Below are 57671 nucleotides of genomic sequence, written 5' to 3' on the forward strand. Positions count from 1 at the left end.
ACTTTCACGTACGGTTCTGTGAGAAGTTTGGGGTGAAATTCCTCTTACTTACTCGACTGAGAGGACGGAAAATAAAACAATTATTTTCCTCCTACTCGATTGATATTAATGGTTGGTATAAATAGTATTAACATAAATATTAAGGAAAAAATAAAAATAAATTTTAAAAAAAAATTCAAAAATTAATAAGATTGTGATAAAAATCACATACTGAATAATAAAATCTATATATAATTTGAATTGCTTGCGAGAGTTTGGGTGAAGTTGTTGATTTTAAAGTGAAAAAATTAACAAATAGATTAAACTCCATATAAATGCACAATATATAGAGAGAACTTATATTATTATTATTTTAGGAGGAATTATGAATAATAAATCATTATTACAAAAAATTGAAAACCTACCGGTTCCAATTTTACCAACAATGGTAGGTGCATTTACTTTATCAAATGTCTATTTAAACATGGGTTATACTTGGATAAGACATATAACTGCATGGGCTACAGTTCTAGTATTAATAGCTTATATAACTAAAATAGTTGTATATCCTAAAACTTGTATGAAAGAATACTCTAATACTGTACCAGCATCTCTTTATGCAGGATTTACAATGATAACTATGCTTTTAGGTAGTTATTTTTATAATGCAAGTCCAGTGTTTGGTAAAACATTATGGTTTGCAGGATTAATTTTACATGCAATACATATTTTGATTTTTACATATAGAAATGTTTTAAAAGGCGTTAATATGCAAACTTTTGTTCCAAGTTGGTTTGTTACTTATAATGGTATTATGGTTTCAACAGTTGTTGGAGGAGTAATGAATGAGCCTTTAATAGGAAAAATAGTTGTTTATTATGGAATTGCTGTGTTTACAATTATAATACCATTTATGATTTATAGATTAGCAAAGCATGAATTAAAAGATCCAATGTTCCATACTCAAGCAATTGTACTTGCACCATCAAGTCTTTGTTTAGTAAGTTACCTTAACTTTATTGAAACACCTAATAAATTTATAGTATACTATTTATACTTTGCAGTAATTTGTGCATTAATATTTATATTAATTAAATTACCAAAATTCTTCTCATATGTATTCCATCCAGGATTTGCAGGGCTTACTTTCCCTATGGCTATAGGAATAGTAGCTTCAACTAAAATGGCAGCATATTTAACAGGTCAAGGATATGAGACTTTTGGAAATATTGTTAAGCAAATATCAGGAATACAATTATATATTACTACAGGTATAATATCAGTAGTATTATTTAAATTCTTTATGATGTTAGTAGATAGTTATAAAAATAAATAATAGAAATAAATAATAAAAAGCTTCTAGCATATTATACTAGAAGCTTTTTGTTGCATTGAAAATTATATTAAAAATAAATTAAGTTTGATTAATAATGTTTGGTAGGTTTATCAATTTCAAAAGGAGTATTTTCATTAGCTTTATTTTTAACTTTTTCTGCATAATCTTTGCAACTTGGATCAGATTTTGTAGGACATTTACTCATATAATTCACCTCTTTAAATAATATATCTTTATTTTTTGCTATAGAAAATAAATTATGTCTGAAAAATAAAGGTATAAGTAGAAATAAAAACTTGGATAAAAAAATAATAAGGATGAACAATAATAATATATTGACTTATAAAAAAATTTTTTTATAATATAAACATACTCCCCTGAGGGGTGGTAATAACGGAGGAGATTATGGAAGAAAGAAAAAAAGCGATTCAAAATCTTAAAATAGCAAAAGGGCAAATTGAAGGAATAATTAAAATGATTGAAGACGAAAGATATTGTATAGATATATCTAATCAAATAATTGCAGTTCAATCATTATTGAAAAAATCTAATATAGAAATTTTAAGAAGACATTTAGATCATTGTGTAAAAGATGCAATTTTAAATAGTAATGGAGATGAGAAAATAGATGAAATTATAAATCTATTTGAAAAGATCTCAAAATAACTAAATTACGCACTACATGGAGCGAAAAAAATGAAATATTTATTTTCCGGGAAGGGTGAAATTTTCGCCTAGAATTTATATCTTTGTTCCAGTGAACTTACTAAAGTTGTAAAAGCCGCTGACGCTTCAATACAACTTCTTTACGCAAGTTCAATTTCACAAAGATTAAATTCTACGGCTTAATTTCAATATTCCCTCCAAATTAATATTTAATTTTTTCTTTTTCCATGTATTTGCTTATAACATGTCCCTTTTTATAGTTAATGTTTTGTGCTATAAATTATTTTGATAGTATAGTTATCTTTTAAATTAAGAATATTTTATTAAATGTAAGGTATTTTTAGTTAATTATTTTTTAGATAAAATATAGCAGAACTTTATAGGGGTTCATTTAAAAATTGCAGATATAAGATTTAATTTTCAGCATCACGGCATTAACGCGATGATGCACTTAAGAGTATCTTAGGAGGTGCCTGTAGTTATGGATGACGAAATTATGAGCGTCAATCCAGTAATCTAGCAATTCAGGTCTATATAATAATAAATTTTTTAAAAAAGTATCAAATAAATTTAGTTTTACAAGTATTTTAATTATATCCTTTGGATAAGGAGTAATTTTTGTATATGGTTTTCTAGGATCAATGACCATTAATTTTTCATTTTTATCTATGAAGATATGAGCATTTCTAATATTAATTCGTTTGAATTTTAATCTTTTTAAATCTTCAATTAAATCAATTAATTCTATAGTAAGTGAGTATGATAATCCGTTAGATTTAAGATATTGTGATAAATTATCTCCTTCTACATACTCTCTAATTACTATATTACTAATTCTAATAATTACATTAGGGAAAAAACGACTATCTTTAACATTATCAAGGATAGTTACTTCTTTTTTTGCAGCTTTTATTGTATTAAAGCGTTTTAAGGCAAATCCTTCTGGGGTTAAATAGACGCTACCTTCAGCTCCAGATCCAAGTAAAACACAATCATTTAATTCAATAAGGTTATTCATAAAATCACTTAAGTTATTGTTTACAATATTATATGCAATATGGATAAAATTTTCTTATATAACGAAAAAGTAATTTTAATAGAGAAAGTGAAATTAATTTTTTTAAATATAGATAAAATGATATAATTTATGGTAAGATTGTGAGGAATAATAATCGAAAAATAAAGAAAAATGGGGCAAAGGAATGAAAAAATGAATAAAACTGAGAAATATGAAGAAAAAAGTAAAAAGTATATTACTTATATGCTTATATCTACTATAGTATTTTTATTGTGTACACTTGTAGCAATAAGGGTAATTGACGTTAATAAAATAAATTCTTTACCAATACTTGAAGATTTAAATTCGATTAATATAATTATAGGAATAATAGCAATTCCATGTTGTTTGTTATATTACTATATGTATAGGAATAACGAATTTTTTATCTTGACGCTATCCTATATAAGTATTTTTATTGAATATATTTATGTAAATTATATTGTTGTAAGTGTAGGAATATCAGAACATTTGATAAGTTTTCCTTTCATTTTTAGAATATTTTTACTAACTATTGCAATTTTTAATGACAGTAAATATGTAAAGAAAATTATTGAGAAAAAGAGAACTTCAGTAATTTTAGTATTAATAATTAATATTATTGGTACATATATAGAAATAAAATTTAGAGTAAATACATTTTTTCCTGAAAAGAATGGATTGATTTGGAATATATTTCAGATTAAAATATTAATTTATTATGCAGTATTATTAACTTTATTGGCAATAAGATGTATGAGAAAAAGAGAATTTATATATACAATTTTTATAACAACTATTAGTATATTTACAGTTAGAAGAATTTTTTATTTTTCTATATTTAAGGATTGTAATGATAAAGTTCTTGAGTATAATAAAGTATTAACTTTTATAGCTTATCTTATATTACTCGTTGGTATATATATTGAGATTGTTAGAAGAATTGAAGAAAGTGCTAGACTAAATAGTCAAGTAAGTGATTTTAAAAAGTTAAAAATAAAATATAAAGAAATAAAAGAGGTTGAAAAAGCAAAAGGACAATTCTTTGCAAATTTATCACATGAAATAAAAACCCCAATAAATATAATTTATTCTTGTGTTCAATTATTAGACATAAACAAAAAGGATAGTGAAAGTGCATTATGGAATGCCTATAATAAATATGATAATACTATAAAGCAAAACTGTTATAGGCTATTAAGACTTGTTAATAATTTAGTAGATATGACAAAAATAGATTCTGGCTATATGAATCTTAGTTTTGTTAATTATGAGATTGTTAGCTTAGTTGAAGATATAATATTATCAATTGTTCCATATGTTGAATCTAAAAATATTAATGTATTATTTGATACTTACATTGAAGAACTAGAAATAAGATGTGATCCAGAGAGTATAGAGAGAGTTATTTTAAATTTACTTTCAAATGCTGTTAAGTTTACTAATAATAATGGTAATATATTTGTTTTAATGGATGTAGATGATGAATATGTTACTATAAGAGTTAAAGATGATGGAGTGGGTGTATCAGAGGAAGTTCAAGAAGAAATATTTAAAAGGTTTGTACAAGAGGATAAATCCTTTAATAGAAAAAAAGAGGGTAGTGGAATAGGATTAGCCTTGGTTAAATCTTTAGTTGAATTACATGATGGACAGGTATATTTAGAAAAAGGAACTAAAAAAGGTAGTGAATTTGTTGTTAAACTGCCTAATGTTAGGATTGAAAAAGAAAAAGAAAATGAAAATGATAATAAAATAATTGATGTAGATAATAAACCATTGGTGCAAAAAATACATATAGAATTTTCAGATATATATGAATTATATTAGAAGAAAATCCATAAAAAAGGGGCTGCTAGATAGCAGTCCCTTTTTATGTATAATTATCTAATAACATAGAAATATAAAAGTACAATTACACCTAATATAATTCTATACCAACCAAAAACTTTAAAATCATTATTTTTGATATAAGACATTAAGAATTTAATAGCAAGTATTGATACTATAAATGCTACAATCATACCTACTAATAGTATTGTTAACTCGCTTCCTGTCATTACAAATCCCGTTTGTAGTCCAAATTTAACAAGTTTTAAAGCACTAGCCCCAAACATAACAGGAATTGCAAGGAAAAAAGTGAATTCAGCTGCTACAGTTCTAGATACACCAATTAATAATGCTCCAACTATAGTTGCACCTGAACGAGAAGTTCCAGGGAAAATAGCAGCGATAAGTTGGAAAAGACCTATCATAATTGCAACTGTATAAGTTATCTCAGCTAAACTATTAATCTTAGGTTTTTTACCTTTATTATAGTTTTCTATAACTATAAATAAAATACCAAATAAGATTAGCATTACAGCAACTGTTGTAGGGTTATAGAATAATTCATTAAGCTGATCATCAAATAACAGTCCAACAATAGCAGCTGGAACACATGCAATTAGTATTTTAACCCACATTATTAATGTATCTTTTTCTATTTTAATTCCGTTATTATATTTAAAAGGGAATATTTTCTTCCAATACAATAAAATAACTGCAAAAATAGCACCAAGTTGTATAACTACTAAAAACATATCCATAAATTCTTTAGAAACATTTAGTTTTAAGAATTCATCTACTAAAATCATATGACCAGTACTACTAATAGGAAGCCATTCTGTAATACCTTCGACGATACCAAGAATTATGGCTTTAATAATTTCTAAAAATTCCATCAAATTACCTCCATTATAACTATATTTAATTTAACTACTTTTCCATTATATATAATATTAGTGATTTATTAAAGGAAAAATAGTAAATTAACATAAAATTTTAATAAAAATGGACATGAAACTTTTAGTAAATTATATATAAAACTAAAATGCTGTATATACAGAAGTAAAATTATAGAGTAAAATTATTAGTATAATAGAATAAATTTATTAGTATATATGTATAAACTAAATGGAGGATGGTTTATGAAAAAATTATTAGTAGTAATTGATTATCAAAACGACTTTGTTAATGGGGCTTTGGGGTTTAAAAAAGCAGAAGAATTGGAAGCAGGTATATACGATAAAGTTAAAAAATATTTAAGTGAGGGATATAATGTAGTTTTTACATATGATACACATACTAATGAGTATTTAAATACAAGAGAAGGTAAAAACTTACCTGTATCTCACTGTATAAGTAATACTAAAGGACATGAGTTATATGGAAGATTAAAAGAGTTTAAAGATGATATAAATACTATTCATATAAATAAATATTCTTTTGGAATTTCGCCACAACAGATGCTTAAATTAGTTGAAAGAATAGGAGAGGATATAGAATATATTGAAATAGTAGGTGTTGTAACTAACATATGTGTAGTAAGTAATGTAGTAACATTCCAATCACAATATATAAATGCAGATATTTTAGTGGATGCATCACTGTGTGCAAGTTTTGATGAAGATTTACATGAAAAAGCTTTAGATGTAATTGAATCATTACAAGTTAAAGTAAAAAATAGAGGGATTTAAATAAAAAAAGAATGTCATTAAGACATTCTTTTTTTGGTTGCGGGGATAGGACTTGAACCTATGACCTTTGGGTTATGAGCCCAACGAGCTACCAGCTGCTCCACCCCGCGATATTAATAGTAGATATTTTATTACTATATTATTAGTATAATTCTTAAAATTTATACAGTCAATATATAAATACAAAAAAAGGTAAAAACTCTTTCGTTAAAAATACATAATATTTTTTATTTTTTAAATACTATTAAAGAGTGAAAAATTTATGTGGTAAAAGTTTAAAACACAATATGATTTGCAGAATTAATGAAAGAGAGGAAAAACTATGAGAAAAATGAAGACCATGGATGGAAATACTGCTGCTGCTTATGTTTCATATGCATTTACAGAAGTAAGTTCAATCTATCCAATAACACCTTCATCTCCTATGGCAGAACATATAGATGAATGGGTTGCTCAAGGAAGGAAAAATGTTTTTAATCAAACAGTAAAGGTTGTTGAAATGCAATCAGAAGCTGGTGCAGCGGGAGCACTTCATGGAATATTACAAAGCGGTGCATTAGGAACTACATATACAGCATCACAAGGCTTATTATTAATGATACCGAATATGTATAAGATGGTTGGAGAAAGATTACCAGCAGTCATTCATGTTGCAGCAAGAGCGTTGGCAACATCTTCATTAAGTATTTTTGGTGATCATCAAGATGTTATGGCAGCAAGAGCAACAGGATGTGCAATGCTATCAGAAGGGTCAGTACAAGAAGTAATGGATTTATCACCAGTAGCACATTTAACAGCAATTAAAGCAAGAATGCCTTTTGTTAATTTTTTTGATGGATTTAGAGTATCTCATGAGATTCAAAAGATAGAGTTATTGGAATATGATGAATTAGGAAAGCTTATAGATTATGATGCACTTAATAATTTTAGAAAAAATGCATTAAACCCAAATCATCCAGTTACTAGAGGAACAGCTCAAAATCCAGATGTTTATTTTCAATTATGTGAATCTTTAAATAAATATTATGATGATATTCCTGCAATAGTTGAGGAATATATGAGTAAGATTACTGAATTAACAGGAAGGGAATATCATTGCTTTGATTATTATGGTGACCCTGATGCTGATAGAATTATTGTATCTATGGGAGCTGTAAGTGAAGTTATAGAAGAAACCATAGATTACTTAAGAAATAAAGGAGAAAAGGTTGGACTAATTAAAGTTAGACTATATAGACCTTTTAGTATAGAAAGATTATTAAATGCTATACCAAAGTCTGTTAAGAAAATAGCAGTCTTAGATAGAACTAAAGAACCAGGTTCAATTGGAGAACCTCTATATTTAGATGTACTAAGAGCTGTTAGTGAAATGGATAATGCACCTAAAGTAATTGGTGGTAGATATGGTTTAGGATCTAAAGATCCATATCCTTCTGATATAGCAGCAATATATGAAAATTTAAATAGTGAACATCCTAAGAATAGATTCACTATTGGAATAGAGGATGATGTAACAAATCTATCATTAAAACCTAATAAAGAAATAGATGTAGCTATAGAAGGAACAACAGCATGTAAGTTCTGGGGACTTGGATCAGATGGAACTGTAGGAGCAAATAAGAGTGCAATAAAAATAATTGGTGATCATACTAATATGTATGCACAAGGATATTTTGCATATGATTCAAAAAAATCAGGTGGTATAACTATTTCACATTTAAGATTTGGAAAGAATCCGATAAAGTCACATTATGAAATAGATAAGGCAGATTTTGTAGCATGTCATAATCAATCTTATGTATATTCATATAATGTACTTGAAGGATTAAGAAAAAATGGAATATTTGTATTAAATACTATTTGGAATGAAGAGGAATTAAATGATAGATTACCAGCGGAAATGAAGAAATATATAGCTGAAAATAATATTAATTTTTATACAATTAATGCAGTTAAGATAGCACAAGAAATAGGACTTGGTGGAAGAATTAATATGATAATGCAAGCGGCTTTCTTTAAGCTTGCTAATATAATACCAGTTGATGAAGCTATTAAATATTTAAAAGATGCTGTAGTAACATCTTATGGTAAAAAAGGTGAAAAAGTTGTAAATATGAACTATGCCGCAATTGATAAAGGCCTTGAATCAGTTGTAAAGATAAATGTTCCTGACAGTTGGAAGGATGCAAAGGATGAGAAAGTTGAGGAAAAAGTATCCGTTCCAGACTTTGTTAGAGATATATGTATACCTATAAATAAGCAACAAGGTAATAAGTTACCAGTTTCAGCATTTGTAAACAATAATATTGAGGATGGAACATTCATGCATGGAACTACAGCATATGAAAAGAGGGGAATTGCGGTTAATGTACCTGAATGGATACCAGAAAATTGTATTCAATGTAATCAATGTTCATATGTATGTCCACATGCATGTATAAGACCTTTCTTATCAACTGAAGAAGAAGTGAATAATGCTCCAGAAAGTTTTAAGAAGTTGAAGGCAAATGGAGTTAAAAGTGAAAAACCTTATTTCTATACAATAGGTGTAACTCCATTAGATTGTACAGGATGTTCAAATTGTGCAGAAGTTTGTCCAGCGCCAGGAAAAGCATTAATAATGAAGCCATTTGATTCTCAACATGATCAAATAGAAGCTTGGAATTACTCAGTAGAAAGTATTAAAAATAAAAAGAATCCTATGAATAAAAATACAGTTAAAGGTAGTCAATTTGAACAACCACTTCTAGAATTCTCAGGAGCATGTGCAGGATGTGGAGAAACTCCATATGCTAAATTAGTTACTCAATTATTTGGAGATAGAATGGTAATTGCTAATGCAACAGGATGTTCTTCTATTTGGGCATCTTCAGGTGCTTCAACTGCATATACAAAGAATCAAAATGGCCATGGACCAGCATGGGCTAACTCATTATTCGAAGATAATGCAGAGTATGGACTTGGAATGTTCATGGGTGTTAAAACAATAAGAGAAAGAATAGCCTCAAATATTAAGAAAGCATTATATGAAAATTTATGTACTAGTGCAAAAGAAGCAATGGAAGATTGGTTAAATAATAAGGATATAGGCGATGGTTCAAGAGAAAGAGCAGAAAAACTTGAAGCTGCTTTACAAGGTTGTAGCGATGAAATTGCAAAAGAAATATTGAAAGATAAAGAATTCTTCATTAAGAGATCACAATGGATATTTGGTGGAGATGGTTGGGCATATGATATTGGATATGGTGGATTAGATCACGTCCTTGCTAGTAATGAGGATGTAAATGTTCTTGTATTTGATACAGAAATTTACTCTAATACTGGAGGTCAAGCGTCTAAATCAACTCCAACTGCAGCAATTGCAAAATTTGCAGCATCAGGTAAGAGAACTAAGAAAAAAGATTTAGGAATGATGGCAATGAGTTATGGATATGTATATGTAGCTCAAGTAGCTTTAGGTGCAGATAAGAATCAAACTATAAAAGCTATTGCGGAAGCTGAAAGCTATAATGGTCCATCATTAATAATTGCTTATGCACCATGCATTAGTCATGGAATTAAGAATGGTATGAGTAATACTCCTGATGAACAAAAGAAAGCAGTAGATTGTGGATATTGGAATCTTTATAGATATAATCCAACTCTTAAAGGAGAAAAGAATCCATTTACATTAGATTCTAAAGATCCAAAAGCCGACTTTAAGGATTTCTTAAGGGGAGAAGTTAGATACGCAGCTTTAGCTAAGGTATTCCCAGAATTAGCAGAAGAATTATTTGATAAGACAGAAAAGGATGCTAAGGAAAGATTAGAAAATTATAAGAAGTTAGCACAAGATTAATAAAAAAAGTATCTATTTAATATTAAAGAGCTAGTTTTATAAACTAAGCTCTTTAATTTTTTTATTAAATTTATTATAAACAGTTTTTACTATATAAGGTTCGTTACAGTGAATACTAAGTTCATCAATTGGTATCCATTTAACGCCACTAGTTTCTTCTTCATTGATAATTAATTCATCCTCTTCATTTGCTTCTAAAAGATAAGCAATGGATAAGTGCAAATGAGAAGATACATATTTATTATTTTTTATATGACCATTAACAGTTAAAACATCTAAACCTAAAATTTCATTCATAACAGGATTAACTTCTTTAAGACCAGTTTCTTCTTTAGCTTCTTTAATAGCTACATGAAGCAAGTTACAATCACCATCAGCATGGCCACCAGTCCAAGCCCAACTTTGGTATATATTATGATAAATCATTAATACTTTACTTCGGTCTTTATTAACAATATAACCTGAACTAGTTATATGTGCTATTATATTTTCTCTAGTTAAGATATTATCAAATTTGTTTATACATTCCATAATTAAATCTTTATCTTTATCTTCTTGCTCATTATATGGAATATAATTTTTAATGGCTTCAATCCAATTCATAACTCCAAACCTCTCTAAAAGTGAAATATAATAAATATAATAACATAAATAAGAAAAAATGAATTATATTATTATTGGATTATAATAAATATTAGTTTAGAATTAATACATAAGATGATGATGGAGGGAAATATTAAAATGGATAGTAATATAAAATGGGTAAATGAGGTTAAAATAAATAGAACTTTAGAATCTTTAAGAAAAAATAATATGGAAAGTTTTTTAATTAATACGCATGAGGAACTGATTAATAAAATAGAAGAGTTAGTTGATGTAGGGAGTAAAGTTAGTTTTGGTGGTTCTATGACGTTATTTCAAACAAAGGTTATGGAACATTTAAGAAATGGAAGATATGAATTGTTAGATAGATATAAAGAGGGATTAACTCAACAAGAAATAAAGGAAATATATAGAGAAAGTTTCTTTTGTGATGCTTATTTTACAAGTACTAATGCAATAACTGAGTGTGGTGAGTTATATAATGTAGATGGTAACGGAAATAGAGTTGCTGCAATGCTTTATGGTCCAGATAAGGTAATAGTTATTGCAGGAGTAAATAAAATAGTAAAAGATATTAATGAAGCAATTTCTAGAGTAGAGAATTTTGCAGCACCAGCAAATGCAAAAAGATTAGATAAGAAAACGCCATGTACAGTTACTGGAAAGTGTATGAACTGTAGTAGTCCTGAAAGAATTTGCCGTGAATATACAGTAATAAGAAAGCCTGTACCAAATAGAATCTTTGTATTATTACTTAATGAAGAATATGGGTATTAATTAAGTAGAAGGAAGAGAGAACACAGAATAGCATCTTCTCCTCCTTCATTTTTAAAGCTTGTCTATAATTTAATAATTATCATGGATATTCTAATATTTGTACAGTAACTTGTCTTCTTCCCCATGATATACACTCCTCGTGAGTATTAAGAAATACATCAATAATATTTCCCTTAATAGCACCACCAGTATCAGCCGCTATTGCAAGACCATAATCAGATACGTAAACTTTTGTACCAAGTGGAATTACATTAGGATCAACAGCAATGGTACTGATACCATCAGGATTTCTAACTGGTTTTAATCCAGAAGCCGTAATACCATGTCCATAATAGGCAGTAGATTCCATTGTTAAGGTTTTTATTGCAGTACCAACTTCAGTACTAGTTGTTGGGACTGTAGGTCTATTAAGTTCGGATATTCTTGCTTTAGCATTACTAATACCTTCTTTAGCCATGTTAATAGTTATTGAACTATTTAATAGTGGAATATAAGAGTTTAAGGTATCAATAGCACTTTGTAATTCAGATGCAGAAGCAGTTGATGAGTTGGCGATAGATAAAGGTTTTGAAATTAAAGTTTTTTCATTCTCCTCTATAACAGCAAAAACAGCCTCTTTTTCTTCATTTAGTTTATCAGAATATTCTTCTTGCTCTTGTTTCTTTTCTTCTACTATTTTTAAGTCATTTTCTATAGTTGTTTGCAAAGTCTTTAATTCATTATTTTTAGTATTTAAAGTTTCTATATCTTTATTTAATGAATCTTTTTTTTCATTTATATCAATAAGAATTTTTTTATCAGTAGAAATTATCTTAGATATAGCTTGAATTCTAGAAAATAAATCTGAGATACTAGTTGATGTTATAATACTAACTATCATATTTGAAGATATATTAGTTTTATACATATTTCTTACTCTGTTATCTAGAGTTATTTGAGCTTGTTCAATTTCTTCTTTTGTTTGTTCTAATTTAGATTCTGTAGATTGAATTTGACTTTCGATAGAAGTAATAGCTTCTTTGTTTTCAGTAAGTTTAGAATTAATAGTAGCTATTTCCGTGTTTAATTCTTCTATCTTGGAGTCTAAAGCTAAAATTTCACTATCAAGTTGTTTATATTTTGATAAATTTTCGTTAATTGTATCTTGTGGTGTAGTAGCATATGGTGTAATAGTACTTAGAGACGATAACAATATTGTCGTTGCTAAAACACAAGATGTAGTTCTTTTAAACAGAAACATTCACCTCCATGATAAAATTAAAAAGTATAATGTTTAATTATATATACTATAGATATTTTTATATGTCAAATTTCTTGCATATTAATGTAATTTATGAGATATTATAAGAATTTAAATGGATATATTGTAAATATAAATATATTATAACACAAATTTTTGGGAAAAAATAGAAAGTGCATGCAAATATATTGAAACATAAGAAAGACTAATATAAAATTTAAAAAAAGGTAATGAATTTTTACTTTGGAGGTAAAATAATGGAAAAAATATATTATGAAGATCAATATTTAAAAGAATTTGTAGCTGAAATAACAGAGATAGTGGATAAAAATAATTTATATTATATAAAATTAGATAAAACAGCTTTCTTCCCAGGGGGAGGAGGACAACATTGTGATTTAGGATATATAGATAACCATAAAGTAATTAATGTTATCGAAGAAAATGGGAAAATATATCATATAACAGAAACAAAGCCAATAAAAATACATAGAGTAAATTGTAAAATTGATTGGGATAGAAGATTAGATGGTATGCAACAACATTTAGGGCAACATATTTTATCAGGATGTTTTTTTACATTATTTAATGCTAATACAGTAAGTGTTCATGTAGGCAAAGAAATTAGTACTGTAGATATTCAAGGTCATCTAGATGAAGAAACTATTAGAAAAGCAGAAAAAATGGCAAATGAAGTAATACAAGAAAATATAAAGGTTGAGTTTTTAACTCCATCTAAAAAAGAATTGAAAAAAATAAAGATAAGAAGAGATTTGCCTAATACAGATGAACAAATAAGAATAGTAAAGATAGGAAATTTAGATATTAATGCATGTTGTGGAGTGCATCCTAGTAGAACATTAGATGTTCAAGCAATAAAAGTTAAAAGATGGGAAAAACATAAAGGTGCTACAAGAATTGAATATTTAGCAGGAAAAAGAGCAATAAATGATTATTTTAAAAAAGATGAATTTAGAAATAAAATTTGCAGATTTTTAAATTGTGGCGAGGATGATGCAATAAATTCAGTAAATAAACTTTCAAATGATTTAAAGAATGCCCTAGATGAGAATAGAATAATTAAGATGGAGATTGGGGATTATCAAATTAAAGAAATGATTGAAGAAGCAAAGCAAGTAGGTAATATATCTGTAGTAAGCAAAATATATGATGGCGGAGATATAAAGTATATATCTAAAATTGCAGAGAAAATTACATTAAATGATAATATGATTGCATTGTTTGCAATAAAATCTGAAGATAAAGCTAACTTAATATTTGCATCATCTAAAAATATTGATTTTATATCAATGAGTGATTTATTAAAAGATGCAATAAGCTTAATTGATGGTAGAGGGGGAGGAAGTAAATTTATGGCTCAAGGTGGTGGTAAGAACTGTAGCAACCTTCAAAGCGCTATGGAGTATGCTTTACGAAAGGTAAGTACAACTGTGTAGTTGAAAATGTATAGTATTAATTCTCATGAAATTATTTTTTAGGTGTTTTAATATTTTCTTTTTAGAATAGCAATTATTTTTTATAGTTCATATAATGAATTATAAAAATATTCAAAGGAGATATAATTATGGACAGAAGATTTTTTGAAAATGATGAAGAAGATAATTCATCAGAAAGATATCATAGATATAATGATGAATATATTTATTCAGAAAAGTATATGAATTCAGATAATAAAAAACAATCTTATGAGGATAGCCATAGTTCAGAAAATTTTATAATCTCTGAGGATGATTATGAAGGTAATTGCCAACATTGTAATTCAGAGAGATATATAACTTCACAAGAAGATTACCAAGATAGTGATCATTATAGTGATTCAGAGAGGGATATAACTTCAGAAGAGAATTGCAAAGATAATAATAATTATTGCAACTCAGAGGAGGATATAAGTTCAAAAGAGAATAATAATTGTTATTATCAATATTGTGATTCGCAGGAAGATACAAATTCACATGATACTTGTAGATACACTTATAATTATTATGATTATGATGTGGTAGATAATTCAGATAATAACTCAAATTATGATGGTTGTACATTTGAAGAAGATAAAGAAGATAAAGAACACCAAAAGTATTATTTGAAAGGGAAAAGTGATGGATATAATGATGGATATGAGGCTGGAGCAAGAGCAGCAATGAGAGTTGCATATAAAGCAGGTTATAAAAAAGGGGTAAAAGCGGCCAGCTATAGGCGATTGTTAAGAGCACTAGGTTATAGAATTTAATATAAATAATAGAAAACAGTAATTATATTGTTAACAGCATTTTGTCTACTTGACAGTTGCTAGTTAATTGTAATTACTGTTTTTTTTAGCAAATAAAATATCAATTATATAATTAGAATAAATGATGATTATATAGGAAAAATAAAAGTAATGACTAAGAAGTTTAATTTTATCTCAAGTATAATTTAGGAGGATAAATTTAATGAAAGTTAAACTTTACACAGTACTATATTTATTAGTAATAAGTCTTTTTATAGGATGTAATGAAGTTAATAATAAAATAAATGAAAGCTTGAATGAAAATGAAATTGAAGGAAATAAGGAAAAGGATGAATTTGAAGGAACATTAATGGTTGTAAATGAAGAAGAGTTAGCTATAGCATTAAAAGAAGATTATAGTATAACTATAAAAAATGATATTGAGGCTAATAATGAGCTTACAATAGAAGGAGACTTTTCAAAGACAGATACTACTGAAGTGAATAAAGTTAGTCATGTAGGGCGAGAGTTAAACTTATTCTATATAGATAATAGTAATAATGTTATTAATAATTATACTTTAAGTGTTCCCAAATTAGTCATAAAAAGCAATGATACAACTATTAAGGGAGGTAAAATTAAAGGAGATATATACGTTGAGAGTGATGGATTAATATTAGATGATACCAAGATTGAAGGAAATATTTATTTTAAGGATAAAAAAAATAAAGATTCTTTTAAGTTAGAAAATACAGCTAGTGTATCAGGAGATGTAAAGATTGAATAAAGTATTATAAAAGTTAGCGCTAGCTAACTTTTATTCTATCTAAGAATATATTTTAAGGTTAATTACATAAGTATATATTAGATATAAAAAATAGATTATTGTAAATAATTAAAATAAGAAAAATTATTTATAATTAAATGTGGAGGTTAAAAATGATGGATGAAATTAAAAAAGTTTTACTATTTGGTGTAGGAGCTGTAGCGAGCACATATGAAAGGGCAACAGAAGTAGTAGATGACCTTGTGAAAAAGGGAAAGATAACAATAGATGAAGGAAAAGAATTAGGGGAAGAATTAAAAAGAACATTTAAAGAAAAGACAAAGGAAAACGAGAATTTTTCAAATACAGGCAATGATAATATAGAAGTTAATAATTATGTTTTAAGGGATGAATATGAAATGTTAAAAGCTAGAGTTTATAAGTTGGAAAAGTTAGTGAATAAAGAAGAGAAGAAATAGAAGTTTATATTGGAGGTAAGTAATGGAGGGGAATTCTGTTAATAGATTTAAAGAAATATTAAGAGTATTTACTAATTATGGATTAGGATATCTTTTAGGTAAAAAGGAGGATAAAATAAAAAATTCCCCTGCAAATCTTAGAAAAGCCTTTGAAGAGCTAGGACCAACATTTATTAAAATTGGTCAAATATTAAGTATAAGACCAGAATTAGTTCATGAAGAATATATAGTAGAATTATCAAAATTACAAGATAATGTTCCAGCAGAAGACTTTAAAGAAATGGCTAAAGTATTTTATAATGAATTTTCTAAAGAAATAGAAGATGAATTTTTATTTATAGATAAAAATCCAATAGCATCAGCTTCTGTAGCACAAGCATATAGAGGTATATTAAAGAGTGGAAAGGATATAGTAATAAAAATTCAAAGACCTAATATTAAAGAAAAAATGAATATGGATTTTGATATTTTATTAAGTTTAAGTGAAAAATTTAGTAAGATCTTTAAAGATTCTGTGGTAAATCCTAAAGAAATTTTGATGGAGATTAAATTATCTACTGAGAAAGAGTTAAATTTTAATTTTGAAGCTGCAAATATAGAAAAATTCAAGAATTTAAACAAAGATATACCATGTATATATGCACCATATATAATAAATGAGTATACAGGAAATAAGGTTTTAACATTAGAGAATATAGAAGGATTTAAAATTAATGATAGAAAGTCTATTGAAATACTAGGTTATGATAAAGAAGATATAGCAAGAAAGTTAACAGTTTCGTATTTTAAACAAGTATTAAAAGATGGATTTTTTCACGGAGACCCCCATCCAGGAAATATATTAATAAGGGATGGACAAATATGCTTCATTGATTTTGGAATAGTAGGGGAGTTATCTGATGAAAAGCAACGTGAATTAAATAATGCCATTGCAGCTGTAGCAAATGAAGATATAGATAAGCTAACAGACTTTGTTATGAGTATAGGAATAAAGAGTGGAAAAGTTGATAGAGAAATACTATATAAAGATATAGAGTATATTTTTAGAAATTATTATACTACATCTTTAAAGAATATAAAAATATCGGTTCTATTTCAAGAAATATCATCTATTGCAAAGAGAAATAACTTAAGGTTGGCAAGTGACTTTACGATGCTAATAAGAACTATGGTAATTGTTGAAGGATTAGTGACAGAACTTTCACCAGAGCTTAATATTATAAGCTTAGTTATTCCATATGTTAAAGATTATTATAAGGAGTATTTCTTATCGGAATTTGATGTAAATGATTATTTATTAAAGGGATATAAACTAACAAGAGATACTTTAAATATACCATCAAAGTTTGTAGCTTTATCAGATACTTTGATTAAAGGAAGAGGAAAAGTAAATATTGTACTAGAGGATAAGGATAAATATATAGATGTATTAAATAAAATGGTTAATAGATTAGCATTTGCTTTAGTTATAGCAGGAATGGTTGTTGCTTCATCCTTAATAATCAATACAAATCCAGATCCTAAAATATATGGAATATCAGTTATTGGAATGGGAGGATATTTTGTTTCTGCAATTTTAGGTTTATGGTTATTGATATCAATAATTAGATCTGGAAGTTTAAAATAATATTATTTATAGATAGTGAGTCTTAATATTGCTAATATAATTTCTAATTATAGTAAATACTATATTAGAAGTAATAGAAGAAAGGGGAGTTAAGATGCATTATAAAAAAGAGTATTCAGATGTATTAAAAGAAGTAAAAAGCTCAATAAATGGTATATCGGAAGAAGAAGCTAAAAATAGGTTAGAGAAAAATGGTCCTAATGAATTAAAAGAGTCTGATAAAGTTCCTATTTGGAAAATGTTTTTGGAGAGCTTTAAGGATCCTTTAGTAATAATATTGCTTATTGCAGCAATTGTTCAAATATTTTTGGGTGAATTTGTTGAATCTATTATTATATTTGTTGTAGTAATTTTAAATTCTGTGCTAGGTGTAACTCAAACAAGAAAGGCAGAAAGCTCCTTAGATAGTTTAAAAAAATTATCATCACCTAATGCAAAAGTCCTTAGAGATGGAAAGAAAAAAACTATTCCAGTTAGAGATATAGTAGTAGGAGACATAGTATTTTTAGAGGCAGGAGATTATATACCGGCAGACGGAAGAATAATTGAAGCACAAACACTTAAAGTTGTTGAAGGAATGCTAACTGGTGAAGCAGAAGCTGTACTAAAGCATAGTGATAAGATCGGAGAAGAGGTTGGAATTGGTGACCAAAGAAATATGGTTTTTAGTGGTGCTACTGTTGTTTATGGAAGAGGAACTTTAGTAGTTACAGCAACAGGTATGAATACGGAGGTAGGAAAGGTTGCTACATTATTAGAAACTGCAGGAAATAAACAAACACCTCTCCAAGCTAAACTTGATGATTTTGGTAAGAAGTTAGGAATAATAATAATGATTTTAGCAGCTCTAATTTTTATAGTTCAAGTAATTAGAGGTTATATTTCAGGAAACAATATGAGCATGCTAATATTTGATTCTTTTATGTTTGCTATAGCGGTTGCTGTAGCAGCTATACCAGAAGCTTTATCGTCAATAGTAACTATTGTACTTGCAGTAGGAACAAAAGATATGGCAAAGAAACAAGCTATAATAAGGAAATTGCCTGCAGTAGAAACATTAGGTTCAACTAGCGTTATATGTACAGATAAGACAGGTACATTGACACAAAATAAAATGACAGTTGTTGATTTCTTTATGTATGGAGTAAATAAAGAAGAAGTTGAGAAAAAAGGAAATGATTCTGATCAAGTTGAAGCAATAAATTTATCATCTACATTATGTAATGACTCAGAAATAACAGAAGCCGGAAAGGAAATAGGAGATCCAACAGAAATTGCACTTCTTCATTTTGCAACTAAAAGAGATATAGACTATAAAGAATTAAGAGAGAAATATGATAGATTAAGCGAAATACCTTTTGATTCTGATAGGAAATTAATGTCTACTGTAAATTCTATCAATGGAAATGCAATTATGTTTACTAAGGGAGCGCCAGATGTTGTTTTTTCAAGATCAAAATATGCATTGAATGATGGTGAAATAGTAGAAATAGATGATAAAATTATAGCTCAGTATAAAAAAGTTAATGAAGAATTTTCTAATAGAGCATTAAGAGTATTAGCTTTTGCTATAAAGGATGTGCCAGATGATAATTTTGTTCCTTGTTTAGAAGATGAGGTAGAAATGACTTTAGTTGGATTAATGGCTATGATAGATCCTCCGAGAGAGCAGGTTTATGATGCTGTAAAAGAGGCTATTGGTGCAGGAATAAAGACAGTAATGATAACAGGGGATCATAAAACAACAGCTTCAGCAATTGCAAGGGAAATTGGAATAATGACAGAAGGCGATATAGCATTAACAGGTCAAGAACTTGATTCATTATCAGAAGTAGAACTTAAAAATAAACTAGAACATATTACTGTATATGCAAGGGTTTCACCGGAAAATAAAATTCGTATAGTTAAGGCTTGGCAAGAAAAAGGATATATTACTGCAATGACAGGTGATGGTGTTAATGATGCACCGGCATTAAAGCAAGCTGATATAGGTATTGGTATGGGAAGTGGTACTGATGTTGCAAAGGATGCAGCTGCAATGATTTTAACAGATGATAACTTTTCAACAATAGTATCTGCTATAGAAGTAGGAAGGACAGTTTATAGTAATATTAAAAAAGCAATTACATATCTGTTTGCGGGAAATTTAGGAGCGATAATTGCAATATTATTTGCTGTATTTGTAAATTGGCCAAATCCATTTACTGCATTGCAATTATTATTTATAAATTTAATAAATGATTCATTACCAGCAATAGCATTAGGATTAGAAGCACCAGAACCTAATGTAATGAAGGAAAAACCAAGAGATATAAACGAAGGAATACTTGCAGGAGGAACATTAAAAGATGTAATCTTAAGAGGTTGTATTATTGGAGTTATAGTAATAATAGCTCAATATGTGGGAGATTTGTCTTCACCAGATCTAGGGGCTGCAATGGCTTTCTCAACAGTAACTCTAGCAAGAATATTTCAAACATTACCTGCTAGATCAAATTATATACCTGTATTAAAATTAGGTATATTCAAAAATAAATATGCTATTGGAGCAATAGTAGTATGTTTATGTTTATATTCTATTGTATTGATACCAGGAGTCAGAGGAATATTTAATATTCCAGAAACTTTTGGATGGGTGCAATTTGGAATTTGCTTAGGATTTGCTATAATAGCATCATTAATAATGGATGTTACAAAATTTTTTAGAAAGATAAAAGAATAATTTGATTAAATAAAAATAAGGAAGATGTAATTAATAAACATCTTCCTTATTTTTATTTATTTTAAAACTTTTTTTGCAAAATCTAAACCAAAATTATAAGCAGCTTCTAAGTTTTCTTCACTAGGTTTAAATAGTATTCCTAGTGGTTCAGAAACAATATTTAATTTTAATTGTTTATATCTTTCATTTATATTTTTAAGTGCTTCACCACTCCAACCATAAGAACCAAAGCAACTTGCAGGTAATCCTCTATGAATTACAGGATTTAATGAAGATAAAATAGTCCAGATTTGAGGTAAAGTATCAGCTAGTAAAGTAGAAGAACCAAGTAATAAACCACTACATTCATTAATTTCCTTTAGTACTTCATTCATATCAGCAGTTACTAAATTATACATTAATATGTCTACATCAAAATTAGCTGCCTCAATTCCTCTTTTTATAGCTTCAGCAATAGTTTCAGTATATCCATAAGCAGTTACATAAGGAATAACTATACTTTGTTTTTCTCTCTTTACAGGTTGACACCATTCTCTATATAAATTCATAAATTTTTCAATGTTTGAGTTATCTAAGACTAAACCATGTCCAGGACAAATATAATTTAATTTTAAGTCTTTAATTTTATCCATTGCTTTTAGCATAAATGGTTTGAATGGACCCATAATCATTCTAAAGTAATAATTATAAGCTTCAACATAATCCTCTTCTTTATCCTCTTCTATAGAGCTTTTTAAGATACGATCATCACAATAATGAGCTCCAAAAGAGTCACAAGTAATTAATGTTTCATCTTCAATTACATATGTGTACATAGTATCAGGCCAGTGTAATTGTGGAGCGCTAATAAATTGTAAAGTTTTGTTTCCTAAAGATAAAGTCTCACTATCTTTTACAATTTTACTTTTGAATGGTTTGTTAATAATTTCACTTAGGTATTTAATAGCAAGAGCAGATCCAACAACAGTTGCATTTGGTGCATATTCTAGTATTTTTTCTACTGAGCCAGCATGATCTGGTTCTGTATGATTTACAACAACATAGTTTATATCTTCTAAATTTATTATTGAACGAATTTTTTCTAAATGTTCATCAAAGAATTTTTCTTTCACAGTTTCAAATAAGGCAATACCTTCAGAGCCTTTTAAAAGATAAGAGTTGTAAGATGTACCGAATTTTGTTTCCATTATTATGTCAAAAATTCTTAAGTTTGGGTCAAGAGCTCCTACCCAAAATAAGTCTTCAGTTATTTTGAATGTGTTAGCCATGTGAAAATCTCCTTTTTACAATTTAATATTGAATTTATAAGTTCTAATTCTAACTTCTATATAATAATTATAGTCCAACAATAATTATTGTCAATAAATAAGAAAAGAGATAATTATAAACTTTAATAAACTTAAATTTAATATGTGTAGAATAATAAATAAATATTCTATAAATATATATAATTATTTACAATAGTAATTTATGATAAAGTTGCTATTATAAAAAATAGAATTAGTATAGTAAGTAATTTTTAGCAGAGAATTTAAAATAGCTAAGTTATTTTACTTAGCTATTTTAAATAGATTTTTTAGTTTGTGAGTATTCGATTCCATATGTATACATAGATTCCAGAAGAGGAACTATTTTTTTTCCTATATCAGTAAGTCCGTATTCTACTTTGGGAGGAATTACAGGATATACTTTTCTAAAAATAAGGTTATCTTCTTCGAGACTTCTTAATTGATTAGTCAGCATTTTTTGAGTAGTATTAGGCAATTTCTTTTTAAGTTCACTAAATCTTAAAGTTTCGTTACTTAAATACCATAATATTAGAATCTTCCATTTCCCTGATAATATTCTATGTACAAGAATCATAGGGCATGTATCATATTTAGCACAACGATTCTTAATATGGCAATCATTATGAAAAGAAAATGTTTTGTTCATTATGAAACCTCCTTTTAGAGTACATTCATAAATAATAACATATTTCATGATTTAAAACTATATACTTAGTATCTTTTTTGATACTATATATAAAAAAAGTGCCTTATTGTATAAGAAGTATATAGATAGTATTATTAGGACTAGCGAATATGATTAAAAATTTATTTTATATATTTCACATTAAGAGAAATATTTAAATAATGAGAATAAATATAATCATTGAAAAAGCTTTTAATAACCATTAAAAAAATAAATGTATAAACGTGGTATTTTTCTATTGAAGAAATTACAGTATATGATTATACTAAAAAAGTGACAAAAGATTACAAAATTATACTAAATAAGATTTTTAAGAAAAAGACTAGAAAAATATTTTTAAATAAGTATAATTTTTATTGAAGAATAATTATTATTTAAAACACTTAGGACGATGAAAGAAGGTATATTATCATGGCAAAGAAAATGATGACTATTGATGGTAATACAGCTGCTGCTCACGTAGCATATGCGTTTACAGATGTAGCTGCAATATTTCCTATAACACCATCTACTACAATGGCAGAAGTTGTTGATGAATGGTCTGCTCAAGGGAAGAAAAATATTTTTGGACAAACAGTTAGTGTTGTAGAAATGCAATCAGAAGCTGGTGCTGCTGGTACATTCCACGGATCACTTCAAGCTGGAGCATTAACAACAACTTTCACTGCATCACAAGGTTTATTACTTATGTTACCAAACATGTATAAAGTAGCAGGAGAATTATTACCTGGTGTATTCCATGTAAGTGCTAGAGCAATAGCATCTCAAGCATTATCAATATTTGGAGATCATCAAGATGTTATGGCAGCAAGAATGACAGGTTGTGTAATGCTTGCAGCAGGTTCAGTACAAGAAGTAGCTGACTTAGCTCCAGTATCTCACCTTGCAGCTATAAAAGGAAGATTACCTTTTGTAAACTTCTTTGATGGATTTAGAACATCACATGAAATACAAAAAGTTGAAGTTTTAGATTATGAAGATTATGCAGAAATGCTTGATAGAGAAGCTTTAAAGGAGTTCAGAAGTAGAGCATTAACTCCAAACAATCCAGTTACAAGAGGAACAGCTCAAAACTCAGATATTTACTTCCAAACTAGAGAAGCTTCAAATAAATTCTACAATAATATAATTCCAATAGTTGAAGAATATATGGCTAAGATGGAAGAAAAGACAGGAAGAAGCTATGGATTATTTAACTATTATGGGGCAGAAGATGCTAAGGAAATAATCGTTGCTATGGGTTCAGTTACTGAAACTATAGAAGAAACTATAGATGAATTAAATGCTAGAGGAGAAAAGTATGGATTAGTTAAAGTTCACTTATTCAGACCATTCTCAGTAGAGCATTTATTAAAAGTTATACCACAATCAGTAGAAAAGATTTGTGTAATTGATAGAACTAAAGAACCAGGATGTAATGGTGAACCATTATACTTAGACGTATGTTCTGCATTCTATGGAAAAGAAAATGCACCTAAGATAGTTGGTGGACGTTATGGATTAGCTTCTAAGGATGTTACTCCTTCAGATATTAAGGCTGTATTTGATAACTTAAAGAAAGAAGATTCTAAGAACTTCTTTACAGTTGGTATAGAAGATGATGTTACTTTCACTTCAATTCCAGTAGAAGAAGAATTAAGAATAGCTACACCAGGAACAGTTAGATGTAAGTTCTGGGGATTAGGATCAGATGGTACAGTTGGAGCTAATAAGCAAGCTATCAAGATTATCGGTGAAAACACAGATAAATATGTACAAGCTTACTTTGCATATGACTCAAAGAAATCTGGTGGGGTTACTATGTCTCACTTAAGATTTGGAGATACTCCAATAAGATCAACTTACCTTATTGATGAAGCTGATTACATAGCATGTCACGTACAAGCTTACGTAAATCAATATGATTTATTAAAAGGACTTAAAAAAGGTGGTAACTTCGTATTAAATACTATTTGGAACGAAGAAGAAATAGAAAGAAAATTACCAGCTAAAATGAAGAGATACATAGCTGAAAATGAAATAAACTTCTACACAGTTAATGCAACTAAGATTGCTTCTGAAATAGGATTAGGTAGAAGAATTAACATGATAATGCAATCTGCATTCTTTAAATTAGCAGAAATTATACCACAAGAAGAAGCAACTGAATATTTAAAAGCTTCAATTAAGAAGGCTTACGGTAAGAAAGGTGACAAAGTTGTTAACATGAACTACGAAGCTGTTGAAGCTGGTATGAACTCATTAGTTAAAATAAATGTTCCTGAAAGCTGGAAGACTGCTACTGAAGAAGCTAAAGTAAAAACTAAAGAAGTAACAGATTTCGTTAAGAATATAATGAACCCTATGAATGCTTTAGAAGGAGATAAATTACCTGTAAGTGCATTCAACGGATTAGAAGATGGTACATTCCCAGCAGGAACTGCAGCATATGAAAAAAGAGGTGTTGCAACAGATGTTCCAGAATGGAATATGGCAAAGTGTATTCAATGTAACCAATGTGCTTTCGTTTGTCCACATGCATGTATTAGACCAGTTCTAGTAACTGATGAAGAATTAGCTAAAGCACCAGCTGGATTTGAAACTAAGAAAGCTACTGGTAAAACATTAGCAGGATTAAACTACAGAATTCAAGTAAGTACATTAGACTGTACAGGATGTAACAACTGTGTTGACATTTGTCCAGCTCCAGGTAAGGCATTAGAAATGAAACCACTTGGAACTCAAGTAGAAACAGAAGTAGCAAATTGGGACTTCTCAGTATCAAAAGAAGTATCAAACAAAGAACACTTAACTCCAGGTAAAACAGTTAAGGATAGCCAATTTAAACAACCACTTATCGAGTTCTCAGGAGCATGTGCTGGTTGTGGAGAAACTCCATATATCAAATTAGTAACTCAATTATTTGGTGATAGAATGATGATTGCTAATGCAACTGGATGTTCATCAATATGGGGAGGTTCAGCACCTTCAACACCATATACTAAAAACCATGAGGGTAAAGGACCAGCTTGGGCTAACTCATTATTTGAAGATAATGCTGAATTTGGATATGGTATGTTCTTAGCAGCTGATCAAATGAGAAAGAAAATAGCTTCAAATATGGAAAGCTTAATTTCTATGGATATAGCTGAAGAATATAAGGAAGTATTCAAGAACTGGTTAGAAAATAAAGATAAGGGAGAACTTTCAAAAGTTTCTTCAAGAGAAGTTGAAGCAATACTTGCAGAAAATAATATTGAAAATGAAGAAGCAAAAGTTTTAGTTGAAGAAATTAGAGAAAGAGCTGATTTCCTTGTTAAGAGATCACAATGGATCCTTGGAGGAGACGGTTGGGCTTATGATATCGGATACGGTGGATTAGACCATGTATTAGCATCAGGACAAGACGTAAATGTATTAGTATTTGATACAGAAATTTACTCTAACACTGGTGGGCAATCTTCTAAATCAACTCCTGCAGCAGCTATGGCAAAATTAGCAGCATCAGGTAAGAAGACTAAGAAGAAAGATTTAGGAAGAATGATGATGTCTTACGGAAATGTTTATGTTGCACAAGTAGCTATTGGTGCTGATAAGAACCAAGTAGTTAAAGCAATGCTTGAAGCAGAAGCACATAACGGACCATCAATCATTATTGCTTACTCAACTTGTATCAGCCATGGATTAAAGAAGGGAATGGGATTCTCTATAAGAAACATGGAAGAAGCAGTTAAGGCTGGATACTGGCATTTATACAGATTCAATCCAGAGTTAAAAGAACAAGGAAAGAATCCATTAAGCTTAGATTCTAAAGAACCACAAGGAAGCTTTAGAGATTTCATAATGAATCAAGTAAGATATTCAGCAATTGCTAAGCAATTCCCAGAACAAGCGGAAGAATTATTCCAAATGACAGAAGAACATGCTAGACAAAAATATGCTGAATTAAAGAAATTAGCAGAACAAGAATAATATGATTTTTAAACACCTCAGAAGAAATTCTGAGGTGTTTTTTGCATATAAAATCTATAATTTTAAGTTATTTTAGAAAGTGATATAATAATATAAATAAAATTTTAATTAGTCTATAAATAGGGTTAGGAGATATAATGATGGAAATAATAATTGCTATAGCTATGATTATGGGAGCTTTCTGTTATTATCAAAATAATAAAATTGTTATAACAAATCTAAAAGTAAAGAGTAGAATTAATAAAAGCCTAAGAATAGCACAAATATCAGATTTACATAGTAAAGAGTTTGGAAGAAATAATAATACTTTATATAAAGTTATTATGGAACAGGAACCTGATATTATTGTAGCAACAGGAGATTTAATAGATTCAAATATGAAAAGAATAAATGCAATAATTGAATTTTGTAGTAGGTTAAATAAGAGAGTTCCTGTATATTATATATTAGGTAATAACGAAATGAGATGTTCTGGGGTAAACGAAATAGTAGAGAAATTAAAGCAAAAAAATATTAATGTATTAGAAAATGAAATAGCAACAATAAAAATTAAAGATAATATAATTAATATTTTAGGTTTAGTAGAAAAAAGGGTAGATAAAGGTGAAATGTTTTATAGCAAGATAAATAGTAGATATGAGATTGAGAATGTTGATAGCTTATTCAGAAAATTAGAAAATTTAATAGGAATTAAGATTGTTTTATCTCATTATCCAGAGAATTATGAGTATGTGGGTGGTTATTCTTACAGTAAATATAATTTTGATATAATGTTTTCAGGTCATGCACATGGAGGACAATTTATATTACCAGGATTGGGAGGGGTATTTGCACCGGGGCAAGGGCTATTTCCTAAGTATTATAAAGGTATATATGGAAAGAAAAATAAATTAGTGGTAAGTAGAGGATTAGGGAATAGTGGATTTCCTTTAAGATTATTTAATAGACCAGATTTAGTTATTGTAGATATAGTAAATAACTAAAATTTAAAATGAATGTAGGTATTTAAAATGATAGAGTTATTTTAAGATAATAGAATCAGAAGTAACTATTTGTTTATAAATAAGAGCTTATTGCAGTTGCAATAAGCTCTATTTAATATTATAAACTAATTACATTGATTTGTGGAATGTTCTGTTTATAACGTCTAATTGTTGTTCTCTTGTTAATTTAATGAAGTTAACAGCATATCCAGAAACTCTGATAGTTAATTGTGGATATTCTTCTGGGTGTTCCATAGCATCTAATAAAGTTTCTCTATTAAATACATTTACGTTTAAGTGTTGAGCACCTTGAGAGAAGTATCCATCCATCATAGTACCTAAGTTGTGGATTCTGTTTTCAGGTGTTTTTCCTAATGCATCTGGAACGATTGAGAATGTATTAGAAACACCATCTTGTGAATGTTCGTAAGGAATCTTAGCAACAGAGTTTAATGATGCTAATGATCCGCTACAGTCTCTTCCGTGCATTGGGTTAGCTCCTGGTGCAAATGGTTCTCCAGCTTTTCTTCCACATGGAGTAGTACCAGTCTTCTTACCGTAAACAACGTTTGAAGTGATTGTTAATACTGATTGAGTGTGGTAAGCATTTCTGTAAGTCTTGTTTTGTCTGATCTTATTCATCATGCTTTCAACTAACCAAGCAGCAATTTCGTCAACTCTGTCATCGTCGTTTCCGTATTTAGGGAAGTCACCTTCAACTTCGAAGTCTACAGCTATTCCTTCTTCATTTCTTATAGGCTTAACTTTAGCAAATTTGATTGCAGAAATAGAGTCAGCACAAACTGATAAACCAGCTATACCACAAGCCATAGTTCTGAATACATCTCTATCATGTAAAGCCATTTGTAATTTTTCATATGAGTATTTATCGTGCATGTAGTGGATAACATTTAAAGTATTAACATAAAGGTTAGCTAACCAGTCTGTCATAATGTCAAATCTTTCCATTACTTCATTGTAATCTAAGTATTCACCAGTTAATGGAGCAGTCTTAGGTCCAACTTGAACACCAGATTTTTCATCTCTACCACCATTTATAGCGTAAAGTAAAGTCTTAGCTAAGTTAACTCTAGCACCGAAGAATTGCATTTGCTTACCAACTCTCATTGCAGATACACAACAAGCGATAGCATAGTCATCTCCCCAGTATGGAGCCATTAAATCATCATTTTCATATTGAACTGATGATGTATCAATAGAAACCTTAGAACAGAAATCTTTGAATCCTTGAGGTAATCTAGTTGACCATAAAACAGTTAAGTTTGGTTCTGGTGATGGCCCTAAAGTATATAATGTGTTAAGTACTCTGAATGAGTTCTTAGTAACTAAAGTTCTACCATCTAATCCCATACCAGCGATTGATTCAGTAACCCAAGTTGGATCTCCTGAGAATAAATCGTTGTATTCTGGAGTTCTTAAGAATTTAACTAATCTTAACTTCATTACGAAGTGATCCATTAATTCTTGAGCTTCTTCTTCAGTGATAACACCGTTTCTTAAATCTCTTTCAATGTAGATATCTAAGAAAGTAGAAGTTCTTCCTAGAGACATTGCAGCACCATTTTGGTCTTTGATAGCTCCTAAGAATCCGAAGTATAACCATTGTATAGCTTCTCTAGCGTTAGTAGCTGGCCCTGATATATCAAATCCATAGCTAGCAGCTAATCCTTTTAATTCTTTTAATGCAAGAATTTGATCAGAGATTTCTTCTCTTAATCTGATTACATCTTCGTCAATTGTCTTAACTTCTAAGCTTAATTTTTGTTGTTCTTTATCTTGTATTAATCTATCAACACCATATAAAGCAACTCTTCTGTAGTCACCTATGATTCTTCCTCTACCATAAGCATCTGGAAGACCAGTGATAACACCAGATTTTCTAGCTAATCTCATTTCAGTAGTATAAGCATCGAAAACACCTTGGTTATGAGTTTTTCTATATTTGCTGAATATTTCTGAAATTCTTGGGCTTACTTCATATCCATAAGCTTTAGCAGCACTTTCAGCCATTCTAATACCACCGTATGGCATTACAGCTCTTTTTAATGGAGCATCAGTTTGTACACCAACGATTTTTTCAAAAGCTTGGTCAATATAACCAGGGTTATATTCATTGATTCCAGATATAGTTTCTGTATCTACATCTAAAACTCCACCATTTTCTCTTTCTTTTTTGAATAATTCACTAACTTCAGCCCAAAGTTTGTTTGTAGCTTCAGTAGCTCCAGCTAAGAAACTATCATCACCTTCGTATGGAGTATAGTTAGTTTGAATAAAGTTTCTTACGTCAATACTTTTTGTCCATGAACCTGTTTTGAAATTGTTCCATTCTTCTCTCATATATAGCGCCTCTTTTCTTAAAATTATTACATCAGTAATGTCATTTAAAGTTAAATAATAATTAGAACTAAATAATAATTACTATTATTTAACAATGGCATATTTAAACTATATCACTAAATTTTAAAATTTTCAAGCATAAAATAGAAAAATTTTAGTTACTAGTATTTATAGTGATTTAATTACTTAAATATAATAACATAGTATTACTTTATAATCAAAGGGGATGGATAGAAAATAGGGTATGATATTGTAGAAAAAAATATTATTTTTGCTAAAATGTAAAAAATAATGAGAATGAGAGATGGATAGTTAAAAAAATAACAATTATATAAGTTAAATTTATAAATTTTATAAAAGTAACAAAATAAAAAGAAACTTTAATATTTTTATAAAGTTTCTTTTTATTTTGTTACTTAATTTAAGTTAATTTTATTTTATTTTATTTTATACCTTGTTCATATTGTTCTACCATTCTTTTAACCATTTCGCCACCAACGCTACCACATTGCTTTGAAGTAAGATTTCCATTGTAATCTGTAAAAGGAACTCCCATTTCATTTGCTACTTCAGTTTTAAATTTTGATAAACCATTTTTTGCTTCAGGTACTAATTTTTGTGCCATTTAAAGTCCCTCCTAAATTTTGAAAAATTATTTTATAAAGTAATTATTTACTTTACATTATTATATTGTGCAAAAAAAGTTTTTAATAACCTATAAAAAAGTAGGGAAACAAGCCAAAAAGGTTATTTAAATAAAAAGAATACCTTTACTATTTATGTATTGGGAAGTAAGGATTAATAAAGTAATTTGTTAAATAAATGGTATTTTACATAAGAAATTTTTTGTGATTACAGAAGAGTATTCGTTTATATTGTTACTATTATTTCTCCAAAAGAATATTAAATTAGAAAAAATATAAAAATGTGTAGACAAAGGAATATATTAATGATAATATAAGCAAAGGAAAATGATAATTAATATCAATAAAAGTATTTTTTGTTAGATTTAATTTTAAAGATAATAAATTATGGGGGATAACAGATGAAAAAGAGATATTTATTTATTATATTGATAATATTATCAATTGCATCGGTATTTATTGGTGTATCAAGTATAAGTATAAATGATATATTAACATTCAATATAGATAAAATACATATATTACTTGTAAGTAGAGTTCCGAGATTGGTAGCCATATTAGTTGCAGGGATGGGTTTAAGTATAAGTGGGCTTATAATGCAACAAATCAGTAAAAATAAATTTGTTTCACCAACCACAGCTGCTACGGCAGATTTTGCGAAGTTAGGAATATTATTTTGTATGATGATAATACCTAATGCTAAAACCATGGAAAAGATGATTGTATCATTTGTTTTTGCTGGGTTAGGAACAGTTTTATTTATGAAAATGATAAAAGCTATAAAAATAAAAAATATAGTTTTTGTACCTTTAATAGGAATGATGCTAGGTAAGATAATTGGATCAATTACTACTTTTTTTGCTTATAAATATGATTTAGTTCAAAATATTTCATCTTGGATGGAAGGGGATATGTCATTAATAATGAAGGGAAGTTATGAATTACTTTATTTAAGCATTCCAATGGTAATAATAGCATTTTTATATGCTAATAAATTTACTATAGTAGGGATGGGAGAAGACTTTGCCATTAATTTAGGTCTTAATTATAATTTCGTAGTAAATGTAGGACTAGCAATAGTTTCATTAATATGTGCAGTAACAATTATAACTGTTGGTAATATACCTTTCTTAGGACTTATTATTCCTAATATAGTAAGTTTATATAGTGGAGATAACTTAAAGAAAACATTATACCACACAGCTTTATTGGGACCTATATTCTTACTTGCTTGCGATATTTTAGGAAGAATAATAATATTCCCATTTGAAATGTCAATAAGCTTAACTGTTGGAGTAATTGGAAGTATAATTTTCCTTTATATGATAATAAGGGGGACAAGAAATGAAGACTAAAGATAAAAAAAGTATATTTATTTTATCAATATTAGCTTTAGTATTAATATGTTCATTTTTATTTATTGGAGTAAATAGTATTAACTTTAAGTATGCTTTATATAGAAGAATTCCTAAAATATATGCAATGGTATTAACAGGCGGAGCAATAGGGTTCTCATCGTTAATATTTCAAACTGTAACAAATAATAGAATATTAACACCTAGTATTTTAGGAATAGATTCATTATATGTATTGTTACAAACATCTGTAGTATTTTTATTAGGTTCATCTTCAGTAATAATGAGTGATGGAAATATAAATTTTATAATTACAATAGCATCAATGCTTTTATTTTCAAGTTTGATGTATAAGTTTATATTTAAAAAAGGAAGTAAAAATATATTTACATTACTATTAGTAGGTGTAGTATGTGGGACTTTGTTTGAAAGTTTAACTACATTTATGCAGGTTTTAATTGATCCAGTAGAATTCCAAATGGTGCAGGATAAAATGCAAGCTAGCTTTAACAATATAAATACAGATTTATTATTTATATCAAGTATAGTAATAATTATTTGTATAGGGTATGTTTATGATTATTTAAAAATATTAGATGTTATGGCATTAGGAAGAGATGAAGCGATAAACCTAGGTGTAGATTATGACAAAATAGTGAAAAAAATGTTAATAGTAGTAGTTTTATTAACATCAGTAGCTACAGCTTTAGTTGGTCCTATAACATTTTTAGGATTACTTGTAGTAAATATTGCAAGACAACTTATATCAAGTTATAAACATAGCGTTTTAGGTGTTGCAACTATATTAATTAGTGTAGTTGCCTTAATAGGCGGACAGTTATTAGTTGAGCAGTTAATGAATTTTGGTGTTTCGGTAAGTGTAATAATTAATTTTGTTGGAGGAATTTATTTCATTTACTTAGTAATGAAGGAGAGAAATAGATGATAGAAGTAAAGAATATAACTAAAACTTATGGTAATAAAAAAGTAGTAGACAATGTATCTTTAAGTATTCAAGAAGGAAAAATAACTTCTTTCATAGGACCAAATGGAGCAGGTAAAAGTACTCTTCTTTCAATAATGAGTAGACTTTTAAAGAGAGATTCTGGAGAAGTTTTAGTGGATGGTAAAGATATATTAAAATGGGACAATAAAGAGTTAGCTAAAAAAATAGCGATTTTGAGACAATCAAACAATATTAATATTAGGTTAACAATTAGAGAGTTAGTTAGCTTTGGAAGATTTCCGCATTCACAGGGAAATTTGAAAGAAGAGGATTATAAATATATAGATGAAGCAATTAATTATATGCAACTTAAGGAGTTTGAAGATAGATATTTAGATGAATTAAGTGGAGGTCAAAGACAAAGAGCATATATTGCAATGGTAATAGCTCAAAATAGTGATTATATATTTTTAGATGAGCCTTTAAATAATCTAGATATGAAGCATTCAGTTGAAATTATGAAAACATTAAGAAAGCTTTGTGATGAATTAAATAAGACAGTTGTAATAGTAATACATGATATTAATTTTGCATCTTGTTATTCAGATTATATAGTAGCTCTAAAGGATGGAAAGATTGTAAAGGATGGAGTTACTGAGGAAACTATACAAAAAGAAGAATTGGAAAATATTTACGAAATAGATTTCCATATTGAAAATATCAACAATAGAAATATATGTGTATATTTCTAATAAATAAGTTATTAGTGGCAAATTTAAAAAATTTGCCTATTAAATAAAATAATATTGATAATGAATATCAATATTATACGATTAAAAATTAAATTTTATATAAAGAGGTGGATAATAATGAAGAAAAAAACAATTATATCAATAGTAGTTTTATTGGTAGTAGTTTTTGGGGTATTTGTAATTACAAAATTTGCAGGAGCAGAAGGAAATAGTGGAGAAGAAACACTAGTAGTAAGCCATGAACTTGGTGAAACAACTGTTAATAAGAATCCTAAAAGAGTAGTAGTATTTGATTATGGAATTTTAGACTCATTAGATAAGTTAGAGGTTGAAGGAATAGTTGGTTTAGTTCAAGATGGGCTTCCAGAACACTTAAGCAAGTTTGAAAGTGAAGATTATTCAAGTGTTGGATCTTTAAAGGAACCTAATATGGAAAAGATATTTGAATTAACTCCAGATTTAATAATAATTTCAGGAAGACAAGCTGATTATTATGAAGAGTTAAGTAAAATTGCACCAACAATACATTTAGGTGTAAATAATGAAAATTATTTAGAGTCGTTTTCAGAAAATATGAATAAATTAGGTGAAATATTTGGTAAAGAAAAAGCTGTTGAAAAAGAACTTACAGCTATAACAGAAGCAATAGAAGAATTAAATGCAAAGGTTACAGAAAAGAACGTTAATGGACTTATAACATTAGCTAATGATGGTTCATTCAGTGTATATGGTGCAGAATCAAGATTTGGAATAATTCATAATAGTTTTGGAGTAACTCCTGTTGATGAAACTATAGAAGCGTCAACTCATGGGCAAAAAGCTTCATTTGAATATATTGTAGAAAAAAATCCACAATACTTATTTGTAGTAGATAGAGCTGCTATAGTAGGAGGAACAACTTCAGCTAAGGAATTATTTGAAAATGAATTAATGAAAAAAACAGATGTATATAAAAATGATAATATAGTATACCTAAATCCAAATATTTGGTACACAGCAACAGGTGGATTTACTTCAACAATGATAATGGTAGAAGAAATAGATAATGCAATAAAATAAAAATAAAAAATTGAAATAAAAATAAGCTAGTTACTTTTTAGTATCTAGCTTATTTTTATTTAAAGTTATAATAAAATATTAATTGTTATGAAATATAAAAAAATAGATAATAAAATAAGAATAAAAGTTATATTTTACTAAAAGAAGGTAATAAAATATGATAAATATTAATTGACAAATAAAACCATAAATAGTATATTATTATTAACTTTAATACTTTAAAGTGCTAAAGGGGGCGGTTGAAATTAAGAATATAGTACCAGAGGGAACTAGAGATTTCACTATTGATGAATGTAAAAAAAGAAATAACATTGTTAAAACTATAATTGGTGTGTTTGAGAAGTGGGGATATGGGGAAATAGCCACACCTACAGTGGAGTATTATGAAACTTTTAATCATAAGACACAAAGTTTAAAAGAAGAAGAAATGTATAAATTTTTTGATAACAATGGAAGAATATTAGTTTTAAGACCAGATATGACGGTACCTGTAGCAAGAATGATAAATACTAAATTAAAAGATATGAATTTACCGTTAAAACTTTTTTATACTGCAAATGTGTTTAGGGTTCATGAAAGCCTAGAAGGAAAAAGAAATGAATATTTAGATTGTGGAATTGAACTAATTGGTGGAGACGGAGAAGTAATAGATTTAGAAATTTTAGTAACGGCATTAGAAGTATTAAAATCATTGAATACAAAGGAGAATTTCAAGTTAGAGATTGGAGATGTAAATATTTTAAGGTCAGCAATTGATGAAATGAACTTAATGGAAGAAGATAAAGAAAATATAATTGACCTTATTAATAAAAAAAGTTTAATAAATTTAAATGATTACTTGGAAAGTTTAAAAATTAAAGATGAATATAAGGAGTTTTTAACTACTTTGCCTTGGCTTTTTGGAGGGTACGATATGATAGAAAAAGCCAAAAGGTTAGCTTTTAATAATAGAGTTAAGGAAAATATTTTATATTTGGAAAAGATATTTTTAAATTTAAGAGAATTAGGTTATGAAAAATATATATCCGTAGATATGAGTATGGTTCCGCGAGTTAATTATTATTCAGGAGTTATTTTTAAAGGATATGTTACAGGAATAGGATCAACTGTATTAAAGGGTGGAAGATATAATAATTTATTAGAAAATTTCGGAAGAAAAATTTCAGCCATAGGTTTTTCAGTAGATGTAAATCTCCTAATTAATTCTTGTGATTATGATGAAAAAATTGATAGAAAACCTATTTTGGTAGAAAAAGATAATTATTTAATAAAATTAAAGGAGATAATAAAAAGAACAAGAGATGGTGAATGTTTAGAGATTGTATATAGAGAATAAAAGTAGGTGATTTAATTTGATTAGTATAGCACTCACCAAAGGTAGGATAGAAAAAGATGCAGTAAAAATATTTGAAAGGGCAGGCTTTGGAATTGATGAATTAAAGAATAAAGGAAGAAAACTAGTCTTTAATGATACTAAGGAAGAAATAAAATATTTTTTAGTAAAGGCTAATGATGCAGTAACATATGTAGAACATGGAGTTGCTGATATAGCTATAGTAGGTAAAGATACATTATTAGAGAAGGGTGAAAACTATTATGAAGTTTTAGATTTGGGAATAGGAAAGTGTAAGTTTATAGTAGCAACCCTACCAAACACAAATATTTTTAATAGAATAGGTCATATAAAAATAGGTAGTAAATATCCTAATGTTTCTAAAAAGTATTTTGAAGGAAAGGGAATGGATGTTGAAATAATAAAAATTGAAGGCTCAGTAGAGCTTGCACCTATATTAGGGATTAGTGAAGGGATAGTAGATATAATGGAAACTGGAACAACATTAAAGGAAAATGGATTAATTGTTGTTGATGAAATATGTGATATAAGTTCAAGGGTTATTGTTAATAAATCCAGTTTTAAGCTAAAGAGAAATGAGATAAATGAAGTTATAGATAGAATAAGAATAGCATGTAATAAGTAGTGTTTATTATATAAAACTAAAGGGGGCAAGTTAATATGATGGACATAATAGAATTAAGCAATAAAAGTATAAGTGATGTTGTATCAATCATAAAAAAGAGAAGTAATACTTTGAATGTAAGGAAATCTGTAGAAGAAATAATTGAAAATGTAAAGTCTTCTGGGGATAAGGCTTTGAGAGGTTATACTTTAGATTTTGATAAAGTATATCTGGAAAGTTTTAAAATAGAAAAAGAAGAGATTGACAAGGCATATAATGAAAGTGACATAGAATTTACTGAGATATTGAAAGAAAGTATTAAGAATATAAGAGCATATCATGAGAATCAAAAAAAGACAAGCTATATATATCAGAAGGAATTAGGCATTTTTATGGGGCAAAGGTTAATTCCTATGGATAGTGTAGCTATATATGTTCCAGGAGGTAAAGCTGCATATCCATCATCTGTTTTAATGAATGCAATTCCGGCAAAAGTTGCAGGAGTAAATGAAATAGTACTAGTTACACCACCAGATAAAAATGGTGATGTTAATAAACAAATATTAGTTGCGGCAAAGTTATGTGGAATAAATAAAGTTTATAAGTTAGGAGGAGCACAGGCAATCGCTGCGCTAGCTTATGGAACTGAAAGTGTAGACAATGTTTCTATGATAGTTGGACCAGGTAATGCTTTTGTAGCGGAAGCAAAGAGACAAGTATATGGAGATGTGGGAATTGATATGGTGGCTGGACCTAGTGAAATTTTAATTGTTGCAGATGAAAAAGCAAATCCTAAATATATTGCAGCAGACTTAATGTCTCAAGCAGAGCATGATGAATTAGCCTCTTCAATATTAGTTACAACATCTCAAGAGTTAGCAGATAAGGTAAACAAAGAGATAGAAGTACAAGTTAAAAAGTTAAGTAGAAGAAATATAATTGAAAGTTCACTTATCAATTTTGGAAAAATAGTAATTTGTAAATCCATAGAAGAGTGCATTGAGTTAGCTAATTTAATAGCACCAGAACATTTAGAACTTTTAATAGATAATCCTATGGAATACTTAGAACAAGTTAAAAATGCTGGTTCAGTATTTTTAGGAGAATATACCCCAGAGCCTATAGGTGATTATTTTGGAGGAACTAATCATGTATTACCAACTGGTGGTACTGCAAGGTTTTCATCACCATTATCAGTGGATACATTTATAAAAAAATCATCATTCCTATATTATTCACAAAAAGCAGTAGCAAGAGATGGCGAAAAGATAATTAGATTTGCAAATGAAGAAGGTTTAACTGCTCATGCAAATTCAATAAAGGTAAGATTAGATAATGAAGAAGATAAATAGTTATAATAATGTATCAAATATGGATATAGGAATAAGAGTGAATGCAAATGAAAGCTACAAAAATATAAGTGATGATGAGTTAAAAGATATAGTAGAAGATGTTATAAAGTTAAAGTTTAATAGATATCCAGATAGTGATTGCGATGAGTTAAGAGAAATATATTCAAAAGTAGTTGGGGTAAACAAAGAAAATTTAATAGCTGGAAATGGTTCAGATGAAATGATTTCTTTGATTATAAGTTCACAAATTACTAGAAAAAAGGTTGTATTAACTATAAATCCGGATTTTTCAATGTATGATTTTTATACATCTGTTAGTGAGGGGGTAATAAAAAAATATAATACGGAAAAGGATGGTTCTTTCTCTGTTAATAAATTTATTAATTTTGGTAAAAAAGTATCTCCAAAGGTAATAATCTTTTCTAATCCTAATAATCCAACAGGACATGTAATTAGTAATGATGACATACTATATATATTAGATTCTTTTAAAGATAGTTTAGTGGTTATTGATGAAGCATACTATGAATTTTATGGACAAAGTATGATTCAATATATAGAAAAATATAAAAATTTAATAGTAACTAGAACATTATCTAAAGCATGGGGATTAGCAGCTTTGAGAGTAGGTTTTCTAATTGCTAATAAAGATTTGATAGAAGAGTTAAATAAAAGTAAGGTTCCTTATAATTTAAATACATTTTCTCAAATTATGGCATGTAATATTTTAAAACATCCGGAAAAGATACTTAAAAATGTAGAGGAAGTAGTTTATGAAAGAGAAAGATTATATAAAAATTTGAAGCATATAGAAGGGTTAAGTGATAATAAAATAATATTCTATAAATCTAAAGCTAATTTTATTTTTGGAAGATCTATTATCAAAGAGGATATAAAAAGATTACTAGAGAAGAAAGGTATATTAATTAGGTATTTTAATGATGATAGTTTTAGAATAACTGTTGGATCAGCCTTAGAAAATGATTTGGTAGTCAATATAATAGAAAAGGCTGTATTAGGTGTGGAGGAAGAGAATGATAAGAGCGTCACAAATTAAAAGAGATACGAAAGAAACTAATATAAATTTAAGTATTAATTTAGATGGAGATGGAGTTAATAATATTAAAACAGAAATAGGTTTTTTTAATCATATGCTAACATTAATGGCATTTCATAGTGATATTGATATTAAATTAGAAGCTGATGGGGATTTAGATGTATGTGATCATCATTTGATTGAAGATACTGGGATTTGTATAGGAAAGTGTATAAAGGAAGCATTAGGAGATAAAAAGGGAATAAAGAGATATAGTACAGTCTGTATTCCTATGGATGAAGCTCTAGTAATGGTATCTTTAGATATTAGTGGAAGAGCATTTTTACATTTTGAGGGAGATTTTAAACGTGAGAGCATAGGAAATTTTTCTGTAGAGATGGTTCAAGAATTTTTTAGAGCTCTTGCATTTAATGCTGAAATAACTCTTCATATAAAAGTACTATATGGAGAAAATGATCATCATAAAATTGAAGGTATTTTTAAAGCTTTTGGTAGAGCATTAAAAGAGGCTATAAGAATAGAAACAAATTCAATACCATCATCAAAAGGATGTATATAGGTATTTAAAGTAAAACTGTTAGGAGTTGAAAAGTAGTATGATTGTTATTATTGATTATGGTATGGGAAATTTAAAGAATGTTTATAATGCATTAAAATATTTAAATATACCTTCAAAGATCTCAAATGAAATATCAGAAATAAAAAATGCAGATAAGTTAATTTTACCAGGAGTTGGAGCCTTTAATAAGGCTATGTATAACCTTAATGATATGGGATTAACTGATGCTATAAAAAATAAAGTGAATGGGGGAACACCTCTATTAGGTATATGTTTAGGAATGCAAATGATATTTCAAAAAGGATATGAAAATGGTGAGTGTGATGGATTAGGATTTATAGATGGAGAGGTTAAGCTTTTAGAGCCTAAGGAAAAAGCGAAAATACCACATATAGGGTGGAACAGGTTAGAATATAATAGTAAAAATGATTTAATTAAAGGGTTAGATGAGAATAGTTTTGTATATTATGTACATAGCTATGCCGCAACAAATGTAAAAGATGAAAATTTAATAGGATTTTCAAATTATGGTGGTATTAAAGTTCCTTCAATTGTTTGTAATGATAATATTTATGGAACTCAATTTCATCCAGAAAAAAGTGGTGAAGTAGGGCTTAGGATACTTAAGAATTTTGGGGAGGTAATAAAATGATTGTAATTCCAGCAATAGATATAATTGGAGGAAAGGCAGTTAGATTATATCAAGGTGATTATAGAAAAAAAGAAATTGTGGGAAATGACATACTTGATATAGCCAAAGGTTTTGAAAAGGATGGAGCGAAATATATTCATTTGGTAGATTTAGATGGTGCTAAAAAAGGAAAGTTAGTAAATAAGAAAATAATACTTAATTTAGCTAAAGAGCTTGCTATTCCAATAGAAGTAGGTGGGGGAATTAGAAACTATAAAGAGGTTGAGGAATTAATTAATCATGGTGTGAGTAGAGTTATTTTAGGTACAGTAGCTTTAGAGGATGAGGAATTTGTTTCTGGAGTAGTAAGAGATTTTGGAGATAAGATTGCCGTTGGAGTTGATTGTAAAGGTGGATATATATGTACAAAAGGATGGATTGAGGAAAGTAATGTACATTATATAGATTTTTGCAAAAGAATGGAAAATATGGGGGTTAAAAATATAATTTTAACTGATATAAGTAAAGATGGAACCTTAGAGGGGACTAATATATCTATGGTAAAGCAACTTAAAGAGTATGTATCTGTTAATATTACGGCCTCTGGTGGAGTTAGGGACTATTATGATATTAAAAAGCTTAATGATTTAGATTTATATGGAGTAATTATAGGAAAGGCATTATATTCAGGAAATATTGATTTAAAGAAAGCTATAAAATTATGTAGTTAGCAATTTTAAAATTGTTATATAAGGGGGCAAGAAATGCATACAAAAAGAATTATACCTTGTCTAGATGTTAGAAATGGAAATGTTGTTAAGGGAGTAAATTTTGTAGGAATTAAAGAAATAGGAGATCCAGTACAATTAGGAGAGTATTATTATAAGCAGGGAGCAGATGAACTTGTTTTCTTAGATATAACAGCAACTCATGAGGATAGGGGGATAATGGAAAAGGTAGTAGAGAGAGTTGCAGAAAAAATATTTATACCATTTACAGTTGGTGGAGGAATAAGAAATATTGATGATATAAGAAGAATTCTTAGAGCTGGTGCAGATAAAGTAAGTTTGAATTCTGCAGCAGTAAAAAATAAAAATCTTATAAGTGACGGTGCTACGTACTTTGGAAGTCAATGTATAGTATTAGCAGTTGATGCTAAAAGAAGAGTAGACAATTTAGGATGGAATGTGTTTGTAAATGGTGGAAGGATAGATACAGGAATAGATGCTTTAAAGTGGATTAAAGAGGCGGTTGATCTTGGTGCAGGAGAAATATTACTTACTTCCATGGATGCAGATGGTACTAAAAGTGGATTTGATTTAGAGTTAACTAAAATGGTAAGTGAAATTACTAATGTACCTATAATAGCATCAGGAGGGTGTGGTAGTTTGAAGGATTTTGAAGATGTTTTTAAAGAAGGAATGGCAGATGCAGCATTAGCAGCATCATTATTCCATTATGGAGAACTTACAATAAATGAGGTAAAAGAATATTTAAAAGGAAATAAGGTAGCAGTAAGAACAATATAGGTATTTGGAGGAGTTATGAATAGTGAATTTGGTACTAGCAAAATTCCATTGGATTTTGAAAAGGGAGAAGGGCTTATACCTACTATAATTCAAGACTACTATAGCAATAAAGTTTTGATGCTTGCATATATGAGCAAAGAAAGTTTTGAATTGACAAAAAAAACAAAACAAACTTGGTTTTACAGTAGAAGTAGAAATGAGCTATGGAATAAAGGAGCAACTTCGGGAAACTTTCAAGAAGTAAAAGAAATTTGGAGTGATTGTGATAATGATACATTACTAATAAAGGTAAAGCAAAATGGTGTAGCTTGTCATACTGGAAGAGTAAGTTGTTTTTTTAGGAGGATTATTTAAAGTGGTAGTAGATGATTTATATAAAATAATACAAAATAGAAAAAATTCAGGAGAAGAAGGTTCTTATACTAAATATTTATTTGATAAAGGTACAGATAAAATATTAAAAAAGGTTGGAGAAGAGTGTACTGAGGTAATCATCTCAGCAAAAGGAAATGATAAGCAAGAACTAGTTAATGAAATTTGTGATTTAGCATATCATATATTAGTATTAATGGCAGATCAAAATATTAATATTGAAGAAATCGAAAATGAGTTAATTAATAGAAGAAATAAAATTAATAATTTTAAGGGTGAAAGAAAAGAAATAAAGCAGATATAAATATGTAGGTGCAGGATATTATATAAGCCAATGATATTAAAACTATCATTGGCTTATGTTATAATAAGGTTACTTTATAACAAATATAATATAGGAGAATGTAAGATGATTAAAGCAGTAATTTTTGATTTAGATGGTACATTGTTAGATACATTAGAAGATTTAGCAAATGCCTGTAATTATGCATTAAAGAGTTGTGGGTTTAAAATTCATGATGTAAAGGATTATACTAGATTTGTGGGTAATGGAAGATATAAATTAATTGAACGTATAGTACCAGATAAGTATAAAGAAGATAAAGAAGTAATTGATAAGGTTTTAGGATTATTTGATGAATATTATGGAGAACATATGGTTGACATGACAAAACCTTATGATGGAATTAATGAAATGATAGATAAGCTAAAAGAAAAAAATATGAAAATAGCAGTAGTATCAAACAAACCACATGAATTTGCAGAAGATGTAGTTAGAAGATATTTTGCAGATTCTTTTGAAATAACATATGGGCAAAGACCCAATCATCCAACTAAGCCAGATCCTAAAACAGTTTATGAAGTAATGGAGTCATTGAATGTTGCAAAAGATGAATGCATATATGTTGGTGATTCTGATGTTGATGTAAATACTGCAAAAAACGCTGGAGTTAAATCAGTTGGCGTTTCTTGGGGGTTTAGAGGAGAAGGGGAATTAAGAGAGGCTGGTGCAGATTATATAATTAAAGCTCCAATTGAATTACTAGAACTATTATAGTATAAAAGTAAATAAGTTTTTGCAAATATAGATATATAGGATTATCTTATATATCTATTTTGATTTAAATGTAAATGATAGAAAAATATTGACAATATGAAAAAAAAGATATAACATTAACATAATACCGATAGGAAAAGTAGGGAATGTAAAAGTTGAAAGTAGGTGAGTTTATGAAGATTTCTACTAAAGGAAGGTATGGAATTAGAGCATTAATTGATTTAGTAATTAATTCTGAATGCGGAAGTGTAACTTTAAAGGCAATATCAGAGCGTCAAGAAATATCAGAAAGATATTTAGAACAAATATTTTCATTACTTAGAAAATCAGGTCTAATAATAGGAAGGAAAGGGGCACAAGGCGGATACACTTTGTCAAAAACCCCTAATGAAATTACAGTAGGAGAGATTTTAAGAGCTTTAGAAGGAGAATCACTTCTTATAGATATAAACGATGAAGATTCAAATGATATGGAGAGATTTGTAAACAAGGTTATTTGGAGTGAAATTAATAAAAAGATAAATGATTATTTTGATTCAATAACATTAGAATATATTGTTGAACAATATAGAAAAGAAAAAGAGGAAATTATATATTATATATAATTTAAACTAGTATAAGTTATAATTTTAATGTAATATATACATTGACGTATATAAATATATCAGGAGGAGAAAATGAATAGCACTTTTTTATCAGATTTTATAATGATAACAAATTTTAAGACAATAGCCTTTATTATTGTTCTTATAGCTATATTATTTGGAGTAAATATTATGGCTAAAAAGAAAGTTAAGTTTTCAACAAGAATGATAGTTTCGACTATTGCAGGTTTAGTTTTAGGAATAATAATTCAATTAGTAGCAGGATTCCCGAATAATCCAGGAGATGTTCAATGGATTAATGAAGTAAATAAGTGGTATGGCCTTGTTGGAAATGGGTTTATGGACCTATTAAAAATGCTTGTAGTACCTTTAATATTTGTATCTATTATCAGAGTTATTATTACTATGAAGGAAGGAGAAAACCTTGGAAAACTAACAACTCGATCACTATTTATATTACTAGGAACAACAACTATTGCTGCTGTTGTTGGTATTATAGTAGGTAATTTATTTAAATTAGGAGTTTCAGCTAATGTAGTTGAGAGTACAAGTGAAATAAGAGAAATAACACCAGTAGTTGACACTTTAAGAGGATTACTTCCATCAAATCCAGTAGCTGCAATGGCAGAGGCTAATGTAGTTGCAGTAGTAATCTTTGCAGCATTTATTGGTAACTCTATGAAGATATTAAATAAAAAATATAGTGATGTCATTAAGCCTGTAACTGATTTAGTTAATGGTTCTTATAAAATAATTACTAGTATTGCAATGACTGTTATAAAGTTCATGCCTTATGCAGTAGTAGCATTACTTGCTAATACAATAGCTGGAAGAGGTTTAGCAGCTATAAAAGAAGTTGTTGGATTTATAATAGCTCTATATGTAAGTATAGCTATTGTATTTATTATACATTTAATAATTATTGCAGTTTTAGGTGTTAATCCATTTAAATATGTAAAGAAAGTTATGGAGCCGTTAATCTTAGCTTTTACTTCTCGTTCAAGTTTAGGAACATTACCAGTTACAATAGAAACATTAACTGAAGGTGTTGGTGTAGATAATGGAATAGCATCATTTGTAGGAAGTTTAGGTTCAAACATGGGAATGAATGGATGTGCAGCTATTTATCCAGCGTTAATGGCTGTAACATTAGCAAATATGTCAGGAACAACAATGGACATAAGTTTCTATGGAATGCTTATAGTAATAATAGTAATTGGTTCATTAGGAATCGCAGGTTTACCAGGTAGTGCAACTATGGCAGTTTCAGTTGTTATATCAGGAATGGGAATGGGATCATACTTCCCATTAGCAGGAGGAATAATAGCAATTGATCCTATACTAGATATGGGGCGTACAATGTTAAATGTAAATGGAACAATGGTTACAGCAGTAGCTGTAGGGAAAAGTTTTAATAAAATAGATAAAGAGAAGTTAAATACAAAGTAATATCTCAAATAAAAGTAGTTAATGCGAAACTGAATTTATTAATTTGGTAGGATTAACTACTTTTTTTATTTTATGAGATGAAAAAGAGAATAATGAAAATAGGCCTTAACAGTATTGTAGGCAATAAGTTTTTATATGTGAAATTTATATAAAATTTTATCAGAAATTAGATAATATTTGATATTAGTGTCTTTTGATATAAGTGAAAATATAGTAAAATATAATTTATGTAACATAGTATATTTTTATGAAAAAACTTTTATTTAATAATAAAGTTATAAATTCATATATCCAATTAGAATTTACTCTTTTAAAGCTAAACTATTATATCAAAATTATAGTTTTACTTTTAAGGATGTATTTAAATTAAATATTATGATGGGAGATAAAAAGATGGCGTATAAAAAGAAAAAATACAAAAAGAACAAAAAGGCAATTGGATATAAAGGTAGATTGTATATTGTTTCTGTTATTGTATTTTGTCTATTGGGATTTCTTATATTAAGGTTAGCATGGTTAATATTAGTAAGTGGACGATCACTAGAAGCAAAGGCAAATTCGGAATGGCAAAAAGAAATTAGCGTAACAGCTACAAGAGGAGATATTTTAGACAGAAATGGATCAGTATTAGTATCTTCAGCTAATGTATATAGAATAGACTTTGATTTAGATACTGTTAGAAATCACATTAAAGAAAAGAATTTAACAATGGATGATATTGCAGTTGAAATTTCAGATGTAACAGGTGTAGAAGTTGATGAGGTTCTCAAAGCATTAAATAGAAAAAATTCAGATGGAAGTGATGCCAGTTATGCACCATTAATTAGAGGAGTTACTAAGGCTGTTGCCGATAGTGCTGATGATCTAGGCATATATGGACTTATTGTTTCTAGAGATGTAAAGAGATATTACCCTAATGAAAACTTTTTAGCAAGTGCACTAGGAGGAATTAACTCAGAAGGGACAGGACTAACAGGTATAGAGTTACAATATGATGAATATTTAGCTGGAATTGCAGGTATGAAAATAGGAGCCTATGATAGTAGGGGAAATAGGTTACCTTTTGATACTTATAAGTTTACTCCAGCTATAGATGGTAGTGACATTGTGATAACGGTAGATGAAAACTTACAATATATAGCTGAAAAGATTGCACAAAAGGGGTTAGAGGAACATAATGCTAAAGGTGTTCATGTACTTATTATGGATCCTAATAATGGAGAAATATTAGCAATGGTGAATAAGCCAGACTATGATCCAAACAATCCATTTTCAGGATATGAAAGTTTTGAGGGGGAAACTGACAATGATAAAATACAAAATATGTGGAGAAATTGGTTAGTAAGTGATACCTTTGAACCAGGTTCAACTTTTAAAACTGTAACAATGATTGCAGCATTAGAAGAAGGTTTAGTTAGTGATAGTGATACATTTACTTGTAATGGATCTGTTAAGTTTGGAAATACTACTATTCATTGTTGGAAACATGAAGGACATGGTACTCAAACTTTGGCAGAAGTTTTGAAGAATTCTTGTAATGTTGGGATGATGGAGATAGGTGAAAGACTTGGAATTGATACTTTAAATGAATATATATATAAGTTAGGTTTTGGAAAAACAACTGGTATTGATTTACCAGGTGAGGCATCTGGAATAGTTAAAACAAGTGATACAGTATCTGCAATTGATTTAGCAACAATATCATTTGGTCAAACTAATACCGTTACATCACTTCAACTTATGGCAGCATTTAATGCTATAGCTAATGGAGGAGATCTTATTCAGCCACATATAGTGAAAGAGGTTTCTCATGAAGATGAGAGTGGGAATAGAGTTATTGATGAAACTATAAAACCAATAATAAAGAAGGATTTATTATCAGATGAAAATACAGCGTTACTTAGAAGTTATTTAGAGAGAACAGTTACTAAGGATGGACCAGAGGGAGCATTTGTACAAGGTTATAATGTTGGAGGAAAGACAGGAACTGCTCAAAAAGTTGATCCTACAACAGGGACATACTCATCTGATAAATATATATCATCTATGGTAGCCTTAGCACCAGTAGAAAATCCTCAAATAACAGTATTTATAGCAGTAGATGAGCCAAGTAATGGATTATATTATGGTGGAGAGGTAGCAGCTCCATTAATGAAAGAGTTATTTGAAGAAGTATTTAAGTATATGGATTCACCATTAGCTAAAGAGAGATTTTCTATTTATAAAAATGTTATAATTCCAGATGTAAGAGGGAAGTCTATCGAAGAAGCAAAAGAAATATTAAAGGAAAATGGATTAGAAGCTGAAGTTAAAGGAAGTGGAAAAACAATTGTTTCAATGGATTCATATCCAGGAGCAATAGTAAAAGAAGGAACTACTATTTCTATTACAGCTAAAGATAATGGACAAGTGCAAAAGGAAATTATAATGCCAGACTTGAAGGGTACTACTAAAGAATTTGCAACCTCTATTTTAGATAATCTTGGACTAGTGTATGAATTTGAAGGAGAAGGAACTGTTCATTCTCAAAGTATAACTAGTGGAAATAAGATTGTAAAAGGCACAAAAGTTACAATAACATTAAAAAAGGAATATGAATATTAAATATTGTATACTGGAGAAGATAATATGAGTAGTAATAGTAAAAGGTTAAAAAAAGGAAAAAATAAAAAGAAAGTAAAAAGAAAATCTAAGCTAGGTTCTGTTAATCCATATATACTCTATTCTGTATTAGCGCTTGTTGCAATAGGGATAATTATGGTATTTTCAGCAAGTTATTATGATGCATTATATAAGCATAAAGATGTATTTTATTTTTTGAAAAAGGAGCTTACATGGGTTCCTGTAGGGCTAGTAGCATTAGTAGTTATGATGTTAATAGACTATCATTTATTGAAAAAGTTCACTGTGTTTGCTTATGGAGTTACGGTAGTAGCTTTAGTGGCAGTACTATTTGTTGGAAGTACTATTAATGGAGCTAAACGTTGGTTAAATATTGCTGGAATTTCTTTTCAACCATCTGAGCTTGCTAAATATGTTATAGTATTTTTCTTAGCTATGATGATAGATAAGTATGGAAAGGTAAATAGAAATTGGAAGATTCCATTGATATATCTAGGTTCAGCAGCTTTATTTGCGTTATTAGTATATAAAGAAAATAATTTAAGTATTGCAGCTATTATAATGTTTGTTGCATTTATAATGATTTTTGTATCTGGGATGAGTTTTAAAGAAACATTTGCTTTAATAGGTATTGGTGGAGTTGCTGGAACTATAGGTATTTTTAGTTCAGATTATAGAACAGAGAGATTTATAAGTTTTTTAGATCCTTGGAAATATGCTAATGATGAGGGGTACCAATTAGTACACTCTCTTTATGCTTTAGGTTCAGGGGGATTATTTGGTGTGGGGTTAGGAAATTCAAAGCAAAAAGCTTTATATATGCCTGAGCCACATAATGATTTTATATTTTCTATAATAGGTGAAGAATTAGGTCTTATAGGGTGTATATTTGTTATTGCTATATTTGTTGTGTTAATAGTATCAGGAATAAAGGTTGCATCTAGGGCTAAAGATAGGTATGGTAAACTTTTAGCTACTGGAATAATTTCAGTAATTGCTGTGCAGGCAATAATTAATATTGCAGTTGTTACTGGAAGTATGCCAGTTACAGGAGTCCCTTTACCTTTTATAAGTTATGGAGGAACTTCGCTAGTATTTAATTTAGCTGCCATGGGTGTCCTGCTAAATATTTCAAGGCAGTGTAAAAATCCTAAGGATGAAATTGAAGAAAAAATAATAAAAAGTAAAATGAATGTTTAATATGGAGGTTACGAAAGTAGCCTCTTTATTTTGTGTTATAATAAAGTAAAAAGAAACATGAGTAAATTAGGATTAGAATTTTTAAAAATTAAAGAAACATAAAATTTAGTAAAGAAAACATTAGAAGAAATAAAAAGTGGGGTGGAAGCTTTATGAACATTTTTAGATTATTAAATAATGATATTCAAGATTTAAGTGAAGAAGAAAGAATATTTGCAGAAAAATTTAATGAAACATTAAGAAATAATATAATAGATACCTTAGTTGAGTATGAAATAGAAGCGCTTATTAAACAATTAAAGGATGATGAAGAGGGTTTTAGAGAGAGATTAGCAGATATTTTTATAAATGGGAAAAAGGGATATAATAAAATGCCTACTAAAACTCTAATTGATATTTTCCTTGATAAAAAGGATGAAGGTGAATTTATAAATTTAATTGAAGGTATAAGTAACTTGTAAAATATTTTGCCTTTGAGATAAATCAATATATTAGATTTATTTCAAAGGCAAGTTTTATTATAGATAAATATAATAAATTTTAAACCTAATTGTAAAATAAAAATATATTAACAAAAATGGAGAAAAGAATATGATAAAGGAATTTAAAACAGAATATTTAGATGAATTAATGGAGATTTGGCTTGAAACTAATATAAATGCTCATAATTTTATAGAAAAAGAGTACTGGATTAATAATTTTGATTTGGTTAAAAAAATGTTGCCTAATGCTGAGATTTATATATTTCAAGAAAATAATGTTATAAAAGGATTTATAGGTATTATTGAAGAGGAATATATTGCAGGCCTTTTTGTAAAGAGGGAATATCAAAGAGAAGGAATAGGTAAAGCATTAATAGAGTATATCAAGCCTAAATATAAACAACTTACATTAGATGTTTATGCTAAAAATAAGAATGCAATAAATTTTTATTGTAAAAATAATTTTAAAGTAGTAAATGAAAAAAAGAATGAAGATACAAAGGAACTTGAATATGAAATGATTTTTAGTAAAGGTTTATATTGATTTAAATTAATAGGACGTTTTTTATTGACCTTTATAGTTTTATATAATAAAAATAAAATGAAAATATATATAATTAAGATTACTATAGTAGCAATATTTGAAAACAAGATGGATAGAATATTAGTAGAATGTTAAATTAATATGGAAAACTAAAGTTGAGGTGTACAATATGAAAATATTAATAATGAGACTAGAATTAAGAGCAGAATGGGTAAAGTCATTGAAAGAAAAAAGAATGATAGTGTTAAGCTTAACTAAGCGCCTTTCAAATAAATTTAATGTATCAGTTTCAGAAGTTAATTATCAAGATGTACATGAGCAAATTGGAATTGGTATTACATCAGTGGGAACTACGAAAGAAATATTATATTCTTTAAAAGAAAAGATATTAGATTTTGTTGAAGACAATACTGATGCAGAATTAGTTAAAATAGAAGAAGAAGTTATTGATTATTAAAAATAGAAGAGAAAAAATATTTACTTTATAAGAAAAAATTTCTAAAGAAATTATTGACAAAATAGTTAAAGTAATATATATTTATATCAACGACACAGAATAATTAAATATTATATCTTATCAAGAGTGGTGGAGGGACTGGCCCTGTGAAACCCGGCAACCTGTCGATAGTGACAAGTGATAAGTGACAAGTGACAAGTTTAAATTAATAATTTGCCATTTGTCACTTGTCACTTGCAACTGGTAGACGTGGTGCTAATTCCTGCAGTTTTTAACTGAGTGATGAGAGAGTAAATTAATATGTGATTTTTATGCGCACTTGAGTTTATTCTCTAGTGCGTTTTTTTATTACTAAAATGAGGAGGGGAGAGACCATGATTAAAATAAATAATGTACATAAAAGCTTTAATGGGATAGAAGTTTTAAAAGATATAACCTTAGAGATAAAAAAGGGAGAGGTCTTTGGATTAGTTGGTCATAGTGGTGCTGGAAAGTCTACATTATTAAGATGTATAAATGGTTTAGAAACATATGATAAAGGAAGTATACTAGTAAATGAATATGAAGAAGTAAAAGAGTTGAGTAATAAATCAGTAAGAAGCTTTAGAAAAAATCTAGGAATGATATTTCAACATTTTTCATTACTTGAGAGAAGAAATGTATATGATAATGTAGCGTTGCCATTAGAGTGTTGGGGGTACTCTAAAGCTGACATAGATAAAAGAGTTTCAGAACTTTTAGAATTAGTTGGTTTATCCGATAAGAAAAAAAGCAAACCAAGAGAGTTAAGTGGTGGGCAAAAGCAAAGAGTTGCAATAGCGAGAGCACTAGCTTTAAATCCTAATATACTTTTGTGTGATGAAGCCACATCAGCATTAGATCCAAATACAACAAAATCAATTTTAGCTTTATTAAGAGATATTAATGAAAAGTTAGGTATTACAATAATTATTGTTACACATCAGATGGAAGTTGTAAAAGAGATTTGTCAACGAGTAGCTATTATGGAAGGTGGACAAGTAATGGCTGTTGGAAAAACAGAAGATTTATTTTTAAAGAATTCTAAAGCCTTAAAGGCATTAATTGGTGAAGAAGAGATATTACCAAGTCAAGGAATAAATATAAGATTGTTCTTTCCGAAAGATAATTCAAACGACAGTATAATTACTGCAATGGCAAGAGAGCTAGATATAGATTTTTCTATTGTGTGGGGCAAGTTAGAAAGATTTAGAGATGATGTTTTAGGGTCATTAGTTATTAATATAAAAGAAAATCAAAAAGATAAAGTAGTAAAATACTTAACATCTAAAAATATGCCATGGGAGGTGATTTAAATGGAGAAATTTTTAATCTTTTTTACTGATATATTGATAGAAGCATTAGGACAAACCATATATATGGTTGGAATATCAACAATATTAGCTACATTAATTGGATTTATCTTAGCAATTGTATTGGTTGTAACAGATGAAGGTGGATTAAAACCTAATAAAATTATTAATTCAATTTTAGGATTTATAGTTAATACTTTAAGAAGTTTTCCTTTTATAATTTTAGTTGTTGCCATTATTCCTTTAACTAGAGCTATAGTTGGAAAAAGTATAGGAGAAACAGCAGCGCTAGTTCCTTTAACAATAGGGGCAGCTCCATTTATTGCAAGAGTAATAGAAGGAGCGTTAAAGGAAGTAGATAAGGGGTTAATTGAAGCTGCAAAATCTTTTGGGGCATCAGATTTTCAAATAATTTTTAAAGTAATGGTTAAGGAAGCAATGCCTTCTATTATATCTGGTATAACATTATCTATAATATCAATAATTGGATATTCTGCAATGGCAGGGGCAGTCGGAGCAGGGGGAGTTGGAGCGGTAGCTTTGACTTATGGATATCAAAGATTTGATAATGCAGTAATGATATATACAGTAATAACACTTATAATAATTGTTCAATTACTACAAGGGGCAGGTAATTTAGCATATAGGAAATTAAAATAATACAAGCAATAAGCAATAATTAAAGGGGATTAATATACAGAGAGTCAGAAATATTTTAAAAGTTTTAAATTAAGGGCAAATAAAGAAAATTAAAATTTTATATATTAAAATAATTAGGGGGAAGTAAATATGAAATTTAAAAAAATATTAGCAACAGTATTAAGTGGAGTTTTAGCATTATCAGTAGTTGGTTGTGGAAGTAAAGGGGATGCTTCTTCAAATGATGATAAGAAAATTGTAGTTGGAGCAACAGCAGTACCACATGCAGAGATTTTAGAACATATTAAGCCGTTATTAGAAGAAAAGGGATATGAATTAGAAATTAAAACATTTGATGATTATTCTTTATTAAACCCAGCAGTTGATGAAGGATCTTTAGATGCAAATTTTTTCCAACATGTACCTTATTTAGAAGAGTCAATTGAAGCAAAAGGATATGATTTAGATTATACGGTTAAAGTTCATATAGAACCAATGGCATTATATTCAAAGAAGGTTTCTGATATTTCAGAGATAGCTGATGGAGCTGAAATAGCTGTACCAAATGATCCATCTAATGAAGCAAGGGCATTAAAATTATTAGCTGATAATGGATTAATAAAATTAAATGACTCTGAATTACCTACAGTTAAAGATATTACTGAAAATCCTAAAAATTTAAAAGTTAAAGAATTACAAGCAGAACAATTACCAAGAGTTTTAGAAGATGTCGAAGCTGCAGTAATTAATACAAACTGGGCATTACAAGCTGATTTAAATCCAGTAAAAGATTCTTTAGCTATTGAATCTGGTGATTCGCCATATGCTAATATTCTAGCTGTTAAGAAGGAAAATAAAGATAGCGATAAAATTAAAGCATTATCTGATGCTTTAACTTCAGAGGATGTAAGAAAGTTTATTGAAGAAAAATACGATGGAAGCGTAATTCCAGCTTTTTAGTATAAATAATTTTTAAAGATTAGATATATTATATTTAAGGTCATTGCATATATAAGGCAATGACCTTAATTTTTATACTTTATTAATGGAAAATAATATCTTTAAAAAAAATAGTATATGAAGTATACTGTATATTATGTATCAAATATATAGAAAAATATTACAGATATTAAAAGAGTGAAGAGAGGACAAGGACAAGCTATGAATGTTTCGAATATTAATGTTGGATTAACTGGAGAAAATTTGTTAAGTATATATAATGACTTTGTATCAATAAAAGAACTTAATATAGAAAGTATAGAAATAAAAGAAGATATAAGAATAGTAGGTTCATTTACTAAAGGGATTGTTATAAAATTTGAGTGTAGACTTAAAGTAAGTTCTATGGAAAATGGATTAATAAAAGGAGAAGTTACTGGATTTAAGATTCTTAATATAGGAATAGCATCATTTTTAAGAAAAATTGCATTAAAGTTTGCATTAAAATCTTTAAGTGATAAAGGTATAAGTTATGATAATGGTAAAGTTATTATACAATATAAATATTTATTAAAGGATATTCCATATGTAGACTTTGATATCTATAGTATATATTGTGAATATGGAGTTTTAAATTTAGAGTTAAAAAATATACAAGTATCTTTAGGTGGAGAATTAAAGAAAGAAATAGAACTTCTAAACTTTGAAAAAGAAGATAAAGTAGAATTTAATGAAGAAGAAATAAAGAAAACAGAAGATTGTTATACTAAAGGAAGAGAAAAAATAAGTGATAAGTTACCTGAAAAGGCTAAAAAGTATAAAGATTATATATTTATGCTACCTGATGTAGCTGCATTAATATATAGATTGCTTAAAGATAAGAGAGTAAGTATGAAAACTAAACTTATAATATCAGGAGCAGTTGCTTATATTACAGTACCAAGCGATTTAATACCTGATAAGATACCATTTATCGGAAAGATTGATGATATAGCAATTGGAATATTTGCATTAAATGTTATAATGACAGATGTTCCGTTAAATATAATATTAGATAATTGGCAAGGAAAGAATGATATACTAATAGTTATTAAGAGTGCAATTGAATATGCAACTAACTTTACTGGAGCTAAAAATATAGATAGTATTTATAGGGTAATGGAAGAAATTTTATCGGTTTAAAAGTAAAAATAAACAAAGGAAAAGTCATTAATATTTATCATATAGGAAAGGATGATTATTTTGAAGTACTATGCTGTTTATAAGGGAAAATCAGGAGCACCTAAAATATTTACTTCGTGGGATGAATGTAAAAAAGAAGTTATAGGATTTAAAGGAGCTATATATAAAAGTTTTACTACAGAGAAAGATGCTATTAATTTTATTGCATTAAATTCAGAAGGTAAGACAGCAGAAAAGTTTGAGGAATTAATAGAAAGTGAAGAGGGATTATTTATATATGTTGACGGAAGTTTTGCTGTTGATAAGGGAAATTATTCTTATGGATTAGTAGCTGTTAAAGATGGAGAAATAATATACAAAGATAAAGGAAAGGGATTTGATAAAGAAGCTATTTCATTAAGAAATGTTTCAGGAGAAGTTTTAGGAGCAAAGATGGCAGTAGAATATGCTATTGCAAATGGCTTTAAAGAAGTTACTATAGGATATGATTATCAAGGTGTTGAATCTTGGGCTATTGGCACTTGGAAGAGGAATAATAGAATTACTGCTGAATATAATGAATTCATGCAAAGTAAAATGAAGGAAGTAAAGATAAGATTTAAGAAAATAAAAGGGCACAGTGGTCATAAGTATAATGATTTAGCTGATAAATTAGCAAAAGAGGCTCTTGGCATAGGGATTTAATTAAAAAATTAAATTTAAAATAATACATGATTATTTTCCTTTAAAATACACATACTATTTTTATAAATCAATATAAAGAGGTGTTATTTTTGGGAAGAGTAATTAAGAGCTTAGCAATAGGTACTATTTTTGGAGTAGCAATTGGAATGATGGTTTTACCAGAGTTAGATAGAAAAACTCAAAGAAACATCAGAAGAACTAGTAAAAAACTTAGATGTGCGGCTGGAGATGCCTATGATAATATATTAGATTATATAAATTAATATTAAAAACTGCTATAGAGTTCTATAGCAGTTTTTGTATTATTTTAAGTATAATTGAAATTAATACTTAAAAAATATATTTTTTTGGCACTTTATATGATATAATGGTAAATATAATAAGAAAGTTTTTGAATTTATATAAATGTGGGTAAAGGAAGATTATGTGATGGAGATACTTACTTTAGGTGAAAAAATTAAAAGACGTAGAAAAGAATTAGAAATGACACTGAAGGACTTAGCAGGAGATAGAATTACACCAGGACAAATAAGTTTAGTTGAGTCTGGAAGATCAAATCCATCTATGGATTTATTGGAGTATTTAGCAAATTCACTTCAGACTTCTGTGGAATATTTAATGGAATCAGAAGAAACACAGGCAGAAAAAATATGTATATATTATGAGCAAATGGCAGAAACATATATATTAAATGGTGATTACATAAGTGCAGAAAAATATATAGAAAATGCATTGTATTATGCAGAAAAATATAATTTAGAATATAGAAAAGCTAAAAACTTATTTTTAAGAGCTAATATTTATAAAGAAAAAAAAGAGCTAGTTTTAGCACAACAATTGTATTTATTAGCAAATGTAATTTTTATAAAAAGAAATAATTATGAGCAAATTATTAGTACATTTTTAAATTTAGGTAAAATAACATTAAGTTTAAAAGCATATCACTCTGCTACAAGCTATTTAAAACAAGCTGAGAAAGTATATTTAGATAATAATGTTGGAAATGATTTCATTCTTGGAGAAATATATTATCAAATGGCTGAAAGTTATTTTAAAATTGATAATATAAAAAAAGCAATAGATTACACTTTTTTAGCTAAACAAAAATTTGAACAAGTTCAAAATAAAGAAGAATATGGTAGAGCATTAATGTTATTATCAAAAGAGTATAATAAAAAAGGTGATATAGTAAATGCTATAAAATATTCTAAGAAAACTTTAGAAGTATATAAGGAGTTGCAAGAAGAAAAAAATATATCTGCTATTGAAAATAATTTAGGAAAACTGTTCTTTGAATTTGATAATCTTGAAGAGGCATTTAAACATTATCAAATAGCTAAGGAAATTAGGATGAGAAATAAAGATGGTGAGGTAATAGAAACTTTAATTAATATATGTGAAGGATATATTAAAATAAAGGAAATTAGTAAGTGTGAAAAGGTTCTTTCTGAAATTGATAACCTTATTGATGAAAGTGATTTAGAACAAATAATAGAAAAAAACATTTTACGATATAGAGTATATGTAATAAAAGAAAAGTTTGATGAAGCAGAGTGTATATTATTAGAAACTTTCAATATAGCAAAGGTAAATGCATTAAATAAAAAAGCAGCTGAGATAGCAATACTTATTGGAAGATATTATATTGGAGAGAAGAGAGACGCTGAGGCAGCTAGATATTTAGATGAAGGTGTAAGTATTTTTAGAAGTTTAGGAATATTAAATAACTAATTAACTGGGGGTAGCCATGGAGATATTATCAACAGGAGAAAAAATTAAAAGATCTAGGATTTATAAAGGAATAACATTAAAAGAATTATGCGGAGATAAGATTTCTATTTCAAAAATGAGTTGCATAGAGAATGGTAAAATTAAAGCGGATGAAGAATCTCTTAGATATATTGCGGAGAAATTACAAGTAGATTATAATTATTTGGTAAGAGATGTATATGATCAAATAAAATATAATGTTTAAGAGATAAAAAAATGCACTTATTCATTTGAAAAATTAGAAAATGTAGTGAATTATAACTTGGAATATGCATGTAAATATGGATTTAATGATTTAGCATTAAAGTTAACTCATTTTTTATTTGAATTATATATTGATAATAATAAAATAGAAAATATTCAACTTTTGATTTCTAAATATTATGATTTATATCAATCAACTCAATGTAATG

The 57671-nt window shown here is 28.2% G+C and carries 53 protein-coding genes, 1 tRNA gene and 1 riboswitch (1 of these 55 running past the window's edge); of the genes, 45 read left to right on the forward strand and 9 right to left on the reverse strand.

From position 1 onward, the window contains the following. Positions 1–364 precede the first annotated feature (364 nt). Together I2E98_RS06465 and I2E98_RS06470 are read left to right on the forward strand one after the other, a co-directional pair. A complete protein-coding gene (locus I2E98_RS06465) occupies positions 365–1315 on the forward strand; it encodes a TDT family transporter (RefSeq protein ID WP_195468149.1) in 951 nt (316 codons plus the stop codon). A gap of 402 nt (positions 1316–1717) precedes the next feature. Next, on the forward strand, positions 1718–1981 hold the full coding sequence (locus I2E98_RS06470; RefSeq protein WP_133014666.1) for a metal-sensing transcriptional repressor: 264 nt from the start codon (positions 1718–1720) through the stop codon (positions 1979–1981). Between the two features lie 451 nt (positions 1982–2432). Here the strand turns inward: I2E98_RS06470 and I2E98_RS06475 are convergent, their stop codons facing one another. Beyond that, the gene (locus I2E98_RS06475) at positions 2433–2999 is read right to left on the reverse strand and encodes a serine/threonine protein kinase (protein WP_195468150.1); all 567 of its coding nucleotides are present in this window, start codon (positions 2997–2999) and stop codon (positions 2433–2435) included. Positions 3000–3191: 192 nt separating this feature from the next. On the opposite strand from I2E98_RS06475, the gene I2E98_RS06480 reads away from it, so the two are divergent. Next, positions 3192–4847, forward strand: coding sequence for a HAMP domain-containing sensor histidine kinase (locus I2E98_RS06480; protein ID WP_195468151.1), 1656 nt, complete (start codon positions 3192–3194; stop codon positions 4845–4847). A 53-nt stretch (positions 4848–4900) separates the two neighbouring features. On the opposite strand, the gene I2E98_RS06485 is transcribed toward I2E98_RS06480, so the two are convergent. Then, positions 4901–5740 carry an undecaprenyl-diphosphate phosphatase gene (locus I2E98_RS06485; RefSeq protein ID WP_195468152.1) on the reverse strand — a complete coding sequence of 280 codons (840 nt, stop codon included), beginning with the start codon at positions 5738–5740 and terminating at the stop codon, positions 4901–4903. Between the two features lie 246 nt (positions 5741–5986). Here I2E98_RS06485 and I2E98_RS06490 point away from each other — a divergent pair, with 246 nt between their 5' ends. After that, positions 5987–6535 carry an isochorismatase family cysteine hydrolase gene (locus I2E98_RS06490; protein ID WP_195468153.1) on the forward strand — a complete coding sequence of 183 codons (549 nt, stop codon included), beginning with the start codon at positions 5987–5989 and terminating at the stop codon, positions 6533–6535. A 34-nt stretch (positions 6536–6569) separates the two neighbouring features. Here the strand turns inward: I2E98_RS06490 and I2E98_RS06495 are convergent. Further along, positions 6570–6645: transfer RNA gene (locus I2E98_RS06495), tRNA-Met, on the reverse strand. Positions 6646–6857: 212 nt separating this feature from the next. Between I2E98_RS06495 and nifJ (I2E98_RS06500) the strand changes: the two genes are divergently transcribed. Beyond that, entirely contained in the window at positions 6858–10373 is a 3516-nt protein-coding gene (gene nifJ / locus I2E98_RS06500; RefSeq protein WP_195468154.1) for a pyruvate:ferredoxin (flavodoxin) oxidoreductase, read from the forward strand. Between the two features lie 36 nt (positions 10374–10409). Here nifJ (I2E98_RS06500) and I2E98_RS06505 read toward each other — a convergent pair whose 3' ends face one another. Then, positions 10410–10976 carry an NUDIX hydrolase gene (locus I2E98_RS06505; RefSeq protein ID WP_195468155.1) on the reverse strand — a complete coding sequence of 189 codons (567 nt, stop codon included), beginning with the start codon at positions 10974–10976 and terminating at the stop codon, positions 10410–10412. 138 nt (positions 10977–11114) lie between these two features. Between I2E98_RS06505 and I2E98_RS06510 the strand changes: the two genes are divergently transcribed. Next, positions 11115–11753 (forward strand): lactate utilization protein, encoded by a 639-nt coding sequence (locus tag I2E98_RS06510; RefSeq protein WP_195468156.1) that lies wholly within the window; start codon positions 11115–11117, stop codon positions 11751–11753. Positions 11754–11832: 79 nt separating this feature from the next. On the opposite strand, the gene I2E98_RS06515 is transcribed toward I2E98_RS06510, so the two are convergent. Beyond that, a complete protein-coding gene (locus tag I2E98_RS06515; protein ID WP_243250995.1) occupies positions 11833–12993 on the reverse strand; it encodes a 3D domain-containing protein in 1161 nt (386 codons plus the stop codon). A 257-nt stretch (positions 12994–13250) separates the two neighbouring features. Here I2E98_RS06515 and I2E98_RS06520 point away from each other — a divergent pair, with 257 nt between their 5' ends. The 6 genes from I2E98_RS06520 (at position 13251) to I2E98_RS06545 (ending at position 20814) form a co-directional block, all read left to right on the forward strand. After that, positions 13251–14450 carry a DHHA1 domain-containing protein gene (locus I2E98_RS06520; protein ID WP_195468157.1) on the forward strand — a complete coding sequence of 400 codons (1200 nt, stop codon included), beginning with the start codon at positions 13251–13253 and terminating at the stop codon, positions 14448–14450. 128 nt (positions 14451–14578) lie between these two features. Continuing rightward, positions 14579–15241 carry a hypothetical protein gene (locus tag I2E98_RS06525; protein ID WP_195468158.1) on the forward strand — a complete coding sequence of 221 codons (663 nt, stop codon included), beginning with the start codon at positions 14579–14581 and terminating at the stop codon, positions 15239–15241. A gap of 202 nt (positions 15242–15443) precedes the next feature. Then, on the forward strand, positions 15444–16007 hold the full coding sequence (locus I2E98_RS06530) for a hypothetical protein (RefSeq protein WP_195468159.1): 564 nt from the start codon (positions 15444–15446) through the stop codon (positions 16005–16007). A gap of 155 nt (positions 16008–16162) precedes the next feature. Then, positions 16163–16465 (forward strand): aspartyl beta-hydroxylase, encoded by a 303-nt coding sequence (locus I2E98_RS06535; protein ID WP_195468160.1) that lies wholly within the window; start codon positions 16163–16165, stop codon positions 16463–16465. A 22-nt stretch (positions 16466–16487) separates the two neighbouring features. Then, entirely contained in the window at positions 16488–18092 is a 1605-nt protein-coding gene (locus tag I2E98_RS06540; protein WP_195468161.1) for an AarF/ABC1/UbiB kinase family protein, read from the forward strand. Between the two features lie 94 nt (positions 18093–18186). Beyond that, entirely contained in the window at positions 18187–20814 is a 2628-nt protein-coding gene (locus tag I2E98_RS06545; RefSeq protein WP_195468162.1) for a calcium-translocating P-type ATPase, PMCA-type, read from the forward strand. A 56-nt stretch (positions 20815–20870) separates the two neighbouring features. Here I2E98_RS06545 and I2E98_RS06550 read toward each other — a convergent pair whose 3' ends face one another. Together I2E98_RS06550 and I2E98_RS06555 are read right to left on the reverse strand one after the other, a co-directional pair. Beyond that, the gene (locus tag I2E98_RS06550) at positions 20871–22082 is read right to left on the reverse strand and encodes an FprA family A-type flavoprotein (protein ID WP_195468163.1); all 1212 of its coding nucleotides are present in this window, start codon (positions 22080–22082) and stop codon (positions 20871–20873) included. A 295-nt stretch (positions 22083–22377) separates the two neighbouring features. Next, positions 22378–22749 carry a helix-turn-helix domain-containing protein gene (locus I2E98_RS06555; protein WP_195468164.1) on the reverse strand — a complete coding sequence of 124 codons (372 nt, stop codon included), beginning with the start codon at positions 22747–22749 and terminating at the stop codon, positions 22378–22380. 450 nt (positions 22750–23199) lie between these two features. On the opposite strand from I2E98_RS06555, the gene nifJ (I2E98_RS06560) reads away from it, so the two are divergent. Then, entirely contained in the window at positions 23200–26739 is a 3540-nt protein-coding gene (nifJ, locus tag I2E98_RS06560) for a pyruvate:ferredoxin (flavodoxin) oxidoreductase (protein WP_195468165.1), read from the forward strand. Positions 26740–26879: 140 nt separating this feature from the next. Next, positions 26880–27722 (forward strand): metallophosphoesterase, encoded by an 843-nt coding sequence (locus I2E98_RS06565; protein WP_195468166.1) that lies wholly within the window; start codon positions 26880–26882, stop codon positions 27720–27722. Positions 27723–27851: 129 nt separating this feature from the next. Here I2E98_RS06565 and pflB read toward each other — a convergent pair whose 3' ends face one another. Further along, complete coding sequence (pflB, locus tag I2E98_RS06570) at positions 27852–30083, reverse strand: formate C-acetyltransferase (protein WP_195468167.1); 2232 nt, start codon at positions 30081–30083, stop codon at positions 27852–27854. Positions 30084–30525: 442 nt separating this feature from the next. Further along, positions 30526–30708, reverse strand: coding sequence for an alpha/beta-type small acid-soluble spore protein (locus tag I2E98_RS06575; protein WP_133015868.1), 183 nt, complete (start codon positions 30706–30708; stop codon positions 30526–30528). A gap of 420 nt (positions 30709–31128) precedes the next feature. Between I2E98_RS06575 and I2E98_RS06580 the strand changes: the two genes are divergently transcribed. The 31 genes from I2E98_RS06580 to I2E98_RS06725 all read left to right on the forward strand — a co-directional run. Continuing rightward, positions 31129–32082, forward strand: a complete 954-nt coding sequence (locus tag I2E98_RS06580) for an iron chelate uptake ABC transporter family permease subunit (RefSeq protein ID WP_195468168.1) — start codon at positions 31129–31131, stop codon at positions 32080–32082. Then, entirely contained in the window at positions 32072–33028 is a 957-nt protein-coding gene (locus tag I2E98_RS06585; protein WP_195468169.1) for an iron chelate uptake ABC transporter family permease subunit, read from the forward strand. Before I2E98_RS06580 ends, I2E98_RS06585 begins: the two co-directional genes overlap by 11 nt. Further along, positions 33025–33780 carry an ABC transporter ATP-binding protein gene (locus I2E98_RS06590; RefSeq protein WP_195468170.1) on the forward strand — a complete coding sequence of 252 codons (756 nt, stop codon included), beginning with the start codon at positions 33025–33027 and terminating at the stop codon, positions 33778–33780. Before I2E98_RS06585 ends, I2E98_RS06590 begins: the two co-directional genes overlap by 4 nt. Before the next feature lie 117 nt (positions 33781–33897). After that, positions 33898–34839, forward strand: coding sequence for a siderophore ABC transporter substrate-binding protein (locus tag I2E98_RS06595; RefSeq protein ID WP_195468171.1), 942 nt, complete (start codon positions 33898–33900; stop codon positions 34837–34839). Between the two features lie 223 nt (positions 34840–35062). Further along, complete coding sequence (hisZ, locus tag I2E98_RS06600; RefSeq protein ID WP_195468172.1) at positions 35063–36175, forward strand: ATP phosphoribosyltransferase regulatory subunit; 1113 nt, start codon at positions 35063–35065, stop codon at positions 36173–36175. 16 nt (positions 36176–36191) lie between these two features. Beyond that, positions 36192–36818: an ATP phosphoribosyltransferase gene (gene hisG / locus I2E98_RS06605; protein WP_195468173.1), complete on the forward strand. Its 627-nt coding sequence runs from the start codon at positions 36192–36194 to the stop codon at positions 36816–36818. A 35-nt stretch (positions 36819–36853) separates the two neighbouring features. After that, a complete protein-coding gene (gene hisD, locus I2E98_RS06610; RefSeq protein ID WP_195468174.1) occupies positions 36854–38149 on the forward strand; it encodes a histidinol dehydrogenase in 1296 nt (431 codons plus the stop codon). Then, the gene (gene hisC / locus I2E98_RS06615) at positions 38133–39206 is read left to right on the forward strand and encodes a histidinol-phosphate transaminase (RefSeq protein WP_243250997.1); all 1074 of its coding nucleotides are present in this window, start codon (positions 38133–38135) and stop codon (positions 39204–39206) included. Before hisD ends, hisC begins: the two co-directional genes overlap by 17 nt. Continuing rightward, positions 39184–39765, forward strand: coding sequence for an imidazoleglycerol-phosphate dehydratase HisB (hisB, locus tag I2E98_RS06620; protein ID WP_195468175.1), 582 nt, complete (start codon positions 39184–39186; stop codon positions 39763–39765). Before hisC ends, hisB begins: the two co-directional genes overlap by 23 nt. A gap of 37 nt (positions 39766–39802) precedes the next feature. Then, the gene (gene hisH, locus I2E98_RS06625; RefSeq protein WP_195468176.1) at positions 39803–40417 is read left to right on the forward strand and encodes an imidazole glycerol phosphate synthase subunit HisH; all 615 of its coding nucleotides are present in this window, start codon (positions 39803–39805) and stop codon (positions 40415–40417) included. After that, positions 40414–41127, forward strand: coding sequence for a 1-(5-phosphoribosyl)-5-[(5-phosphoribosylamino)methylideneamino]imidazole-4-carboxamide isomerase (gene hisA / locus I2E98_RS06630; RefSeq protein ID WP_195468177.1), 714 nt, complete (start codon positions 40414–40416; stop codon positions 41125–41127). Before hisH ends, hisA begins: the two co-directional genes overlap by 4 nt. Before the next feature lie 33 nt (positions 41128–41160). After that, positions 41161–41925 carry an imidazole glycerol phosphate synthase subunit HisF gene (gene hisF, locus I2E98_RS06635; protein WP_195468178.1) on the forward strand — a complete coding sequence of 255 codons (765 nt, stop codon included), beginning with the start codon at positions 41161–41163 and terminating at the stop codon, positions 41923–41925. A gap of 15 nt (positions 41926–41940) precedes the next feature. Then, positions 41941–42279: a phosphoribosyl-AMP cyclohydrolase gene (hisI, locus tag I2E98_RS06640; RefSeq protein WP_195468179.1), complete on the forward strand. Its 339-nt coding sequence runs from the start codon at positions 41941–41943 to the stop codon at positions 42277–42279. Between the two features lies 1 nt (position 42280). Continuing rightward, positions 42281–42601 carry a phosphoribosyl-ATP diphosphatase gene (hisE, locus tag I2E98_RS06645; protein WP_195468180.1) on the forward strand — a complete coding sequence of 107 codons (321 nt, stop codon included), beginning with the start codon at positions 42281–42283 and terminating at the stop codon, positions 42599–42601. A 105-nt stretch (positions 42602–42706) separates the two neighbouring features. Next, positions 42707–43354 (forward strand): HAD-IIIA family hydrolase, encoded by a 648-nt coding sequence (locus I2E98_RS06650; protein ID WP_195468181.1) that lies wholly within the window; start codon positions 42707–42709, stop codon positions 43352–43354. Positions 43355–43527: 173 nt separating this feature from the next. Further along, a complete protein-coding gene (locus I2E98_RS06655) occupies positions 43528–43959 on the forward strand; it encodes an Rrf2 family transcriptional regulator (protein WP_195468182.1) in 432 nt (143 codons plus the stop codon). 72 nt (positions 43960–44031) lie between these two features. Further along, complete coding sequence (locus I2E98_RS06660) at positions 44032–45408, forward strand: cation:dicarboxylase symporter family transporter (RefSeq protein ID WP_195468183.1); 1377 nt, start codon at positions 44032–44034, stop codon at positions 45406–45408. Between the two features lie 393 nt (positions 45409–45801). Further along, positions 45802–48012: a stage V sporulation protein D gene (locus tag I2E98_RS06665; protein ID WP_195468184.1), complete on the forward strand. Its 2211-nt coding sequence runs from the start codon at positions 45802–45804 to the stop codon at positions 48010–48012. A 24-nt stretch (positions 48013–48036) separates the two neighbouring features. After that, a complete protein-coding gene (ftsW, locus tag I2E98_RS06670; RefSeq protein ID WP_195468185.1) occupies positions 48037–49230 on the forward strand; it encodes a putative lipid II flippase FtsW in 1194 nt (397 codons plus the stop codon). 152 nt (positions 49231–49382) lie between these two features. Then, positions 49383–49691 carry a hypothetical protein gene (locus I2E98_RS06675; RefSeq protein ID WP_195468186.1) on the forward strand — a complete coding sequence of 103 codons (309 nt, stop codon included), beginning with the start codon at positions 49383–49385 and terminating at the stop codon, positions 49689–49691. A gap of 130 nt (positions 49692–49821) precedes the next feature. Further along, positions 49822–50256: an N-acetyltransferase gene (locus tag I2E98_RS06680; RefSeq protein WP_195468187.1), complete on the forward strand. Its 435-nt coding sequence runs from the start codon at positions 49822–49824 to the stop codon at positions 50254–50256. Between the two features lie 169 nt (positions 50257–50425). Further along, on the forward strand, positions 50426–50713 hold the full coding sequence (locus I2E98_RS06685; protein WP_195468188.1) for a DUF503 domain-containing protein: 288 nt from the start codon (positions 50426–50428) through the stop codon (positions 50711–50713). Positions 50714–50827: 114 nt separating this feature from the next. After that, a riboswitch (SAM riboswitch) is annotated at positions 50828–51002 on the forward strand. A gap of 85 nt (positions 51003–51087) precedes the next feature. Continuing rightward, positions 51088–52047 (forward strand): methionine ABC transporter ATP-binding protein, encoded by a 960-nt coding sequence (locus tag I2E98_RS06690; protein WP_195468189.1) that lies wholly within the window; start codon positions 51088–51090, stop codon positions 52045–52047. Next, positions 52048–52704: a methionine ABC transporter permease gene (locus tag I2E98_RS06695; protein ID WP_195468190.1), complete on the forward strand. Its 657-nt coding sequence runs from the start codon at positions 52048–52050 to the stop codon at positions 52702–52704. Between the two features lie 129 nt (positions 52705–52833). Next, positions 52834–53643 (forward strand): MetQ/NlpA family ABC transporter substrate-binding protein, encoded by an 810-nt coding sequence (locus I2E98_RS06700; protein ID WP_195468191.1) that lies wholly within the window; start codon positions 52834–52836, stop codon positions 53641–53643. 177 nt (positions 53644–53820) lie between these two features. After that, a complete protein-coding gene (locus I2E98_RS06705; RefSeq protein WP_347708017.1) occupies positions 53821–54804 on the forward strand; it encodes a YkvA family protein in 984 nt (327 codons plus the stop codon). A gap of 51 nt (positions 54805–54855) precedes the next feature. After that, on the forward strand, positions 54856–55488 hold the full coding sequence (locus I2E98_RS06710) for a ribonuclease H family protein (RefSeq protein ID WP_207737576.1): 633 nt from the start codon (positions 54856–54858) through the stop codon (positions 55486–55488). 80 nt (positions 55489–55568) lie between these two features. Next, entirely contained in the window at positions 55569–55751 is a 183-nt protein-coding gene (locus I2E98_RS06715) for a YtxH domain-containing protein (protein WP_195468192.1), read from the forward strand. A gap of 166 nt (positions 55752–55917) precedes the next feature. Further along, complete coding sequence (locus I2E98_RS06720; RefSeq protein ID WP_195468193.1) at positions 55918–57219, forward strand: helix-turn-helix transcriptional regulator; 1302 nt, start codon at positions 55918–55920, stop codon at positions 57217–57219. Between the two features lie 16 nt (positions 57220–57235). Next, on the forward strand, positions 57236–57463 hold the full coding sequence (locus I2E98_RS15995; RefSeq protein ID WP_243250999.1) for a helix-turn-helix transcriptional regulator: 228 nt from the start codon (positions 57236–57238) through the stop codon (positions 57461–57463). Positions 57464–57520: 57 nt separating this feature from the next. Further along, positions 57521–57671 carry the beginning of a transcriptional regulator gene (locus tag I2E98_RS06725; protein ID WP_243251002.1) on the forward strand. 824 nt of this gene lie beyond the right edge of the window, so 151 of the gene's 975 nt are visible here — the first part of the coding sequence; its start codon is at positions 57521–57523; its stop codon lies beyond the right edge, outside the window.

The sequence above is a fragment of the Clostridium sp. D43t1_170807_H7 genome (genome assembly GCF_015555905.1).
Lineage (GTDB): Bacteria > Bacillota > Clostridia > Clostridiales > Clostridiaceae > Clostridium.

What these genes read in the sequence shown, in the direction of transcription:
- I2E98_RS06720 (WP_195468193.1), top strand. Translation starts at nt 55,918, where the DNA reads ATGGAGATACTTACTTTAGGTGAAAAAATTAAAAGACGTAGAAAAGAA.
- I2E98_RS06700 (WP_195468191.1), top strand. Translation starts at nt 52,834, where the DNA reads ATGAAATTTAAAAAAATATTAGCAACAGTATTAAGTGGAGTTTTAGCA.
- I2E98_RS06665 (WP_195468184.1), top strand. Translation starts at nt 45,802, where the DNA reads ATGGCGTATAAAAAGAAAAAATACAAAAAGAACAAAAAGGCAATTGGA.
- I2E98_RS06510 (WP_195468156.1), top strand. Translation starts at nt 11,115, where the DNA reads ATGGATAGTAATATAAAATGGGTAAATGAGGTTAAAATAAATAGAACT.
- I2E98_RS06575 (WP_133015868.1), bottom strand. Translation starts at nt 30,708, where the DNA reads ATGGCACAAAAATTAGTACCTGAAGCAAAAAATGGTTTATCAAAATTT.
- I2E98_RS06540 (WP_195468161.1), top strand. Translation starts at nt 16,488, where the DNA reads ATGGAGGGGAATTCTGTTAATAGATTTAAAGAAATATTAAGAGTATTT.
- I2E98_RS06650 (WP_195468181.1), top strand. Translation starts at nt 42,707, where the DNA reads ATGATTAAAGCAGTAATTTTTGATTTAGATGGTACATTGTTAGATACA.
- ftsW (WP_195468185.1), top strand. Translation starts at nt 48,037, where the DNA reads ATGAGTAGTAATAGTAAAAGGTTAAAAAAAGGAAAAAATAAAAAGAAA.
- I2E98_RS06550 (WP_195468163.1), bottom strand. Translation starts at nt 22,082, where the DNA reads ATGGCTAACACATTCAAAATAACTGAAGACTTATTTTGGGTAGGAGCT.
- I2E98_RS06675 (WP_195468186.1), top strand. Translation starts at nt 49,383, where the DNA reads ATGAACATTTTTAGATTATTAAATAATGATATTCAAGATTTAAGTGAA.
- I2E98_RS06710 (WP_207737576.1), top strand. Translation starts at nt 54,856, where the DNA reads ATGATTATTTTGAAGTACTATGCTGTTTATAAGGGAAAATCAGGAGCA.
- I2E98_RS06695 (WP_195468190.1), top strand. Translation starts at nt 52,048, where the DNA reads ATGGAGAAATTTTTAATCTTTTTTACTGATATATTGATAGAAGCATTA.
- hisF (WP_195468178.1), top strand. Translation starts at nt 41,161, where the DNA reads ATGCATACAAAAAGAATTATACCTTGTCTAGATGTTAGAAATGGAAAT.
- hisA (WP_195468177.1), top strand. Translation starts at nt 40,414, where the DNA reads ATGATTGTAATTCCAGCAATAGATATAATTGGAGGAAAGGCAGTTAGA.
- nifJ (WP_195468154.1), top strand. Translation starts at nt 6,858, where the DNA reads ATGAGAAAAATGAAGACCATGGATGGAAATACTGCTGCTGCTTATGTT.
- I2E98_RS06580 (WP_195468168.1), top strand. Translation starts at nt 31,129, where the DNA reads ATGAAAAAGAGATATTTATTTATTATATTGATAATATTATCAATTGCA.
- I2E98_RS06475 (WP_195468150.1), bottom strand. Translation starts at nt 2,999, where the DNA reads ATGAATAACCTTATTGAATTAAATGATTGTGTTTTACTTGGATCTGGA.
- I2E98_RS06530 (WP_195468159.1), top strand. Translation starts at nt 15,444, where the DNA reads ATGAAAGTTAAACTTTACACAGTACTATATTTATTAGTAATAAGTCTT.
- I2E98_RS06590 (WP_195468170.1), top strand. Translation starts at nt 33,025, where the DNA reads ATGATAGAAGTAAAGAATATAACTAAAACTTATGGTAATAAAAAAGTA.
- I2E98_RS06465 (WP_195468149.1), top strand. Translation starts at nt 365, where the DNA reads ATGAATAATAAATCATTATTACAAAAAATTGAAAACCTACCGGTTCCA.
- I2E98_RS06555 (WP_195468164.1), bottom strand. Translation starts at nt 22,749, where the DNA reads ATGAACAAAACATTTTCTTTTCATAATGATTGCCATATTAAGAATCGT.
- I2E98_RS06655 (WP_195468182.1), top strand. Translation starts at nt 43,528, where the DNA reads ATGAAGATTTCTACTAAAGGAAGGTATGGAATTAGAGCATTAATTGAT.
- I2E98_RS06565 (WP_195468166.1), top strand. Translation starts at nt 26,880, where the DNA reads ATGGAAATAATAATTGCTATAGCTATGATTATGGGAGCTTTCTGTTAT.
- nifJ (WP_195468165.1), top strand. Translation starts at nt 23,200, where the DNA reads ATGGCAAAGAAAATGATGACTATTGATGGTAATACAGCTGCTGCTCAC.
- I2E98_RS06525 (WP_195468158.1), top strand. Translation starts at nt 14,579, where the DNA reads ATGGACAGAAGATTTTTTGAAAATGATGAAGAAGATAATTCATCAGAA.
- I2E98_RS06535 (WP_195468160.1), top strand. Translation starts at nt 16,163, where the DNA reads ATGGATGAAATTAAAAAAGTTTTACTATTTGGTGTAGGAGCTGTAGCG.
- I2E98_RS06520 (WP_195468157.1), top strand. Translation starts at nt 13,251, where the DNA reads ATGGAAAAAATATATTATGAAGATCAATATTTAAAAGAATTTGTAGCT.
- I2E98_RS06595 (WP_195468171.1), top strand. Translation starts at nt 33,898, where the DNA reads ATGAAGAAAAAAACAATTATATCAATAGTAGTTTTATTGGTAGTAGTT.
- I2E98_RS06660 (WP_195468183.1), top strand. Translation starts at nt 44,032, where the DNA reads ATGAATAGCACTTTTTTATCAGATTTTATAATGATAACAAATTTTAAG.
- I2E98_RS06515 (WP_243250995.1), bottom strand. Translation starts at nt 12,993, where the DNA reads ATGTTTCTGTTTAAAAGAACTACATCTTGTGTTTTAGCAACGACAATA.
- I2E98_RS06685 (WP_195468188.1), top strand. Translation starts at nt 50,426, where the DNA reads ATGAAAATATTAATAATGAGACTAGAATTAAGAGCAGAATGGGTAAAG.
- hisI (WP_195468179.1), top strand. Translation starts at nt 41,941, where the DNA reads ATGAATAGTGAATTTGGTACTAGCAAAATTCCATTGGATTTTGAAAAG.
- hisB (WP_195468175.1), top strand. Translation starts at nt 39,184, where the DNA reads ATGATAAGAGCGTCACAAATTAAAAGAGATACGAAAGAAACTAATATA.
- I2E98_RS15995 (WP_243250999.1), top strand. Translation starts at nt 57,236, where the DNA reads ATGGAGATATTATCAACAGGAGAAAAAATTAAAAGATCTAGGATTTAT.
- I2E98_RS06490 (WP_195468153.1), top strand. Translation starts at nt 5,987, where the DNA reads ATGAAAAAATTATTAGTAGTAATTGATTATCAAAACGACTTTGTTAAT.
- I2E98_RS06545 (WP_195468162.1), top strand. Translation starts at nt 18,187, where the DNA reads ATGCATTATAAAAAAGAGTATTCAGATGTATTAAAAGAAGTAAAAAGC.
- I2E98_RS06585 (WP_195468169.1), top strand. Translation starts at nt 32,072, where the DNA reads ATGAAGACTAAAGATAAAAAAAGTATATTTATTTTATCAATATTAGCT.
- hisD (WP_195468174.1), top strand. Translation starts at nt 36,854, where the DNA reads ATGATGGACATAATAGAATTAAGCAATAAAAGTATAAGTGATGTTGTA.
- I2E98_RS06680 (WP_195468187.1), top strand. Translation starts at nt 49,822, where the DNA reads ATGATAAAGGAATTTAAAACAGAATATTTAGATGAATTAATGGAGATT.
- I2E98_RS06690 (WP_195468189.1), top strand. Translation starts at nt 51,088, where the DNA reads ATGATTAAAATAAATAATGTACATAAAAGCTTTAATGGGATAGAAGTT.
- pflB (WP_195468167.1), bottom strand. Translation starts at nt 30,083, where the DNA reads ATGAGAGAAGAATGGAACAATTTCAAAACAGGTTCATGGACAAAAAGT.
- I2E98_RS06480 (WP_195468151.1), top strand. Translation starts at nt 3,192, where the DNA reads ATGAATAAAACTGAGAAATATGAAGAAAAAAGTAAAAAGTATATTACT.
- hisC (WP_243250997.1), top strand. Translation starts at nt 38,133, where the DNA reads ATGAAGAAGATAAATAGTTATAATAATGTATCAAATATGGATATAGGA.
- I2E98_RS06505 (WP_195468155.1), bottom strand. Translation starts at nt 10,976, where the DNA reads ATGAATTGGATTGAAGCCATTAAAAATTATATTCCATATAATGAGCAA.
- hisH (WP_195468176.1), top strand. Translation starts at nt 39,803, where the DNA reads ATGATTGTTATTATTGATTATGGTATGGGAAATTTAAAGAATGTTTAT.
- I2E98_RS06485 (WP_195468152.1), bottom strand. Translation starts at nt 5,740, where the DNA reads ATGGAATTTTTAGAAATTATTAAAGCCATAATTCTTGGTATCGTCGAA.